Below are 56,161 nucleotides of genomic sequence, written 5' to 3' on the forward strand. Positions count from 1 at the left end.
AAGGTCACCGGCAGCAGCAGCGCCACCGCCATTGCGGAGCCCAGGCCGGGCAGGACGCCGACGGCGGTGCCCAGCACGGCGCCGATCAGCACCCAGAGCAGGTTCACGGGAGTCAGCGCGTGCGCGAATCCCTCAAAAAGCAGTCCAATCTGATCCATCAGAGCATCCCTCCCAGGAAGCCGGAGGGCAGGTTCAGGCCCAGGCCGGCGTTGAACGCCAGCTGGACGGCGGAGGCGAACAGCAGTGACACGCCCACGTCAAAGAGCGGACGCTTGCTGCCCATGGCGTAGCAGATTACCCAGAACAGGAAGGCGGCGCTGATGATCCAGCCGAGGATGTTCAGCGCTGCGGTGAAGACCACGACGCCGCCGATCACCAGGCCGACGGTGCGCCAGTCGGAGTAGGTCTTGTAGACGGCAGGGGCTCCTGCTCCGGTGACATCACCGCCGTCGTCGTGCCGGGCGGCGAACTCATGCTCGCCGGACAGGTCATCCAGCATGGCGCCGGAGAAGTTGCCGCGGCCCGGATGGATCCGGGTATCGGGAACGTTGGGACGCCGGATCACGGAAATGGCAAGGGTCGTAGCCACGGCATAGAGCGCAATGCACACGAGGATCGGGAAGAACCGGGGTCCGGGCGAGGCGCTGCCCTGGACGTTCATAGTGGCGGTGCCAATGGTCAGGAAAACGGCCACGGCATAAAGCACCGCCACCACCACCAGTTCACTGCGGCCCTCCAGCGCCGGCCGGCGCGGCGGCGCGTCAGTCTTCAGCGGTGCGGGCTTGTCCTGGGCGAGGCTCATAGTCCAAGCTCCTTTACGATTGTGCTGGCCGTTGAGACTTCGTCCTCGATAAAGGTTTCGAATTCCTCCCCGGTGGCAAAGCTGTCAGTCCAGCTGTTGCGCTCCAGGGTGTCTTTCCATTCATCGGACTCGCGCATTTCGGTGATGATGGCAATGAACTCGGCCTTGGCCTCGTCGGTGATGCCGGGGGCGGCCACCACACCGCGCCAGTTGGACATGGAAACATCCACGCCCTGTTCCTTGAAGGTGGGGACGTCCACGCCGTCCAGCCGCTCCTCGGAGGAGATGGCCAAAGCCCGCAGGGTGCCGGCCTCGATCTGGTCCGCAACTTCGTTGTAGCCGGACATGCCCACGGCGGTGGTGTGGGAGAGCAGCGAGGTGAGGGCCTCGCCGCCGCCGGAGTAGGCCACATAGTTCACTTCGCTGGGGTCGATGCCGACTTCCTGGGCGAGCAGGCCGCTGAGCAGGTTGTCGATGGAGCCCAGTGAACCGCCGCCGATGGAGTTGCCGCCCGGGTTCTCCTTCCAGGCCGCCAGGAAGTCATCCAGGGTCTGGAAGTCAGAATCAGCCGTGACCACCAGGACGTCAAAGTCGTCCGCGAGGCGGGCAATCGGCACGACGTCCGCCATCGATTCGGGGTTGTCGGCAAGCTCGATGGCGCCGATCATCACGCCGCCGGTGACCAGCAGGGCGTCCTCCCGGCCCGGAGTCTGCACAAACTGGCTCAGGCCAATGGTGCCGCCGGCGCCGGGGACATTCACCACCTGCGGATTGTTGACGATTCCGTTGCTGCGCAGAGCCTGCTGGGACTCGCGGGCGAACCCGTCCCAGCCTCCGCCCGGCGCTGCCGGCGCAATCAGGGTCAGTTTGCTGCGCGCGGTGGCGGTGCCGCCTGATGCTGCCGCGTTGACGAACGCCAGGACCGTAACCACGGCGACGACGAGGGCAAAGACCCCCGTGCGGATGGACTGTTTCATTGTTCCCGTTCCATTACTTCGTTGTCGGACGGACGATGCTCGGTGCAGGTGCATTGGTTGTACACAAGGACATACATATATCGCAGGTGACGCGGATCACCACAATAGACCCGTGTGTCCCAGGTAACAATCGGAACCGTCGTGACCCGTATTTGACGCCGGCGCCGGAAACCGTAGACTCAATGCCATTCGCAGCGTCGATGTATACAACGGTATGCAATGAGTCAGGAGCAGCACATGGCAGTGGCAGAAAACCCCGGTTCCGTCAGCACGGACGTAGTGGTGGTGGGCGGCGGAAACGCCGGCTTCACTGCCGCACACGCCGCCGCCGAGCGCGGGCGGTCGGTGATCCTGCTGGAGAAGGGTTCCGAGGCCCTCTCCGGCGGCAACAGCTTCTATACGGCCGGTGCCACCCGGATTGTCCATGGAGGCCTGGAGGACCTGGCCGGACTCATCGAGCATGACGACAGGCACGCCACCACGGAGGTGCCTCCCTACACGGCGGAGAACTACGCCTCCGACCTGGCCAAGGTCACCGAGGGCCGCAATGACCCGGACATGACCGAGGTGCTGATCAAGGAGAGCCAGTCAACGCTGCGCTGGCTGAACAGCCTCGGACTGAAGTACCGCCTCATGTACGAGCGCCAGGCCTACGAGCGCCCGGACGGCGGCTACCTGTTCTGGGGCGGGCTGCATGTCGGCAATGTGGGCGGCGGCGAGGGCATGATGGCCGACCACACCCGCGTGGCCCGGGAACACGGCGTCGACGTCCGTTACGCCAGCCCGGCCACCAGGCTGCTGCACGACGGTGGCCGCGTGACCGGCGTCGTCGTTGCCGGTCCGGACGGCGACTATGAAATCCAGGCCGAGTCCGTGATCCTCACTGCCGGCGGCTTCGAGTCTGACCCGGCGCTGCGCCGCGAGCACCTCGGCGAAGGCTGGGAAAACGCCAAGGTGCGCGGCACGCCCTGCAACACCGGCGACATGATCCTGGCAGCACTGGAAATCGGCGCGGCACGCGGCGGCGACTGGAGCACCTGCCACAGCGTGCAGTGGGATGCCTTCACCGAGGACAACGAAAGCAACCGCGAGCTCACCAACCGCCTGACCCGGCAAAGCTATCCGCTGGGAATCATCGTGAACCGCGACGGCGAGCGCTTCCTGGACGAGGGCGCGGACTTCCGGAACTACACCTACGCCAAGTACGGGCGCGAAATCCTGAAGCAGCCCGGCTCCGTCGCCTGGCAGATCTTCGATGCCACGCTGCGGCCCATGCTGCGCACCGAGGAATATGACATGCCCGGGGTCTCGGTGGAAACCGCGGACACCATCGGCGAACTGGCCGCGAAGATCGGCATCAGCGCCGAGGCCCTGGAGAAGACCGTCACCGTATTCAACTCCTCCATTGACCGCAGCGTGGACTTTGATCCCAACGTCCTTGACGGCCGCGCCGCAGCCACCGAACCAGCCAAGAGCAACTGGGCGGTTCCCCTGGAGACCGGACCGTTCTACGCCTACGGCGTCACCTGCGGGATCACCTTCACCTTCGGCGGGGTTAAGGGCGATACCTCGGGCCGCGTGCTCGACGCCGAGGGCAACCCCATCCCGGGGCTCTTCGCCGCCGGCGAGATGCTGGGCGGACTGTTCAGCATCAACTACCCCGGCGGATCAGGCCTGGCGGCAGGCTGCGTGTTTGGCCGGCGGGCGGGTTCGCTGGCCTAGGACCGGGCGTAAAGTTGGCTCCGTTCGTTTCACCCCTTTTCCGTTTCTCTTCCTAGGACATGCCCGTGGCCCCAGCAGCATCAGCACGTATTGACGGCGAGGCAATCTTCGCGGCGCTCCGCAGCGAGATTCTCTCCGGCGTGCACGGCCCCGGGACCCCGATGCGGGAAATAACACTGGCGGAGCGCTTCGGCGTCTCCCGGACTCCGGTTCGGGAGGCGCTCTCCCGCCTGCAGCAGGAACGGCTGCTGGAACGGGTGGCCCGGGGGCTGCAGGTTCCCCAGGTGGACCCTGCGCAGGTCATTCAGGTTTACGACATGCGCATCCTGCTGGAGGAAGAAGCAGCGGGACAGGCGGCCCGGTCCCGCCAGTTCACTGACCTCATGCGGCTTGAAGCACTGCTGGAACGGGACCGGAAGCTTTCGGATCCGGATGACCACACCCGGATCACCACCAACCTCGAGTTCCACGCCGCGGTGTGGGAATGCGCGCACAACCCGGTGCTCACCGACCTGCTGGAACGCCTCTCCACTCACTTGATTCATGCGCCCCGCTCCACGCTGTCCGTGGAGCAGCGCTGGACTGATGCCCTGGACGAACATGAAGCGCTGATCGGCGCCATTGACCGGCAGGATGTTTCGACCGCGCGCCGGGTGGCCCGCGAACACATGGAAACCGCGCGGCGGATCCGGTTGAAGCTGCTGCGCGAGGGCGCCCTGGAACAGCCGCTGCGTCCCTACACCCGCTAGGTTCCGTACCCGCCGGGTTCCGCGGCAGCTAGCTCCCGTAGGTCAGCGGTTCGGTGATCCAGTCCAAATCTTTCCAGCGGTCCACTCGCTGCAGGACCGCGAAGCTGCTCCGGCAGAATTCCTCCACCGCCCGCTGCGGATCCGGCGAGGCAAAGGCATCCTCCAGCCGGAAGACAAACTCGCTCTCCTCGGCCAGGAACTGTGCCTTTCGCGGCGCCAGCAGGGATCCGTAGCTGCCGATATCAGCCACGAAGGGATACGGGAGGGCGTAGAACGACGGCGCATCCCACTTGGTGTCCCCGGGCCAGAAGCCAAACTCGCAGAACTTCTCATCGAAGCCGTTCCGGCCAATGGAATCCGTTCCCGTATAGGGCGCGGGCTGGCCGCTGAAGACGTTGCCGGAGAGGTCCATGGTGCCAAACCAGAATGCCGGCATGTCCACTTTTCCGCGCATCGGTGCCAGGAACCCGGCCAGCGACCGGTAGGCGAACTGCAGGTTCGCCAGAAACAGCTCCACCGCGTCCCGGTCATAGGAGTGGTGTTTGGTGTCCCGCTCAAAAGGTGTGGGGTCGTAAAACTCCTGCGGCGTCGTGTTGATGGGCGTCGGCGTGCCGATCGTGTCCAGCGACTCCATCAGCTCGCGGTGGAAATCGGCAACACTGAGTCCGTCCAGCAGGGGTATCCGGACCCGGGTGCCCAGGCTGTTCTGCACATCCACATGGTGCCGGGCCAGATTGAAATAAATCTCGAAATTGCAGTTTTCGGCGGGAATGATGCCGGTACCGATGCCATGGATGGTGGTGTCCAGGCGGATGTGCGCCCACTGGGGCCGTTTGTAGCTGCGCTCCAGCTTCACTTTGCCCGCCATCTGCAGGAACAGATGCAGAGTGTCGGCGGTGTCCTGCCAGTCGTCGTAGTTGAGGAATCTCTTGTCCATGGGATGTGCCCCTTCGCAGTGGCTGAGCCCGCGGCCGGTACTGCACCTCCGGGCTCCTCCCAGTGTGAAAGACGGCTGTTTCGGGGTCAACGAATTGCAGGCATCCGGAGGCTGCTTCGCCGGACCCGGGGTGTGCGGAAGTGGTGCACGCCACTGCGGGCCGCTCTTGTTCCGTACCGGGGGCACCCCTAGGCTGGACGGGGCCGCCGTCGTCCTTTCCTCCTTCTTCCCCTGCACTGAACCCAGGAGCACCGTTGAGCAATCCCCCCAGGACCGGCACCCGCCCCCAGCATCGCCCGGGGATCAAATACGTCCTGATGCTGGGCGCCCTGGCGGCGCTGCCGGCGGTCACTACGGACATGTATCTGCCGTCGCTGCCCACCGTCGCCACGGAACTGCATACCAGCCAGGCCGCAGCGCAGTTCACGATGTCGGGAACGCTCATTGGAGCCGCCGTCGGGCAGCTGGTGATCGGACCCTTTTCGGACCGCTTCGGCCGGCGCCTGCCGCTGCTGATCGGCATCAGCCTCCACGTCATTGTGTCCCTGCTGTGTGCCGTTGCACCGGGGATCGGCACGCTCATTGGCCTGCGGGTCCTGCAGGGATTCTTCAACGCCGCAGCCGGAGTGGTGGCGATCGCCGTCATCCGGGACCGTTTTGTCGGCTCGGACGCCGCGCGGCTGCTGTCGCGGCTGATGCTGGTCATCGGACTGGCGCCGCTGCTGGCGCCCACGATCGGCCAGGCGGTGGCCGGCATTTGGCAGTGGCGGGCCGTGTTCGTGGCACTGGCCCTGATCGGCCTGGTGCTGGTGCTGATTGTCTGGCGGTTCATGCCTGAAACGCTGCCGGCGGAACGGCGGCGCACCAGCGGCGGGCAAAGCGTTTTCCGCGGCTACAAGGTGCTCCTGCGGGACCGGCACTTCCTGGCCCTGTCCATCATTCCCGGCCTCGGCATGGCCGTGATCATGAGCTACGTGGTGGGCTCCCCGTTTGTGTTCCAGGACGAATACGGCCTGACGCCCGGGCAGTATGCCCTGGTCTTCGCCGTCAACGGAGCCGGAATGGTGCTCTCCGCACAGCTCAACGCCGCTCTGGTCCACCGCTCCTCCCCCACCCGGATCATGCGCGTCACCGTTCCCGTCCTGCTGGGACTGTCCCTGCTGCTGCCGGTCATCATCCTCACCGGTTTGGGCGGGGTCTTCGGTCTGGCCGCCGGCCTGTGGTTGGTGCTGGGCATGCACGGACTGATCGCCGCCAACGCCACCGTCACCGCCCTGGGCGCCTACGGTCACATGGCCGGTTCCGCAGCCGCTCTGATTGGCGCCCTGCAGGTGGGAATCGCCGGCGTCGTCAGTCCTCTGGTGGGTGTGTTCGGCGGCGGGGCGCTGGCCATGTCCGGCGTCATCATCGGGTGCTGCGTGCTGATGACCCTCATCCTTGCCCTGGCCACGCCGGCCTACCGGCGCGGCGGAGTGGCCAGGCTGGACGGCCCGGGCGACGGCACAGTGGACAACCCGGGCGACAGCGCAGGCGAGCAGGCCGATACCGCGGCCAGCGTGGACCTGGGTAAAAATTAGCCACACAAAAAAGTAAGTATCCTGAGTACCGAATATCGGCATTCAGGAGAAGGACACGCTTTGGGCTCGTGGTTTGCGGCATTACTGTGGGGAACGGTTGCCGGATCGGCACTGGTGGTCGGCTCCGGTATCGCCTGGAAATGGCAAATCAACCCCAAGGTTGTTTCCTCGATCATGGCCTTCGGCTCCGGAGTGCTGATTTCGGCGCTGGCCTTTGAACTTGTTGACGAGGCCGTCCAAGGCGGCGGGCTCCGGCCCACGATCGGCGGTTTTCTGGCCGGCGCGGTTGCCTATGTTGGGGCCAACCTCCTGCTGGCCCGGGCTGGTGCGAGGCACCGCAAGCGTTCCGGCTCCCGGCAGCCCAGCGAAGCCGACCAGCCCGGCAGCGGCAGTGCCCTTGCCATCGGTGCCCTGCTGGACGGAATCCCCGAATCGGTGGTGCTCGGGCTCGGTCTGGTGACCGCTTCGGCCGTCAGTCCGGCGATGCTGGCGGCAGTGTTTATTTCCAACGTCCCTGAAGGTCTCTCCAGCACCGCCGGCATGAAGGGTTCGGGGCGAAGCGCCAAATACGTGTTTGGCGTCTGGGGCGGCATTGCGGTGATCTGCGGCATTGCCTCAATGGTTGGCTTTCTGACCCTGCAGAACGCACCCGCGGAACTCATAGCCTTCATCACGGCCATTGCCGCCGGCGCAATCCTGGCCATGCTGGCGGACACGATGATTCCGGAAGCCTTCGAGGAAAGCCACATGTTCACCGGGTTGATTGCCGCCCTGGGTTTCCTCGCGGCCTTTTCCATCCACGAGCTGGGCTGAGCCGCTCCGGCACTCCGCACCCGCTGTCAGGAACACTGCCCCTCCGGCGGCTACACTGTGTCGTGGATCTCACCGCACATTAGTCTCCTCGCGTTCCTGCGTGGGCGGTCCCCGCGCAGCAGGACGGCCGTTTCCCCTGACAGACAGGACCTCTCCCGCCATGTATTCCGATCTGCCCGCCGACCAGCTCAAGGCCTACACCAGCTCCCAGACCCGCCCGGAGGATTTCGACGGATTCTGGTCCGAAACCCTGGAGCAGGCACAGTCCCATCCCCTGAACCTTAAGGTCACGCCGAAGCCGACGGTCCTGGAAGCGATTGACATCTACGACGTTGAGTTCGCCGGCTGGAACGGCGAACCGGTCCGCGCCTGGCTGCGCGTGCCGCACGGCGCCACCGGACCGCTGGCCTGTGTGGTGGAGTTTGTCGGCTACGGCGGCGGGCGCGGCGAGGCCCATGAAAATCTGCTCTGGGCCGGAGCCGGATTTGCCCACCTGCAGATGGATACCCGCGGTCAGGGAGCCAGCTGGAGCCGGGGTGCCACGCCGGACGGTGCGGGCAGCGCCGGACCGCAGGTTCCCGGCGTCATGACCCGGGGCATCCTGGACCCGCAGACCTATTATTACCGCCGGCTGATCACCGACGCGGTCCGTGCCGTACAGGCAGCGCGCGAGCTGACGGCTGTGGACCCGAACCGGGTGGCGGTCACCGGGATCAGTCAGGGCGGCGGCGTCGCGCTGGCCGCCGCGGCGCTCTGCCCGGACCTGCGTGCCGCCGTCCTACGCGTTCCGTTCCTCTCCGACTTTCCGCGGGCCCTGCAGATCACCGACGCGTATCCCTACCGAGAAGTCAGCGATTTCCTCTCCGTCCACCGCACCGAAGCGGAGCGGGCCCAGGCGACGCTGCGCTACTTCGACGGTGTGAACTTCGCCCCCCACGCAACCATTCCGGCTATGTTCACTGCCGGACTCATGGATGTCACCACTCCCCCGTCCACCGTCTACGCGGCCTACAACGCCTACGCCGGTCCCAAACAGATCACTGCGTGGCCGTTCAACGGGCACGAAGGCGGAGGCTCCGAGGACGACGTCGCCGCCGTGCACTTCCTGCGTGAAATGACCGCTGCCGGCTAGGACGCCAAAACCACGGCCGGGGCTGCCGGCTAGTCGAGCATCGCCTTATCCCACGGCAAAGGAGAAGGCGACGACGGCGGCCAGCACCACCGCGCGCACCGCTACCGCCCGCCGTCCGGGTTCCTTCTTGGGCTTTTTCTCCGGTTTCCGCGGCGGCTTGGTCCGGAGCAGGCCGGCGTTACGGGGTTCGCCCTGCCCCGGCGGCGCAGTCGCCGGTTCCCGTTCCTGTTCCTGTTCAGTGTCCGGTTCCGTGAAATCCAGCAGAGCGGCGTGCGAGGGCAGCTGCGGCCAACGGATGACCATTCCGGCAACGGCGGCGGCCAGCGCCGCCATGGCCACCACCCACAGCAGCGTTGTTCCGGTGCTCCACGGCACCACCAGACGGAAGAAGGCGGCAACGGCGGCCGCATCCAGCACACTGGACAGCAACGCCATCCGACTGATGCCGGGCGCCCGTTCACCCAGGTTCCACGCCGAACGGGCCACGGCAAGACAGGTCACCACCAGGACTCCCGCCAGAAGCCATGACACCAGGGAGGCAGCCATCAGATGCCTTCCTTCAGCAGGGTCAGCGCGGCCTCTTCCTGGCCGGAGGCTACGTTGGAGAAGGTCAGCACGGCCCGGCCTGCATCGCGGTCCAGCGCCGCCATGGAAGCGAACCCTCCAGTCATGCCGTTGTGCCAGGTCGCGGCCCGGGCAGGCGACTCGGAGGAGACCCGGGTGAACCAGGCCAGCCCCACCTGTTCGCCGTCAACGTCGCTGTCCCACTGCGGATCCAGTGCTTTTGCCCCTGGTGCGGTTCCTGCCAGCAGTGCCTGGGCGTAGCGGGCCATGTCCGCGGCGGTGGAACGGATTCCGCCCGCCGGGGCAGTGCCGTTGGCGGTCCAGGCGCCCTGGCCAAGTCCGGCAGCACTGCGGCCAGTTGGAGCGTCCGGACGCAGGTTGTCCGCGGTTACCGGCGCATAAGTATCCTTCATGTCCAGCGGTTCCAGGATGCGCTGCCGCAGCAGATCGGCGTAACTCATGCCGCTAGCCTTGGCGAGAAGCTGGCCCAGGAAGGCATAGCCCAGATTGGAGTAGCTCATGCTGCCCCGTCTGCTCACCGGAGCCTGTTGGGCGTGTTTCAGGACTGCGGCCGGTGAGGCCGTGTACGGGTCGCGGTGCAGGTAGGTACCCAGCAGGGCTGCGGCAATCGAGGCTGGATCCGTGGCCAGGCGGGGAAGCCCCGAGCGGTGGCTCGCCAGCTCTGCCAGGGTGAGGCTGCCAATCTCGGCGTCCGGATCAGCAAGGTCCGGCCCCAGGATCTCGGCCACCGTGGTTTCCAGCGACACCTCTCCGCGCTCGACGGCGTCCGCCAGCAGAGCTGCCGTGAAGGTCTTGGACACCGACCCGATTTCGAACTCGGTCTGTTCGTCGGCGCCAAACCCGGCAAAACGGACGTCGCCGTCCTCAATGTAGGCAACGCTGATCCTGTCAGCGGGATTCTTGAGGAGTGGGCGCACAGCTTCCGCCAGCACTGCATCCCCGGAAACATCAGCTGACAGCCGGGGCGGCCAGGGCGCAGCCAGCAGGCCGCAGGCCAGAACCGCGGCCGCCGTAAGGATGCCCATGATCGTTCGTCGTTGATTTCCCATACTCACGTACCTCCGGAGACAGCGGTCAGAATGGCCAGCAGGGGAATCACCCGAGCCGGTGGAATGCGATAGCGGGACCGGGCATGCGGTGTCAGCCATCCCGCGGCGGTGAGCTGATGTACGTGGTGGTACATCTGTCCGGACGTTCCCAGTGCCAGATCCTCCACCAGTCCCGCAACGGTTTCTGTTCCGCCCAGAACCGCGCGCAGAACGGCCAGTCGGACGGGATGGCCAAGCGCGGCCAAAGAATCGGCAAACTGCGTCCAGTCGACGTCGAGCAGGTGCCCCGTTTCCAAGCCGTACTGGTATTCGTAACGGGCGCCTGCGTCAGTGACGGCGGTGCCGGCGAAGAGGACAGCACCCTGGCCGGGATAGCGGTTCCGCACCCCGTTCAGGGCCCAGAACACGTCTGCCGAATCGTCGGCCGGCGTCGGTCCCTCGGAGTCGGGCCGGTCTTCGAGGGCGTTGACGCGCGCCTCCAGAGCTTCCAGCCTGCTCTCGAGGGATTCCTCTCCGGAGATTCGTTCTGGGGCCATGCCAAATAATTACGTAAATTCAGATTGATTACAAGGATCCGTAATTGTTTGTCTCAGTCGGGGAAGCAGTCCCGACACGCTGCCGTTGGTCCCGGCGCCACGCCCAGTGTCGACGTCGTGCCTCTCCCCCTCGCCGAGCGTCGACGTCGCGCCGCATTCAGGCGCACGCCGAGTGTCGACGTCGTGCCGCATGTTCTCGCCGAGTGTCGACGTCGCGCCGCATTCAGGCGCGCATTCCCGCATCATCTCGACAATGGACGCAGCGAAAGGGCCTTAGCTCGACACTCGGCTGCGAGCAGCGGACCGCGGCAGCCGCCGTCTCTCTGCTCCGACGGCGCGACCACAGAGCCAAGCAACGACCGAGTGTCGATGTCGTGCCTCTCCCCCTCGCTGAGTGTCGACGTCGCGCCGCATTCACGCGCGCATTCCCGCATCATCTCAACAATGGACGCAGCGAAAGGGCCTTAGCTCGACACTCGGCTGCGAGCGGCAGACCGCGACTGAAGCCGCGGAACCAACACGCCGAACACCAGGAACGCAGCAGTCCACAGAAGAAGCCCCACCAGCAGGAACATGCCCACGATGGCGAGGTAGTCCGACGCCGTCCGGGTCGGAAACCAGCCACTGACAAAGAGCACGGGAAGGACGGTCCCGAGCATCACCGCAAAGTGAACCGCCGTCTGCCAAAAGAGCGACCATTTCTCGACGTCGTAAATGACTGACGCCGCCGATACCGTGCCGAAAATGATCGCGGCACACAGCGTGCTGCGGCCGTCCTCCGCCTGCCCCTGTGTATAGAGCGCAACGGCAATTCCGGACATCAGAACGAGCGGAATGCCGCCCCGTAATACTGCTTGCCCCCAAAGCTTCATGCGCCCAACCTACCGGCCCGCGCACGCATGGAAGCCCAAGCCGAACATCACCGCGCCGTGGCGGCTGCCTTCCGGTAACGCTCCAGAATCTGCGGGGCGGCGGCAGCCTCCAACACTGATTCGCTCGCTGCGGTCCAGCCCGGCCACGCACCGGACAGCACGGCCGCGGCCTGCCGGGCGGCGCCGTCGGCCACGTACTCCCCCGGATCCGGAACCGTCACAGGCAGGCCGAAGACCGCCGAGACAGCCTGCTGCAGTGCTTCCGAGCGGGCCGCACCGCCCACCAGAATGACCCGGCGGGCCTCAATTCCGAGGTCCCGCAGGGCCTGCAGTCCGTCCGCCAGGGAGCAGGCGATGCCTTCGACGGCGGCTCGGGCCAGGTTCTCCGGAGTGAAGTTTGCCAGCGTCATGCCGTGCAGCGATCCGGTTGCGTCGGGCAGGTTCGGGGTCCGTTCGCCCTCGAAGTACGGTACGAGGCTCAGCCCGCCCGCGCCGTCGGAGGCAGCCAGCGCCAGCCGGGTCAGCTCCGGCAGGTCCACGGAGAGCAGGGCTGCGGTGGCGTCCAGGACCCGCGAGGCGTTGAGCGTGCAGGCCAGCGGCAGGTAGTGGCCGGTGGCGTCGGCAAATCCGGCCACCAAGCCGGTGTCGTCCGCGGAGGGATCGTCAGTCACGGCAAAGACGGTGCCGGAGGTGCCCACGGAGACGACGACGTCGCCCACCCCGGCTCCCACGCCCAGGGCGGCGCCGGCGTTGTCCCCGGTGCCCGGCGCAATGACCGCGCCCGACGGCGTCTGCTGGTCCGCTTCCAGCGGTCTCAGGACCCGCGGCAGCAGCGGGACGTGGCCGAGGGTTTGTTCCAGGACGGCGGGGAGGTATTCGCCGGTCGCGGGTGACCAGTAGCCGGTCCCGGAGGCGTCCGAGCGGTCGGTGCGCAGAGCGTCGAGTCCGGCGCGGCCGCTGCCCGGGCCGTAGCCGGCCAGCCGCCAGCTCAGCCAATCATGCGGGAGGCAGACGGCGGCAGTCCGGGCCGCATTCTCGGGTTCGTTTTCGGCCAGCCAGCGAAGCTTGGCCGCCGTAATAGAGGCCACCGGAACGGTGCCGGTCTGCCCCGCCCAGTAGGCAGCGCCGTCGGGCCCGGCCTCGGAGACCATCTTCTCGGCGGCCGCGGCCGAGCGCACGTCGTTCCACAGCAGGGCGGGGCGGACCACGGCGCCGTCCTCATCCAGGCACACCATGCCGTGCTGCTGTCCGGAAACCGCCACGGCGTCGACGTCGTCGAGCCCGCCGGCAGCGTCCAGGGCCTCCTGCAGCGCGCGCCACCAGATCTCGGGATCGATTTCCGTGCCGTCCGTGTGCCGTGCCGTTCCGGAGCGGATCAGGGCACCGGTCTCGGAGTCCCTGATGACCACCTTGCAGGATTGGGTGGAGCTGTCCACTCCGGCAACCAGTGCCATGGCGTTACCTTTCATCGTTCTGAATTCTGTTCGTCAAACACCGCAACGCCGGGCCCGTAGCAACGGACCCGGCGGCAGTAGGGCAATGCTCTTAGCGGGCGCCCATGAGGTGTTCCAGCGCCAGCTGGTTCAGGCGGACAAAGCCGAAGGAGCGCTCGGCGGCCTTCTCGGCGTCGAAATCCTCGAAGGAGGAGGTGTCCGCCAGGAAGTCCGACAGGCTTTCGCCGGCATCCACGGTGGGCTGGGCCAGCTCGAAGACGCCGGAGGTGGCCAGCGCTTCCTGGACCTCGGGGTCCGCACGGAAGGCCACGGCGCGTTCCTTGAGCAGCAGGTACATGGCCATGTTGGCCTTCGCGGATTCCCAGACGCCGTCGTAGCCTTCGGTGCGCGAGGGCTTGTAGTCGAAGTGGCGCGGACCGTCATATGTCGGACCGCCGTTGGGGAAGCCGTTCTCCAGCAGGTCCACTGTGAAGAACGCGCTGGTCAGGTCGCCGTGGCCGAACACCAGGTCCTGGTCGAACTTGATGGACTTCTGGCCGTTGAGGTCAATGTGGAAGAGCTTGCCGGCCCACAGTGCCTGGGCGATGCCGTGGTTGAAGTTCAGCCCGGCCATCTGCTCGTGGCCCGTCTCCGGGTTCAGGCCCACGATGTCGCCGTGTTCCAGTTCGTTGATGAAGGCCAGCGCGTGGCCGATCGTGGGCAGGAAGATGTCGCCGCGGGGTTCGTTCGGCTTGGGCTCCAGCGCCAGGCGCAGGTTGTAGCCCTTCTCCTTGACGTAGGCGGCGACGGTGTCCACGCCTTCCTTCATGCGGTCATAGGCAGCGGCGAAGTCCTTGGACCCGTCGTACTCGGCGCCTTCGCGCCCGCCCCACATGACAAAGGTTTCGGCGCCGAGTTCGGCGGCCAGGTCCATGTTGGCCATGACCTTGCGCAGCGCAAAGCGGCGAATGGAGCGGTCGTTGGAGGTGAATCCGCCGTCCTTGAACACCGGGTGGCTGAAGAGGTTGGTGGTCACCATGGGAACCTTCAGACCGGTTTCGGTCAGGGCGCCCTGGAAGCTCTTGAGGATCTGCTCACGCTCAGACGCCGAGGCGTCGAACGGAATCAGGTCATTGTCGTGGAACGTGATGCCGTACGCACCCAGATCGGCCAGCCGGTGCACGGCTTCCACCGGGTCCAGATCGGAGCGGGTGGGAACACCGAACGGGTCGTTGCCGGTCCAGCCCACGGTCCAGAGGCCAAAGGTAAAGCGGTCGGATGGTGATGGCGTCGTTGTCACAATTCACTCCAAAAGCAAGATTAGTTGGGAGCAACAACTTATGGCGCAAAGTGAGCTGTGTCAATGGTTTTTCCAAACTTCCGGCCGCGATCCGCATTCTGGAAGAGGATTTCTGCTCCGCGGCAACAAAACCGCTCCAAACGACGCCGGCCGGGGTTAGGGTGAGAAGCGGTCCGCTTGGCTGCGAGCACAGCGCAGCCGGGCCCCGGACATCACCTCCAGCAGAAACGGCAGCAGCATGAGCACCGGCACTTCCTCCGGCACGGAGAGTATCCGCGCCCAGAACCTTTCGCGGATCCTGACGCTGCTGCACCGCCGCGGACCGCTTTCCCGCGCCGAGCTGACCCGTCTTTGCGGCTTCAACCGATCCACCGTCGGGGCTCTCGTGGCCGAGCTGGCCGAGCTGGGACTGGCCTATGAGACGGAGCCGCCCGCCCTGAAGCGCGTGGGCCGGCCCAGCCCGCTGGTCCATGCCAATGAAAGGGTTGCCGCCATTGCCGTGCATCCGGACGTGGATGCCGTCACCGTGGGCCTGGTCGGGCTCGGCGGCACGGTCCACCGCAGGATCCGCTACGACGCCGGCTCCCTGCCCACAGTCTCCGATACGGTCAACATTGCCCGGGCCGTGGTGGAGGGCATGCAGACTGAACTGGCAGGGATGACCCGCGTGGCCGGTGTGGGTGCAGCAGTGCCGGGACTGGTCAACAGCAGCGACGGTACCGTCCTGTTGGCGCCGCACCTCAAATGGTCCGACGAACCGCTCGCCGCGGAGCTCCGGGTCGGGCTGGGACTGCCGGCCCGCGCCGCGAATGACGCCAATCTGGGCTCGCTGGCTGAAAGCCTGTTCGGGGTGGCCGTGGGAGCATCCGACGTCGTTTACCTCAACGGCAGCGCCAGCGGCATCGGCGGGGGCGCCGTGGTGGGCGGCGCACCGCTCCGGGGAGCCAGCGGCTACGCCGGGGAACTCGGCCACACGGTGGTGACTCCAGGAGGTACACCCTGCCACTGCGGGCGCAGCGGATGCCTGGAAACGGAGGTCAGCCTGGGCAGGCTGCTGGCCATCCTGGGAATGGGCCACGCAGATCAGGACCAGCTCGAAGCCGCCATGGCCTCGGACAACTCCCCCGACCTCCTCGCCGAAACGCACCGCCAGCTGGACCTGCTCGCGGTGGCGCTGACCAACTTCGTGAACATCTTCAATCCGGGCATCATTGTGCTCGGCGGGTTCCTTGGGGTCCTGCACTCATTTGCCCCCGGCCGGCTGGAGGCAGCCGTAGGTGCAGGGGGCATCGGCGGTCTGGGCAGCGAAGTATCCATCCGTCGCGCGGCCCTGGGCTCCGAGCTGCTCCTGGTGGGCGCGGCGGAACTGGTCTTTGCCGAGCTGCTGGCCGATCCGGCGTCGGTGGGGGTACTCCCGGAGCCCGTGTCCAACTGATTCTCAGTCCTTCCGGGCATCGGTTGTACAGATAACGGGGTTGAGGCTCATCGCTTGTACAGATAACGGGGTTCTGACCGCCGGATAGGCCCATTATCTGTACAACGGACGCCGCTGAATCCCGCATTCCAGGGGAACTCCAGGTCAATCCGACCGGCGTCCCCGACTGAACAGGGTCGCCTGCATCGCCAGCAGGATGACGGCGCCGAGCAGTCCGAAGACCATCACGAACGGTCCGAGGGTATAGAGGTTGGCCTGCACTTCCTGGCTCAGCGCCGAGGTGCCGGAGGCTCCGTTCGGGTTGGAGGCCTCCACCGGCGGATAGTTGTTCCACGCCGGCTCGAAGATTCCGAAGAGCCACCCCGTTCCCACGGCCAGCATCAGCGCCACCAGCGTCCAGGCCGCCCAGAGGCTCCGGTTGCGGCGGCTCGGCCCCGGACGGCCCGGAGACATCGGAACCGGAACGCCGTCGTTCACTGCGACGGCCCCGTCCGGACTCTCGACGGCCCCGTAAGGCGGACCCGCCGGCTGGTCGGCGTCGATCTGCCGGCCGCGGCCGTCGTCAATCACTTCCACCCAGTCCCCGGCGCGTCCTGGATCCGGCCGGGCATAGCGGCGGTAATCCTCTTCCGGTGTGCGCTGTTGATTCCCCATGCGGGGAGCCTAGCCCACAGCACTCAGCGGCCGGCCCCAACACGCGAGTATTCTGCGACGCCTGCTGACGTTAGGGAACCAGGGAACGGGCAGCGGCGGCGACGGTGTCGCGGGCAGTTGCTCCCACGCCGATGAGGGTGGCCGACGCCGGTCCGCACCAGTCCCCGTACCCCAGGAAAAACAGTCCCGGGTGATCAACGGACTTCGTGGGCAGCTTGGCATCCGTGGGCGGAACGCCGTTCCGGCCGTTCAGCCCGGTCAGGCCGAGTGGCTGCAAGTGGTGCAGATCGGGCCGGAACCCGGTGCACCAGATGAGAACATCGGCGTCCAGCTGCGCTCCGTCCTCCCACTGCACTCCCCCGGGAAGCAGCCGGGCGAACGTGGGCCGGGCGTCCAGCAATCCGGCGTCGCGGGCCTTCCGGACGGAAGGAACGGCAACAATGTCGCCCAGATCGGCGACTCCGCCGGCTCCGGTTTCTCCGGCGGCGAGAGCCTTAACGCGGCGGGTGGCGATGTCGAACAGTGCCCGGCCGTCGACGTCGTCGGGCAGGTAGCGCGGCGGCTTCCGGGTCACCCACGTGAGGTTTGCGGTCGAAGCAAGGTCCGCGGCGATCTGCGCTCCGGAGTTTCCGCCGCCCACCACCACCACATCCAGTCCCGCATACGGCTGCGGTCCGCGGTAGTCGGCCGTATGCAGCTGCTGTCCGGCGAACTCACCGCTGCCGGGCAGCTGCGGAATTTCCGGCGCCTTCCAGCTTCCGGTGGCACTGATGACAACACGGCTGGTCCACTGCCCGACGCCGGTATCGGTGATGAATCCGCCGTCCGCCGCCCGCACCGCCTCCACCCGAACCGGCCGGTGCACCGGCAGCTCGTACCGCGCTTCATAGGTGCGCAGATACTGGGCAACGTGGTCCGCGGAGGGGTTGCCGTCGCCGTCCCAGGCCGGCATCTGGTACCCGGGCAGGGAGCTGTAGGCCGCCGGGGAAAACAGTTCCAGGCTCGGCCAGTAGTGCTGCCACGCCCCGCCGGGCTCCCGGTTGGCGTCCAGGATGGCGAAGGTCGGCGCCGGGCCGGACCGGCCGGAGGCCTCGTCCCGGCGCAGACGGTTCAGGTAGTACCCGGCGGCGAGACCGGCCTGGCCTCCGCCGATGACCAGAACGTCTACGTCCCGGACCGGTGAGTTTGGCAATCAGCTCTCCCGCTCTGCGGAACGGCCGTGTTCCAGGCCGGTGGGGATGCCCAGGAATGCCGGTTCGGGTGCGCTGCAGCAGGACGACGACGCCGGGGCGGCTTCGGGTTCCGCCGCGGGCTCGGGTGCACCGCAGCACGACGACGCCGCCGGTTCCGGTTCGGGATCAGGTGCCGTGCCGCAGCACGACGACGACGCCGCAGGCTCCGGTTCGGGCGCCGTGCCGCAGCAGGAAGCGGCTTCGGCATCCCCGCCAGCAACCGGAGCATCGCAGCTGCCGCCCAGATCGGTGGAACAGACGCCGGTTTCGGGCAGGACCAGCTGCACGTCGTCGGCGGCCTGCTGATCTCCGGCCAGGGCTGCGGCGATGGAGCGGACCTGCTCGTAGCCGGTGGCCATCAGGAACGTGGGGGCCCGGCCGTAGGACTTCATGCCGACAATGTAGAAATCCTTCTCCGGGTGGGACAACATCTTGGCGCCGTGCGGTGCCACGGTCCCGCAGCTGTGGAACTCGGGATCGATCAGCGGCCCGAGTTCCCGCGGTGCCTCCACCACGGGGTCAAGGTCCAGCCGGATCTCGCGGAGCAGGTCCAGGTCCGGGCGGAAACCGGTGGCCGGAACCAGCAGGTCCACGTCCAGCTGCTTCTCGCCGTACGGCGTGATTCCAATGACCGCGAGGGTGTCGGCGGTCTTGAACCCGGTGATGGTGAAGGAGGTGTGCAGCTCGATCCGGCCGTTTGCCACCAAGGTTCGCAGCCGGCTGCCCAGCGCGCCGCGGGCGGGCAGGCCGTCCAGGTCTCCGCCGCCGTAGACGCCGGCTGCGGAAGAGCTGCGGATGGCCCAGCTGATCCGGGTGCCGGGTTCCTGTTCGGCGAGTTCGCCCAGGGCCAGCAGGGTGTTCGCGGCCGAGTGGCCGGCGCCGACCACCAGGACATGTTTGCCGGCCAAGCGGGCACGGTCGCGGCCGACGACGTCGGGCAGCGGCCGGGTGATCAATCCGGCGGCGAAAGCGTCGGCTTCCCCAACGGCCGGCAGTCCGGCCTGTCCCAGCGGGTTGGGCGTGCCCCAGGTACCGGAGGCATCGATGACGGCGCGCGCCCGGTAATCGGTGATGGTGCCCTCGGCATCTTCAACCCGGATCAGGAACGGGGTGCTGGTCCGGCCGCCGGTGCGGGTCTTGTCCAGGCCTTCCCGGCTAACAGCCAGGACCCGGGTGGAGGTGTGCAGCGCCGCGGCAATCTGCGGGACCGCGGCCAGCGGTGACAGGTACTGCTCATGGAGTTCGGCGCCGGTGGGCAGGGTGTCGGCATCCGGTTCCTGCCAGCCGGTAGCCGCGAGCAGGCGGCGGGCGGCGGCGTCGACGTCGTACTGCCACGGCGAGAACAGCCGGATGTGGCCCCAGGAGGCGACGGCGGCCGCAGGTGTGGCGCCGGCTTCGAAAATGATCGGCGTCAGGCCGCGCTCGAGGAGCTCTGCGGCGGCGGCCAGGCCCACGGGCCCGGCACCGATCACGGCCACGGGAAGTTCGGACAATTCGGTTTCGGTGTTCATGGTTCTGTCCTTACAGGTGGGTGGGCAGCAGGTCGGCGATCAAGTCCTGGATCCGGGCCTTGATGTCGTCACGGATGGGCCGGACGGCCTCCACGCCCTGTCCGGCGGGGTCCTCAAGTTTCCAGTCTTCATAGCGCTTGCCGGGGAAGATCGGGCAGGCGTCACCGCAGCCCATGGTGATCACGACGTCGGACTCCTTCACGGCCTCGGTGGTCAGCACCTTGGGCAGCTCGGCGGACATGTCGATGCCGTCCTCGGCCATGGCTGCCACGGCGGCGGGGTTCACGGAGTCCGCAGGTGCGGAGCCTGCGGAACGGACCTCGATCCGCCCCTGTCCCAGGGCGCGCAGGTAGGCGGCTGCCATCTGGGACCGGCCGGCGTTGTGCACGCAGACGAACAGGACGGACGGCTTGGCCGCAGCTTCGGTGGTGGAGTTGGGGCTGGGGTTGGCGGGAGTGCTCATCAGTTTGTCTTTTCTGCCGGTGCGGCGGTGAGGGCGGAGTCGGCGGCGGGCCAGTATTTCTTCCGGGCCCAGAGGGCAACATAGACCAGTGCGACCAGAACGGGAACCTCAATCAGGGGTCCGACGACGCCGGCGAGGGCCTGCCCGGAGGTCACGCCGTAGGTGCCGATGGCTACGGCAATGGCCAGTTCAAAGTTGTTGCCGGCGGCGGTGAACGCCAGTGTGGTGGTGCGGGGGTAGCCCAGGTTCAGGAGCTTGCCCAGCAGCATGCCCGCGCCGAACACCACAACGAAGTAGACCAGCAGCGGAAGCGCAATCCGCGCGACGTCCAGCGGGTTCGAGGTGATCTCGTCCCCCTGCAGCGCGAACAGCAGCACGATGGTGAACAGCAGTCCGTAGAGGGCCCAGGGGCCAAGCTTCGGCAGGAACGTGCCCTCATACCAGTCGCGGCCCTTCGCCTTTTCGCCAAAGGTGCGGGTGAGGAAGCCGGCCAGCAGCGGGATACCCAGGAAGATGAGGACGCTGGCGGTAATGGCCCAGAAGGAGAAGTCCATGCTGGTGGTTTCCAGACCCAGCCAACCGGGCAGCACCTGCAGGTAGAACCAACCCAGGGCGCCGAAGGCCAGCACCTGGAACACGGAGTTGATGGCCACCAGCACGGCGGCGGCTTCGCGGTCGCCGCAGGCCAGGTCGTTCCAGATCATCACCATCGCGATGCACCGGGCCAGGCCCACAATGATCAGCCCGGTCCGGTACTCGGGCAGATCCGGCAGGAAGATCCACGCCAGCGCGAACATGAACGCCGGCGAGACCACCCAGTTCAGGACCAGCGAGCTGATCATCAACTTCCGGTCGGCCACTACCTTGTGCGTCTCGTTGTAGCGGACCTTGGCCAGCACCGGATACATCATCACCAGCAGGCCGACGGCGATGGGCAGGGACACGTTGGACACCTTCACGGAATCCAGTGCCGGCCCGATGCCGGGAACCAGCCGTCCCAGCAGCAGTCCCAGTGCCATGGCGGCAAGGATCCACACGGGCAGGAACCGGTCCAGAGTCGAGAGCCGGGCAGTAACCTGGTCGGTTTGGCGCGGAACGGCGGGGGTGCTCACGTAACTCCTCTGATGATTGCGGCAGCAGGCATCGAGAAATATCGATATCCTTCGATTCCGAGTATTCCTTCAGCCATCGACGGATGTCAATCCAAGTGCATAATGGAACGATGAACACTCAGACCGCTCCCGATCCTGTTGCCGAGGCCTGCTGCACTCCCCTGGTGACGGAAGTACTGAGCGCCGAGGATGCCCAGCGGTTCGCCCAACTCCTCAAGGCCGTTGCCGAACCGACGCGGCTGCGTCTGGTTTCCCTGATTGCCGCGCAGGAGAACAAGGAAGCCTGCGTCTGTGATCTCACGGAACCGATCGGTCTGGGCCAGCCGACTATTTCGCACCACTTGAAGATCCTGGTGGACGCCGGCATCCTGCACCGGGAAAAGCGCGGCGTCTGGGCCTACTACTCCATCGTGCCTGGTGCACTGGAGCGCGCCGCAGCGGTTCTCGCTCCCCGATAGGGCCACCCCCTCCCCGATAGGACAGCACGGAACCGGCAGCCTGAGAAACAGCCGTAATCGAGAAAACCTGTCAATTGCTCTTGACGCGATCCATGCCGTCAATCAGCATTGACGCATGGAAGACCCTTCACAGAAGGCCGCCGCGGCAGCCAGTCCTGATCCGGCGACCGGGCTGCGCGCCGTCGTCGCCCTCGGACGGCTGCGCGACCAGCTCGAAGCCGTCCAGGTGGCCAACGCCCGGGCGCAGGGCTGGTCCTGGCAGGCGATCGCGGACCAGCTTGGCATCAGCAAGCAGGCCGTCCACCAGAAATACAACCGGAAAGCGAAGTAGCGTCATGTTTGAACGGTTTACTGACCAGGCCCGGCAGAGTGTCATCGGTACGCAGGAGGAAGTCCGCTCCCTGAATGCACCCCAGGTCCTTCCGGCGCATCTGCTGGTGGGCATCGTCGCAGCGGCGGAGAAGTCCTCCCCGTCCCTGGCCACACTGCTGGGCGGGTACGGACTCACCTCAGTACGGCTGCACTCGGAGCTGCAGGAACTGGGCGAGGGGCTGGATGACGCCGCGGCCCTCGGTTCCCTGGGCATTGATTTGGCGGAGGTGCGCCGCGCCATCGACGCGCAGTTCGGCGAGGGCACCCTGGATAGTGCCGCTCCCGCCCCGAAACCCCGGCGCAGCCTGTTCCGCACAGCCGGGCAGATCCCGTTCAGTGCCGGCGCGAGGGACGTCCTGACCTCCAGCCTGCGCGAGTCCAAGGCCCACCGGGACGGTTACATCGGGGTGGAACACCTGCTTCTGGGACTGCTGCGGGGTGCCGACCCGACGGCCACGGCGCTCATCGGCCGGCATGTGGAGCCGGATGAGCTCCGGGCCGGGATCCTCGGCCTGATGGACGCCGCGGCCTAGCGGGCGGCCGCCGAAGCGTCCGATGCCATCCGTTCCGGCCGGAACGGGGCGAGCATCGGATGACGGCGCCCGGTGAGCATTTCCCGGGCCAGCAGCTCGCCGGCAATCAGTCCCAGCGTTGCTCCGGAATGGGTAAACGCCACGTAGCAGCCGGGGAGCCCGGTCAGCTCCCCCAGCACCGGCCGGCCGTCGGCGGGCACCGGCTTCAGCCCGATCCGCCAGCTCTGCGCCACCAGCCGCGGATGTCCGGCCAGCACGGCCGAGGCCTCGTCCACCAGGTCCAGCACCACCTGAGGATCCACCGACCAGCCGCCGTCGCCGTTGGGCGTGATCGAATCCAGATACCAGGTGGAATCCATCGCCAGCCGGGAACCCGGATGGGGCCGCAGGGACACCCGCGGCGTGTTCAGCACAGCCCTGAGGTTGTGCGCCTTGGGTTCGGTCACCACCAGCATGGCCAGATCCGATCCGTCCTGCAGCGGCACCCCCAGCCTGTCCAGCACCGCCGGTGTACCGGCGCCGGCAGCCACCAGGACGACGTCGGCCCGGTACAGTTCTCCGGCCGCGCTGCGGAGCCCGACGGCGGCGCCTCCGTCCGTCGCCACGCAGACCCGTCCCGCAGCGGTGATCAAGGTTCCGCCGAGCCGGGCAAACTCGCCCAGCAGGTGCCGGATCAAATGCGGCAGGCTCACCCAGCCTTCGCCGGGGTTGAACAGCACCTCCTCCGGCAGCGCCGCCGGATCCAGGCCGGCAGCCACCCCGGCAACGTCGCGCGCCGGAACCAGCCGTGCGTCGTATCCGCGGTCCCGCTGCTCCTCGCACCGGTCCGCCGGGGACCCGCCGTCCCAGTACACCCCGCCGTCGAACCGGAGCCAGTCGAGGTCCGGGTTCTCGGCCAGCAGCGTCCGGTAGCGGTCCATTCCGGCCAGCCGCAGCTGGTGGTACTCCGGCGCGTAGGTGCCGCCGGAGTTCAGCCACGACAGCGAGCGCCCCGAGGCGCCGCTGCCGGGATGCGCTTCCGTCACCAGTGTCACGGACGCGCCGCCGCGCAGCAGCTGCACCGCCGTCGATACCCCCAAAATCCCGGCGCCGAGCACGGCAATCTGCGGACCCGTTCCGGCGCCGGCGCTCCCTGCCGCGGCGAAACCCACCCCCGGCCTCAGATCTCGCCCAGCGCCATCTGCGCGGCCAGATACTCCGCCTGCCGGATCGCCAGCGCCACGATGGTCAGCGTGGGATTGGCGGCCGCTCCCGTGGTGAACTGCGAACCGTCGGAGATGAACAGGTTCGGCACGTCATGGGTCTGCCCGAATCCGTTGCACACCCCGTCCTCCGGACGCAGGCTCATCCGGGCGGTGCCCATGTTGTGGGTGGAGGGATACGGCGGCGTCCGCACCGCCGACGTCGAGCCCACCGCCTCATACAGCGCCGTGCCCTGCCCGTACCCGTGTTCGCGCATGGCAACGTCGTTGGGATGGTCGTCAAAGTGCACGTTCGGCACCGGCAGCCCCAGCGGGTCCGTCACCGTGGTGTTCAGCGTGACGCGGTTGGTTTCCTGCGGCATGTCCTCCCCCACGATCCACATGCCGGCCGTGCGCCGGTAACCGTCCAGGATGGCCGCGAAGCCCGGCCCCCACGCGCCGGGATCCACGAAGGAGGCCAGGAAGGCCGGACCGAGCGAAATGGTCTCCATGTAATAACCGCCGGCAAACCCGCGGTCCGGATCGTGCCGGGATTCGTCCGCGATCAGCCCGGCCATGGTTTCCCCGCGGTACATGTGCACCGGGTCCTCAAACTGGGCGTACACGGAGCCGGTGGTGTGGCGCATGTAGTTCCGTCCCAGCTGGCCGGAGGAATTGGCCAGCCCGTCCGGAAACAGCGGCGAGGCGGAGAGCAGCAGCAGGCGGGGCGTTTCGATCGCGTTGCCCGCCACCGCCACCACCCGCGCCTTTTGATGGTGCAGCTGGCCGTCGCCGTCGGCATACACCACCCCGTCCACGCGGCCCTCGGGGGTATGGGTGATCTGCACAGCCTGGCTGTCCGGGCGCAGGTCCAGCCGGCCGGTTTTCAGGGACTTGGGGATCTCCGACACCAGCGTGGACCATTTGGCGCCGGACTTGTCACCCTGGAAGTTGAAGCCGTCCTGCACCGAGGCCGGCCGCCCGTCATAGGGTTCGGCGTTGGTGGCGTAGGGGCCGGTGGCGAAGTGCCGGTACCCCAGTTTTTCGGCGCCGTTGGCAAACACCTTGTAGTTGTTATTCGCCGGCAGCGGCGGCCGGCCGTGGACATGGGTGGAGCCCATCTTGCGTTCCGCCACGTCATAGTAGGGTTCCAAATCCTCCAGGGTGAGCGGCCAGTCCAGCAGGTTGGCGCCGTCGATCCGTCCGTACACGGTGCGGGCGGCGAACTCGTGCGCCTTGAACCGCGGGGTGGCGCCGGACCAGTGCGTGGTGGTGCCGCCCACCGCCTTGACGATCCACGCCGGGAGGTTCGGGAAATCGCGGGCAATGCGCCAGGTCCCGGAGGTGGTGCGCGGATCCAGCCAGGCCATCTGGTTGAACGCTTCCCACTCGTTGTTCACGTAGTCCGAGTTGGTCAGGAACGGCCCGGCCTCCAGGAGCACCACCTTCACGCCCTTTTCCACCAGTTCGTGGGCCAGGGTGCCGCCGCCGGCTCCGGAACCGATCACGACGACGACGGAATCGTCGTCGAGTTCAAAGTGCGCCGACCCGGCCAGCGGGTCCGCGGACCCGGTGGGAGAGAAACTGCTGATGTTCTCGCTCATTTGCTTCCTCCTCCGCGCTGCTGGGGTGCCTGGGCTCCGGTTCCGGATTCCGGTGCGGGTCCGGCGGCGGCTGCCGCCGGTGAACCCGCCGAGGCATCCGGTTGGGGCCGGGCGGATTGGGCCGGCTGTCCGTGCTGTCCTGGCTGGGCCACCCGGTACGGCAGCGGGCCGGTGTCCGGAACACTGCTGTCAACAGGCGCTTCGATCCGCGGCGTGGGCAGCCAGTCCAAATCATCGAATCCGCGGTTCACGTACCCGCCCTTGTCGAAGGACGGACCTTCATATCCCAGTGCTTCCCAGACCTGCGGATCGTCGTAGAGATTCAGCACGGTGGTGCGGCGGATGAAGCCGAAGAACTCCAGGTCCGACACCCGGCGGAGGACGGCCAGGGCCCGCTCGTCGGAGAGTTCCAGGAAGGGTTGCTCCGACTGGGCGCCCAGGGCGATAAGCCCCTGGGTGAGGACCACCCGGAACCAGGTGGAGGCGTCCGCTTCGGTGACAATCCTGTTGGTCATCCGCTCGTAGGCCTCATCGGGAAAGCCCGGATGCGGAAAGGCGGTGCGGATGATCCGCTTCAGGATGGCGCGGGCTTCGGGGGTGAGGGTGGTTTCGTTCAGCGTGGGGTATTTGGCCGGGTAGGTCATGGTTTCTTTCCTCCTGCTGGCGGGATGAGGATGCCGCGGCCGGTGAGTTTTCCGGCGTCGAGGTCGCGCGTGGCCTGGACCGCGTCGTCGAGGTCATAGGCGGTGGTGTGCAGGGTGATGTCGCCGGAGGCGGTGAGCGTCATGAGTTCCACCAGGTCCTGATAGGTGCCCACGAGGTTGCCCACCACGGAGATTTCCCGGGAGATCAGCTCGATGGTGGGGATCCGGACCTCGCCGCCGTAGCCGATCGCGTAGTAGCTGCCCCGGTTGCGGAGCATCTCCAGTCCCTGGGCCTCGGTGCCGTGCTCGCCCACGAAGTCGAAGACCACGTGTGCTCCGCCGTCGGTGGCGTCGAGGACGGCGGCGGTGTCCGGGCTGCGCAGCACGGTGTCTGCGCCCAGGCCGGAGGCCAGTTCCAGCGCCGCTTCGGAGGTGTCGATGACGGTGATGTTGGCGGCGGTGAGCGATTTCAGTGACTGCACGCCGATGTGCCCCAGCCCGCCGGCGCCGATTACGACGGCCTGCGTGCCCGGATACAGCAGCGGGGCTGCCTTGCGGACCGCGTGGTAGGCGGTCAGGCCGGCGTCGGCCAGCGCGGCGATGTCCGCCGGCTGGAGGGAGGGGTCCAGTTTTACGACGGCCCGGGCGTTGGTCTTGAGCTGTTCGGCCATGCCGCCGTCGGTGTTCAGGCCCGGGAACAGCGAGTTTTCGCAGTGCGAATCCTCACCTGCCCGGCACGGGGCGCAGAGCCCGCAGGTGACCAGCGGATGCATGATCACGGTGTCACCGGGGGCCACGTTGGAAACGGCGGAGCCCACCTCGCGGACCCAGCCGGCGTTTTCGTGGCCGAGGATGTACGGCAGCTGCGGATGCTGGATGGCGTCCCACTGACCCTCGATGACGTGCAGATCCGTGCGGCACAGGCCGGCAGCCCCCACGTCCACGATCACATCCCACGGACCGGTGATTTCCGGCTCCGGCACCTCGTCAATGTGTGGATCCTCGCCGTAGCGGTGCACCCGGACAGCTTTCACGCCGCACTTCCTTCTCCATTGAATTCGGTCAGCTGAACTCGCTCAGCAGTCGCTCCCCAGTCTTGTCCGGGGCAGGCGCAGGGTCAACGGGTAGGAGGATGGGAGCGCAGCGTCTGGGGCAGCCCTCGCCTGCTGCGTCGAGAGTCGGGACGATACCTGTTTCCCGCGCCGGGTGGCGAGAAAACGCCGCTTTCACGGCGCGTAATCCGCATCGTCGCATCACTCAACGAGGGAAAACGGCACCATCGCGACAATCGGTGGAGCTCGACGGCGGCGGCGGGCGGGGAGCTCGACGGCGGCGGGCGACGCCCGGTTCACGAGGTGACGAAACCCAGCTTCTTGTCCACAACGTTCATCAGCGGCTGCCCGGCCTTCCAGGCGGCGAGGTTGTCCGCGAATTGCCGGGCCAGGACCGGCAGCTGATTGCTGGCGTCCCCGGACAGATGCGGAGTGATGAGCACGTTGTCCAATGCCCAGAGCCCGCTGCGCTCCGGCAGCGGTTCGGTCTCGAAGACGTCCAGCGCCGCACCGGCCAGCTGCCCGGTGCGCAGCGCCTCCTCCAGCGCCGCCTCATCCGCGAGGGCGCCGCGGCCCACGTTGACGAGCACCGCCGTCGGCTTCATGGCGGCCAGGACCCCGCGGCCGAGCATGCCGCGCGTGTCCGGGGTCAGCGGCGCGGCCAGGACAATGTAGTCGAAGTGTCCGGCCACGGCGGCGAAGTCCGCGCTCGCGTGGATGGTGCCGAAGTCCGGATCGCCGGTGCGCGCGGTGCGTCCCATCCCCTGCACCTGCAGTCCGACGGCGGTGAGCAGGCGTGCGGTGCACCGGCCGATGCTACCGGTTCCTGCCACGAGCACCGAGGCTCCTGCCAGGTCCGCGGTGGCGTAGCGGCTCCACTGCTTCCGCTGCTGCTGGGCGGACGCCCGGCCAAAGTCCTTGGCGAAGTACAGCATGGCCCCCAGTACGTGCTCGGCCATGGGCCGGTCGAACACGCCCCGGGCGTTGGTCAGAACGACGTCGGATTCCACCAGTTCAGGGAACATCAGCTTTTCCACCCCGGCCGCGGGAACATGGAGCCACTGCAGGGAGTCCGCGGCGGACCATGCCTCACGGACACCGTCGGCGAAGAAGTCCCAGAGGTAGAGGATGTCCGCTCCGGCCAGCGCGTCGGGCAGCCCGGCTGCGTCGGTGACCCGGACTTCTGCTTCCTTCCGGAGCTCGTCAAGACCCACTACGGGCTTGTTTTCGGCAAGGACGGCGATCATGGGTTGAGGCTGCATGCGTCCCAGCCTACGCGGGCAGCGTCTGAGTAAAAGCTACCCATTTCCGCCGTTCAAAGGCGGACAGGAAAGTGCGATATATTCCGGTGGGGGAATTACCGACCGGAACGTATTTGCGGCAGATCCGTCCATGCGGTGGCCGCTGCCTGCCGGAAGGTGCCCCGAAAACGTGGTGCCGGAAAATGGGGGCGGTAAAGCAATGTCGATGTTTGATTACATGAAAAAGCCTGACACGGAGGACAATCCGTACGGGTGGTCCTCAGAAGAAAAGGTTGATGCAAAACCGGCCCGGTCCTGGCCCAAAATGCTGCGCCTTGTGGTGGAAGTGGCACTCGTTCTCCTTGTCGTTGTTCTCATTGCCAGCGGAATGGGCAGCGGCAACTCCACTTCTGAGCCCGCGGCGAGCGAATCTGCTGAGCAGTTGTCCGAGGAAGCCGCACCCGCCAAAGACCCTGCCTTCCTGGGCGAACAGGAGAACGACACCGTAGGCCAACCCGGGGACACCCTGGAGGTGGAAGGGGTCGACATCACCGCCACCGCTCTGTTCACCGGCAAGCCCTCCTATAACGACGCCCCCACCGTCTGCACCACCATCACCATGAAGAACATTTCGAATGAAGTTGTCATATTCAGTTCGTACAACTGGAATTTGCAGAATCCCTCGGGTTTCATTGGCTCCAACTACCCGGACGGAAGCGACAATTTTGCTCCTGCAAACGGAAAATTAGCAGCAGGCGGCACCATCACCGGAGACATTTGCTTCCCGGACAACACCACCGAGAAGGGCGCATTTGTTGTCCTGTACACCCCCGATTACCAACTCGATTACGACAAACCTGCCACGCGCGGTGCCTGGATCAACAACCGCTAATTAACCGGATACCGGGTTCCCTGACCGGATCCGCATGGTCCGGAATAACGCGATCTGGAAGCTGCCAATCCGGAGTGAGAACACGGGCCAGTCAACCTTCGGCTTCGGCTCGCCTGTTCCGGCCGCGTTGCGGCAGGCGTCCCGTTCCTGCCTCGCCTGGCGTTTGAGGTCCCTTCTCCGCCGCAGTCTTTCCGCTTCTGCCATCCGCTCCTTCTGCAGCATCTTGGCCATTTCGATTTCCATGAGTCCCACTGTTCTGCCCTCCTTGCTTCACCTCACGCTAGGAGCGCGGAGAAGCGGAATGCAGGGTCCCGCGGACAGGTTTGGTCCTCAAGCTGCAGCGATTCCGGTTTGCACCCCGGAGCCCGCCAAATCCTCCGGAGACTGGCCTGGGTTTGGCTCGCCGCGTACCGTCGAAGGACGCTTCTTCCGGAGGGCTCCCATGGAATGGTTGGCAGTCAGCGCACCCGTCCTCAGCCTCATTGTGGGGATCGGCGCCGGCTGGGGCACCCGTGCAGGCATGGACCGCCGCGATGAGTCCGCAGCTCTGAACGCGCTGGTCATGGATCTGCATCTCAAGCGCCCGCTGGCAGCCATTGAACCCCGGGTGGTCCAGGGAGCCGAGGCCGAGGCCCTCCTTCGCCCCACAGTGCTGGACGCCCGTGACAGGATCCTGGAAACCCTTACCCACCTGCGCAGCAGTTCCCCGGACACCTCTGTCCTGCTCCGCATGTCGGCGGCGTGCGGCCTGTACCTGCGCGATGCCGCGTTGGCACCGGAGCGCTATCAATTCGCCCTCATGGAGCTGCGGGAAACAATGCTCGACGGCGTCCGCCTGATCAGTGACGGCCGGCGGCGCGTCCGATATCTGCCTCCCGGCGAGCGGTCGACGGCGAAACCCGTCCGCCCGCCGTCGCGCCGTCCCGCGCGCCGGTAACCGCGCGCCGACGTTCATACCAGGCAGTTAAACAAGGGATGAGAAGTTTATCGAAGAGTTGATGGGGTCGCTAAGGGCTAACAATCTAAGCGGCTCATTGTCCCCCAGTTGATGTCCGTCTGCCGCTGGCCGGTTCATCCTGAGAAGGTCGCCTCAACACCCAGGGAGTCATCATGTCAGTGAACCCACCACCACAACCACCGCTCGATCCAAGAGACGCACGGGCACAGGCGAAAGCCGCTAAAGCCTACGAAAAGGCGCGTCGCCCTTGGTACAAAAAGAAGCGGTTCATCATCCCTATCATCCTCATCGTCTTGATAATCATCATTTCCATCGCTACTGCAAACGGAGGAGATGACAACACGTCGAACGATACGTCAGGCTCGGGAGAGTCCGGAAGCACAGGACAAGCATCAGAGCCACCAGCATTTCCCGGTGCTGAGGAGAGCGACGTTATCGGCCAGGCAGGAGCAGCCCTGGTTTTGGAAGACATCACCGTCACGTCGACACCCCTAGTAGCAGGAGATTCGACCTTAGGCTCGACGCTGTGCACAACGGCAACGGTTCAGAATAATTCTGAGGACACCATCGACTTCAATGCGCTTGATTGGAAGCTGCAGGCTCCCTCGGGCACCATCCAGAACACATCGCTCACCGGAAGCTCGGATACCCTGACAGCAGGGCAGGTAGCACCCGGCGGCACGGCAACCGGAGATGTTTGTTTTGAAAACGAGCCAGCCGAAACAGGGCAATTCGTTGTTCTCTACGAGCCCGTTTTCTCGTTCTTCTCCGATCGGGGAGCCTGGATCAACAATCTCTAGATCCATGGCATGTTTGGTGAACATTCAGTAAGAGTTGTGTCGAAACAAAAAACTGGGCAGCCCGGTTCAAAAGAACCGGGCTGCCCAGACTTATGCGCGATCGAACCTTAGAGCTCGGTGCTCACCTTCCACGAGGAGTGGATGGCACCGTGGATGTAGTTGACCGCACCGGCGTCGCCCACCACGTCAACGTCAATGCCGAGGTTCGCGGCCCGCAGCTCATCCGCCAGCGGTGATGCCGACGTCGTGCCGTCCGCGTAGACGACCATGGCGGCCGGTGCGGAGAAGCTCTCCCCGCCCTCGGTCCATTCGACGCTCTTCTCGGTGATGCGCGTGATCGTGGCGTTGCGGTGGATCTTCACGCCGTGCGCCTCGGAATCCTTGACCGCGGTCCAGCGGCGCGGCATGGCCAGCGGCAGGCCGAGCTGCTGCTTTTCGTGCAGCAGCGTCACCCGGCGTCCGCGCTCGGCGAGGAATTCCGCCAGTTCCAGGCCCACCAGTGAACCGCCGATGACCACCACGTCCTTGCCCATGGGCAGCCAGAACTTGGTGAACTGGCGGACAAACTCGGGGCTCTTGGTCAGGCCCGAGAGGCGTCCCATCTTGCCGAGGGTGCTCAGGACGGCGCCTGCTTCCTCAGCGGTTGCCGTGCCGAGCATCATGGCCCGCAGCGTGTCGCCGGTCTGCACAATCGGCAGGTCGCCGCCGGGGAAATCGGGCTTCGGCCGGACAGCACCGGTGGCCACAATGACGTGGTCCGGATGCAGTGCCTGAATCGACTCCACCGTGGCGGGAGTGTTCAGCTTGACCGCGATGTTCAGCCGCTTGATTTCGGACTTGAACCAGCGCAGCAGCCGTTCATTGTCCGGCGTCGTCATGGTGGAGAACCACATGGTGCCGCCGAGGCGGTCGGACTTGTCCACGACGGTGACGCGGTGGCCGCGTTCGGTCAGGACCCGGGCACTTTCCAGACCGGCAGGGCCCGCGCCGACGACGACCACGTGCTTGGTGGCGGACGCGGGCTTCAGCGGCAGCAGCGCCTCATTGCCCAGGGCCGGGTTCACCGCGCAGAAGGGAGTGTCGTCAAAGAAGTTTTCCGCGACGCAAAGGTAGCAGTTGATGCAGGGGCGGACCTGGTCGAACTTGCCGTCGCGGATCTTGTTGGGCAGTTCGGGGTCGGCCAGCAGCTGGCGGCCCATGGCTGCGAAGTCGATCTGCCCGGCGGCCAGCGCCTTTTCGGCGATTTCCGGGAGCATGCGGCCGACGGCGATGACGGGGATGTTTACATGCTTCTTAACCGCGGCGGCGTTGTCCAGGTACGCACCAACCTTGCTGGGCAGCGGACCGTCGGTGAAGTTGTTGAACGGGTTGCGTCCCCATCCGGTCACGTGGATGGCATCGGCGCCGGCTTTTTCAAACAGCTGGGAGGCTTCGATCGCCTCGTCCAGCGTCAGTCCGCCTTCCTGTCCGTATTCCTCGCCGGAGACCCGGACCAGGATGGCCAGGCGGTCGCCCACCCGTTCCTTGACGGCCGCGATGACGTCGCAGGCCAGGCGCGCACGGTTAGCCAGGGAGCCGCCGTACTCGTCGGTGCGGTTGTTGTCCCGCTGGTTGAGGAAGACACCCAGGATGTAGCCGTGGGCTGCGTGGATCTCGATGGCGTCGGCGCCCGCCTTGGCAATGCGCTCGGCGGCATCGGCCCAGGTGGAGATCAGCCAGGAGATGTCCTCGTCCGTCATGTCGCGGAAGACAACGGGCTTGCCGGCAGTGGCGGCGCCCATCTTGCCCAGCTCTTCAGGGGTGCTGTCGGCCAGTGCTGACATGTCATAGCTGTAGTCCTGCTTGTTCGGTGCAAGCACCGGACGGTCATTGGCAACGTCCACGCGGGCTACTTTGCCGTGGTGCGTGGACTGGATGCACAGCTTGCTTCCGGCTGCATGCACGGCGTCTGCCAGCGCCCTCAAACCCGGAATGTACTTGTCATCCGAAAGACCCGGTTCCTTCATCGAAGCCGCCCCGTAGGGGAACGCGATGGCGCAGGCGCCGGTGATGATCAGCCCGGCACCGCCGGCCGCGCGGGCCACATAGTGATCGATTTCGGCCTGTTCGATCTCACCGTGCTCGGAGACGTTCATGTCCATAGCTGGCAGAACGATGCGGTTGTGGGTCTCCATCGGGCCGATGTTTCCGGCGGCCATCAGATGGGAAAAGGAATTGAGTTTCACTTTTTGAATGTTACGCCATCTTCAGTGCACGACGACGACGCCGCGGCCGGGCGCGGCGGGCGGGTTCCCGGCACTGACCGAGCACCCTGGAACAGCCTTCATTCGACCCGAAACGCAGCGAAGCCAGCGGAAAGAATTCCGCTGGCTTCGCTAGCAACGTTCCGCTGACCCCCCAGTCAGCGGATGTCCCACTAAGGGTGGCCCATCAACCCAATAGATTCGAATAGACCTCCCATAAGCGCAACCGGGGACAGAATCGACCCCCCAGTCGATCACAATCCCCACATGCAGCCCTATGGTTCAAACACGCTTCACACATGTGTGAAACATGTTTGAACCATAGCAGTGGAAAGAGGTGAAATCAAAGTTTTTTGTCCGGATGATCCGAACGAAACGAGCGTTATTCCTCGTCCAGGATTCTTGCGATGGCCCGCAGTGCCTCGGGGTCAACGGGCCCCAGTGCGCGGGCGGCAAAGTTGCGCACCTCGGCACGGCGCATGCTGCGGAGAAGCTCCAGTTCGGCTTCCACCCTTTCGGGCAGCTTGCCGCCCTCCTGCAGCAGATATTCGGGATTCACGTCAAAGACGGCTGCAATTGCACGCAGCGCTTCGTCCGGAACAACCTGTTCCCGGCCGGATTTCAGCAGTGACCAGCGGGTGCGGGAAAGGTAATAGCCGGCCTTTTGGGCGCCGTCCCTGATGGCCGGATAGTCATAAGGCTTTCCGGAGTCGGACATGATGACATCCAACAGGAGATTAATCTTTCGGGCGAGCGTTTCGGCACGGCGAATGCCGGCTGCTCGTTCCGCGGAAAGATCAAATTCGCTCACTAAGGTCAGCTCCAAGTCATTGCTACAAGAAAACAGCAGAACGTTCCCACTCCGAGTGCTGCACCGGACAGTGCCTCCCGTGGAGTGTGTTCGCGCAGGGACACCCGGCTGAACATCATTAACGGCGATAGTATCAACAGCCATGCCCAGGCTCCCCCGAATATTGCCGTAACCCACAGGGCTGCGAAGGTAATAACGGACACATGGGCGGAAACGTCGAGCCAGCGGCGGAAGAACACCAGCCCTGCATTGCCCAGGAACAGCCCTGCCACGGTGAGGGGAATCGGCGCCGGCAGCGGAATTGCCCAGCAGATCACGGTGCCCACCAGCATCAGGAGGGCAACCAAGTTGGTCCGCCAACTGTCCGGAATGCCCCGGCGCCGAAAGACGGGTTTGGTGCCCTTATAGACGGCACCGGGTATGCCGACAATGCAAGCCACCAGCAGGAGCACCCCGGCCCATCCCAGTCCTGCCCTGATTCCGGCAAGGAGCACCAGGATTGTCAGGACCAGTGCAGGCGGCAGAATTCTTGAGCAGCTAAAGGCGAGGTATTGCCGTGCGCCGCGCCGGTGGACCGTTGTGCTCAATTCGTTTGCCTATCTCATCAATGATTGTGCTTTCCTGCGGCGACAAGAGCGCCGGATCCAGAACCCGGATGTCGCCGATAAAAATGAACCAGCGGTAAAGCTGCGCTTTGGATGCCCGCGCCTCGAGGGAAATGCGGGCGGCGCCCATGGACCGGCGGCCTTCAGGTGTTTGCATCAGACGCCGGACGATGGGCCTCAAAGCGGACAGGTCCGCGGCGCAGACAGTTCGTGACCGCAAGGTTTCCTTCATCCGTCCGTAGGACGGAAGGATGAAGCCCACCGCAAATCCGACGATCATCAGGGCGAGCAGAATACGGTATCCGGTGACCAGACTATCGCTGTGCCCGGCATCGGATCCTCCAATCTCCAAGCCGATCTGGACCATTTTGATGCCCGCCGCCATGACGCCGCCCATGCACCCGGCACTGAGCATGTCGAAACCGATACGGAAGGGACGTGACTCACCACGCCGGTTTCGCCGCAGAGTTTTCATGCCCGTATAACCGGTGATGAGTCCAAACCAGGCAAAGAAACTGGCTTGGTACAGGGCTATGGTCGGGATGTCGCCAAAGGTGTCAGTGAAACTGGCGGCCGATCCGTCCGTGTCTGAAACGACCAGGAGCACAATCTGCATTACGGCCAGGACCGTTCCGATGCTGATTAGCGTCCTGATGTGGTTGGACCTTCCGGTGACCCGCAGCAGCAGCCGACTCAACTCGGTCATGCCCATTCCCATAAGCAGGTGAACAATCAGGTTCAACAGGTTCCAGCCGCCCAAGTACCGGTCAACGGCCACGTACACCGAGTCGATATTCAAAGTGGCGCCCAGAGCTATCAGGGAAACCGCGGGCATAATGCCGGGCTTCCAGCCAAAACACATGCCCAGGAGCCGGATGGCGACCACTGCCCAGAGAATCAAAACGGGAAGGATCTGCAACAGCGTCATATAAAGGTCCGCTCAAAGTCGCTGGTGCTTTCAGGGTTCCCCGGCAGCAGCGCCAGCGTGAGCAGATAGGCGACGTGCTCTGCGGACCGCTCGGTCTCGTTCCAGTCCAGGGACCGTGCCAGCATCCGCTTAATGCCCTTGCGGCTGCCGACATGCTGAAAAACGGACGGCATTTCCGTTTCCACGCCGCCGCATCCTTGGTGGCGCAGGAGGATGTGCCCGAATTCGTGGCATGCAGCATGGGTCCGGTGGAGCTGGTTGTCACCGGCAGGCAGCAGGATGATCGATTTTTTGTCCTTCTCGATCCAAAGCCCGGTGACGGCAGGAATCACTGAATGGTCGATGTCGCGCAGTTCAATAGGTTTTCCGTGGGCTTCCTCTACCGCGGCCAGCAGGTCATCGAACGTTACATGTCCGCCCAATTCCAGGGCACGGACCGAGTCTTCCGCGGCCGCCCGTTTTCCGCCGTCGGACTTCCGAAAACGCACTGCCATCAATTTCCCCATCTTGTTTTCACACGCTTTCAATGACGCGTGTAAAGAGACCGAACCCTAGGACTTTATCCCAAGGCTTCGCTTTCCAGAATGCCTTTGCTCCGTTTAGGGCAGCAGCAGTGCGGCAGCATAGGCCACGCAACCGGCCAGATGGCCCGCCAGAACCTGCGTGAGAGTGTGGTCTCCGAGCTTCACCCGGGACCAGCCCGTCGCCGAGGCCAGCATCAGGGCCAGCGCCGGACCGAAGACCGGAACAGGAGCCAGCAGCGCCAGGCCAACATATGCGGCCACTGCCGAATGGACCGACAGCTTCCATACCAGGTTCGCCGCCAGGCAGAGCATCAGGCCAATGAAGACGCCGCCGATTTCACCGAACAGGACAGCCGGTGCATTCAGCAGGACCAGGATCAGGGCGCCGACGCCAATGGAGAGCGCGGAGGCCAGCAGGATCGGAGCCCGTTGTTCACGGACGCCCACATGGTGGTCCGTGACCCTGCCCCGCCGCTTCAACCAGAGAATCCCGAGAAACGGCAGACCCACGGTGAAACCCGCCGCCACAATGCCCTGCAGCCAGGAAACACCGGGACTGAGCAGGGGCTGCAGCAGCAGGAGAATCCCCACGAGGACAGCGGGGGAAGACGTTTCTGTGATGATCCGCGCCACGGTGGAAACGCGTTTAGCGGGGACTTCAATGGTTGCCGGCATTAGATGATTCTACGTGGTACGCCGCGGACAAATGATGCCCTCCGGATCACGGACACCCTCTGCTCACGCCGCGCCGCAGAGTTGATATATGTTCGCTAAATCGAAGCGATTCGATTAGAGATATACGTATGACCCCCAATTTGCTGTTCTACAACCGTCCTGCGCAGCAGTGGCTGGACGGGCTGCCCCTGGGCAACGGCAGGCTCGGGGCCATGGTGCTTCCCGAACGTGACGGTCTGCGCCTGCAGATCAATGACAGCACCGCGTGGTCCGGCAGCCCGGACAGCGAGCACCGGAGAGGACAGGTCTCCGCGGGTGACGCCGCGCAGGCACTGGCTGCGGCCCGCGCAGCGCTGGACGGCGGACGGCCGGTGGAGGCGGAACGGTTGCTGGAACCGCTTCAGTCCCGCTACTCGCAGGCGTACCTGCCCTTTGCCGATGTCCTCGTCTCCACATCGGTGGGCGGCCAGACCGGGCCCGACCTGATACGCCGGGAGCTTCGCCTGAACGACGCCGTGCACACCGCCACGGAACAGTTCCCGGGTGGTGAGATTCGCTCGGACACCTTCATCAGTGCGGCCGACGGCGTGCTGGTGCACCGGCTGACGGCCACGGTTCCGGTGGAAGTGCGCATCCGCCTCACCACTCCCCTGCGGGAACTGTCCCGCCATGCCGGCGCAGACGCCGTCGGCCTGGAACTGCGGCTGCCTGCCGACGTTGCTCCCGGCCATGCTCCGGAGGAGCCGCCGCTGCGCTGGGAGGCCGACTGCGTTAGGCCGCTGGAGGGTGCGGTTCACCTCGCGCTGCGGCACAACGGAGAAGCGGACAGCAGCCCGCCGCCACCTTCCGGGAACTCCCCCTCGACTCCGGCGGATCTTGTCCTTACCGGCGTCACCGAGCTGCTGCTCGTCCTGGCCACCGCCACCACCTTCACCGCGCCCGGACGGTACCCTTCCGGAACCGCCCAGGACTGCCGCCGTGATGCCTCCCGGCAGGCCGCCGCGGCAGTGGACAAGGGATTCGACGCGCTGCTCCGCGATTCCATCCGGGCCCACCGGCTCCTGTTCGACCGGACCGAACTCATGCTCCATCCCGGCCCGCAGACCCTGCCGAACCGGTCCGAGCTTCCCACCGACGTCCGGATCCGGGAGGCCAACCGCTCCCCCGCGGGTGCCCTGGCCGCGGATCCGGAACTCGCTGCCCTGCTGTTCGCCTACGGACGCTACCTGCTGATCTGCAGCTCATGTCCCGGTTCCCTGCCGGCCAATCTGCAGGGCATCTGGAACGAGGAGATGCAGCCGCCCTGGTCCTCGAATTACACGCTGAACATCAATCTGCAGATGAACTACTGGGGCGCTCATGTAGCCGATCTGTCCGAATGCAATGAGCCACTGCTGGAGCTGGTGGAGGCCCTCGCACACCGAGGCCGGAACACCGCCGCCACGCTTTACGGCGCGCGCGGCTGGGTCGCCCACCACAACACCGATGCCTGGGCCTTCACCTCCCCCACTGCCGGAAACGCGAGCTGGGCGCACTGGCCGATGGCCGGTCCATGGCTGGTGCGTCAGCTCGATGAAGGCCGGCGCTTCGGCACCGCCAACTCAGCGGAGCTGGCCCGGATCTGGAAGCTGGCGGCGGGCTGCGCTGAATTTCTCTGCGACTGGCTGCTCGACGACGGCGGTCCCTGGCTGCAGACGCGGCCCTCCACCTCGCCGGAGAACTGTTACCAAAGCGCGCAGGGACCCGCGGCCCTGGCGACCTCCTCCGCGATGGACCGAACCCTCATGACTGAACTGTTCGACGTCGTTCTGGCGCTGGCTCCACTGGTCGGTCAGGAGGGCCATCCGGTGGTCGCCGAGGTTCGCCGTGCCCGGCCCCGGATTGCACCCCCGGCGGTCAGCGCCACCGGTGACATTCTGGAATGGGGTTCGGCGGAAACCGCCACCGATCCGCTGCACCGCCACCTCTCCCACCTGGCCTTTGTCTATCCGGGCAACGGCATCCCTCAAGACGGCGGCACCTCGCATCCGCAGCTGGAAGCCGCGGTCCGGCGAAGCCTGGACGGCCGCGGCAATGACTCCACCGGCTGGTCCCTGGTCTGGAAAATCTGCCTCCGCGCCCGGCTGGGACAGTCGGACAAGGTCAGCGACCTGCTCCGTCTGCTCTTCCGCGAAGCCGGAACCGCGAGCGCCGGGGTACACGCCGGCGGCCTGTATCCCAACCTCTTCACCGCGCATCCGCCCTTCCAGCTGGACGCCAACCTCGGTTACATCGCGGCGATCTCCGAAGCACTGCTGCAAAGCCACGCCGGGGTGATCCGGCTCCTGCCCGCCCTGCCGGCAGAGTTTGCTTCCGGGCGGGTCCGCGGACTCGTTGCCCGGCCGGGCATCACCGTGGACCTGGACTGGCACAAGGGGCAGCTCACCTCTGCCACGCTGACGCCGCGCACGGCGGCTGCCGCCGGAGCTCACGACATCGAGGTCCACGGCATCCGGTACACCGTCCACCTCGAACCGGGCGACAGCTTCACGCTCCGGCTCCCGCTGGATAACACTCCAAACCATGACACTCCAACTGAAAACGCTTCAAACCAAGGAAAGGCAGTACTCCAGTGACATCGTCTCCCACCGCTTCACAGGAACTTCATCCGGACTACCGGGATGAGGGGTTGGTCTTCGGACCGGACTTCATCTTCGGCTCCGCCACGGCGTCGTACCAGATTGAGGGGGCCTTCAACGCTGACGGCCGCGGCCCGTCCATCTGGGACACCTTCAGCAAAACCCCCGGCAAGGTCTGGAACGGAGACACCGGGGACGTGGCGTGCGACCACTACCACCGGCTCGAAGAGGACCTGGACCTGATGCAGAAACTGGGTCTGGAGGCCTACCGGTTCTCCATTTCCTGGCCCCGCATCCAGCCCACCGGCCGCGGCCCGGTCAACGAGACCGGCATGGCCTTCTACGAGCGGCTCGTCGACGGACTGATTGCCCGCGGCATCAAACCGCTGGCCACCCTCTACCACTGGGACCTGCCGCAGGCCCTGGAGGATGAGGGCGGCTGGACCAACCGGCAGACCGCCTACGCCTTTGCCGACTACGCCCGGCTGGTGGGCGAACGGCTCGGCGACCGGATCACCGGCTGGATCACGCTGAACGAACCCTGGTGCTCCGCCTACCTCGGCTACGGATCCGGCGCGCACGCTCCGGGACGGACCAGCGACGTCGAAGCCCTCACCGCCGTCCACCACCTGAACCTGGCCCACGGCCTGGCCGTGAAGGAACTGCGCGGAGTGGTTTCCGCGGACGCGGACATTGCCGTGACCCTGAACCTGCACGTGTTCCGGCCCGAGGGCGAGACCGGCCCCGAAGCCGTGCGCCGGGTGGACGGACTGGCCAACCGCCTGTTCCTGGATCCGATGCTCAACGGCACCTACCCGGAGGACGTCCTCGCGGACACCGCCTCCATCACGGACTGGTCCTTCATCCAGGACGGTGACAACCAGCTGATCTGCCAGCCGCTGGATTTCCTGGGCATCAACTACTACTCCACCAACCGGGTGCGGATCTGGGACGGCAAGGGCGACCGCATCAACGCCGACGGACACAAGCCCGCCGAAGGCACCGCCTGGCCCGGCGCCGGCGTCGTCGAATTCGTCGCCCAGCCCGGCCCGTACACGGAGATGGGCTGGAACATTGACCCGGCCGGGCTGGAAGATTTGCTGGTCGCGGTGCATGAGCGCTGGCCGGACCTGCCGCTGATGGTGACCGAAAACGGAGCCGCGTTTGCGGATGAGCTGGTCACCGGGGAGGACGGCGCGCCTGCCGTGCACGACGCCGAACGCACCGATTACCTCCACCGCCACTTCGCTGCCGCGCACCGCGCCATGCAGCGCGGCGTGGACCTGCGCGGCTACCAGGTGTGGTCGCTGATGGATAACTTCGAGTGGGGCTACGGCTACTCCAAGCGCTTCGGCATTGTGCGCGTGGATTACGACACTCTGGAACGCACCCCGAAGGACAGCGCCCTCTGGTACTCGCGGCTGATTGCCGAACGCGTGCTCCGCGCAGGCTAACGTTTGCTGCCTCTTTAGGCGGCAGCAAACAGGTGAGGGCGCCGGAATTTTCCGGGGCCCTCACCTGTTTCTGCCGAATCCTGCCCTTACATGACGGGCGGGGCCGGAACGGCAGACGGTTCAGCGGGAGCGGAGAAGCCAGCGGCCGACGACGGCGCCTGAGTCGGCTCCGAGCTCAGTTCCACCGCCTCGTTGTGGGCAAGCCCTGCGGTTTCCCCGCCGTCGGCCACAAACTCGGCGCCGGTGGAGAAGCTGGATTCATCGCTGGCCAGGAACAGCACCAGGTTGGCGATCTCCTCGGGTTCACCCATGCGGTGCAGCGCGACGTGCTGCTGGCCGCCGTCGAGCCCGTCGGTCATGGGGGTCCGCACCGCGCCCGGATGCACCGAGTTCACCCGAATCCCGTACGGGCCCAGGTCAAGGGCCACCGATTTGGTCATTCCCCGCACCCCGTACTTGGCAGCTGTATAGCCGGGCAGGTCCTTATAACCCTGCAGGCCGGCGGTGGAGGAGACATTGATAATGGACGCTCCGGCGGAACGCTTCATCGGTTCGAGGACAGCCTTGATGCCCAGGAACACTCCGGTCAGGTTCACGGCGATGATGCTGTTCCACTGCTCCAGCGTGTAGTCCTCGATGCTGCCGAAGTTGGCGATTCCGGCATTGTTGACCAGCACATCCAGTCCGCCGAAGCGGTTTTCGGCCTCCTGCACGGCGGCGGCCCAATCCTCCGGGTTCGTGACATCCAGGTGGACGTAGGCCCCCGATTCCCCGTTGCCGGCGCCGAGGCTTTCGGCCAGTGCTTGTCCTTCCGCGTCGAGCAGGTCGCCGATGACCACTTGTGCTCCTTCATCGGCCAGGCGCCGGGCTGCCGCCGCTCCGATGCCGCGTGCTCCCCCGCTGATCAGTACAGTCTTTCCGCTAACTCGTCCCATGTAGTTCTCCCCCAGTTGTTGGCCTGTCCCCGGTCCGGCCGCAGGTGCAGCGGATCCGGGGCAGCCGGTGTCCTGTCATCCAACTACAGGCGGCGGTGGAAGTCACGGTTTAAATTCCCCGCGCATGCTCCGGCGCCCGCACGGCACTCCGCCGTCCGTGGCCCGCAGCCTCTATGTCAGGGGCACGCGTTATCGTCAGATCAGAGCTCCACAACGCCGTGGGATCCACGGCAGAAAGCGAGGCACACCATGCGCGATCTAGTGACCGAGGCGAAGGAAGTCGCCACCCAGGCTCATCAGGGACAGGTGGACAAGAACGGCTCTCCGTATATCGGACATCCCGGCCGGGTGGCCGGGCACGTGACCCGGCATGCCGCCGCCGAGGATCTGGAAGCGGCGCAGGCGGTGGCGTGGCTGCACGACGTTGTGGAGGACACACCGGTGACCCTGGCCGACTTGGCCCGGCAGTTCCCGGCCGAGGTTGTTGCCGCCGTCGATGCCATGACCAAGCGGGCCGACGAGGACCGGGATGCCTACTATCGGCGGGTGCGGGCCAACCGGATCGCGCGGGCAGTCAAGCAGGCAGATCTGGATGACAACACCGATCCCGCCCGTACGGCCCGGCTGGACCCCGAGACCCGGCAGCGGCTGGCCGCAAAGTACGAGCACGCGCGGAGCGTGTTGGCCGGTCACTAACCGGAAGAAGGCCGGGCTCAATCGAATGCCCGGCGCTCAATTCCGGGGAGTGCCGGCCTCTGAGTTACGGGCGTCCACCATGTGGTGCCGGCCCAGGGGCAGCATCAGCGGCTTGCCCGATGACGGGTCGGTGATCACCATGTTGTCCATCCCGAAGACGGTCCGCACGGTTGCCTCGGTGAGCACGTCCTCCGGCCGGCCGGCGGCGTGCAGTTTCCCGTCCGCCACAGCCACGAGGTGGTCAGCGTAGCGGGCGGCCAGGTTGAGGTCATGCAGCACCATCACAATGGTGGTGCCGCGGGAACGGTTCAGATCGGTGAGCAGATCCAGCACCTCGATCTGATGGGAGACGTCCAGGAACGTGGTCGGTTCGTCCAGCAGCAGCAAATCAGTCTGCTGTGCCAGTGCCATCGCGATCCAGACCCGCTGGCGCTGCCCGCCGGAGAGTTCGTCCACGGCCCGGTCAGCCAGCGCGGCGGTTTCGGTGGCGTCGAGCGCGGCGGCGACGGCGGCGTCGTCGTCCTTGCTCCAGCGTGCAAAGATCCCCTGGTGCGGATGCCGGCCGCGGCCCACCAGATCGGCAACCGTAATGCCTTCGGGCGCGATCGGCGACTGCGGCAGCAGCCCCAGCGTGCGGGCCAGCTGCTTGGCCGGAATCGAATGCACCGCCTTGCCGTCCAGCAGCACATGCCCGGAGCGCGGGGCGAGCAGCCGCGACATCGAGCGCAGCAACGTGGACTTGCCGCACGCGTTGGCGCCGATGATCGCGGTGACCTTCCCGGCCGGAACCACCAGATCCAGGGAGTCGATGACCGTGCGGTCGCCGTAGCCCAGCGTGAGGTTTTCGACGTTCAGGGTATGGGTTGCGGTCACAGCGAGGCTCCTGCGCGGTTGACGCGGACAATGAGGTAAACAAGGAACGGAGCGCCGAGCACCCCGGTGATGACGCCCACCGGCATCCGGGTGCCGAAGGCGTACTGGCCGCAGAAATCCGCCACGAGCACCAGCAGCGCGCCCACCAGTCCGGCGGGAATCAGCAGCGACGGGCCCGGGCCCACCAGCCGGGCCGCGATCGGTCCGGAGAGGAACGCGACGAAAGCGATGGGTCCGGCGGCCGCGGTGGCAAAGGAAATGAGCCCGACGGCGGTCACGATCACCACAATCCGGGTGAGGTTCACGCGCACCCCCAGGGCGGAGGCGGCGTCGTCGCCGAGCCGGGTGACGGCCAGGTTCTTTGACTGGCTCAGCAGCAGCGGTGCCAGCACCGCCAGGGCGGCGAGCACCGGCAGGACCTGGTTCCAGGAGGCACCGTTGAGGCTGCCGGTCAGCCAGCGCATGGCCTCCTGCAGTTTCCAGTCCGGGGCCTGGTTCAGCACGTAGGCGGTGACCGAATCCAGCATCGCGGCGATGCCGATGCCCACCAAAATCAGCCGGGTGTCCGCCACTCCCCGCTTATAGGACAGCGCGTACACGGCCACCGCCACGGCCAGGCCGGAGACGATGGCGAAGGTGGACACCGCGGTGCCGCCCAGGCCGAGCCCGACAATGGCAAACGCAGCTCCCGCGCCGGCACCGGAGCTGATGCCGATAATGTCCGGGCTGGCCAGCGGATTGCGGAGCATGGTCTGGAACGCCACGCCGGCCAGGCCGAAGCAGGCGCCGGTCAGCACTGCCAGCACCGCACGCGGCAGGCGCAGGCGCCCGACGGCGAACGAGGCGCCGGGGATGTCGTGCCCGAAGATCACGTTGAGCACGTCGCCCGGGGCGTAGAACGTGCGCCCGGCCATCAGGCTCAGCGCGAAGACGGCCAGGATTGCCACGGCAAGGAGGGTTACCACCAGCCGGTAGCGGGAGGTGGCGCCGTGGCGGACCCGGGCGACGGCGTCGGCCGTGGTTTCGCCGGCGGTTTCCACGGCGGAGACTTCAGTGCTCACAGGGCACGCACCTTCTGCCGGCGGACAATGTAGATGAAGAACGGGGCGCCGATCAGCGCGGTGATGATGCCGACGTCGATCTCGGCGGGGCGGGCGATGACGCGGCCGACGACGTCGGCGGCGGTCACCAGGGCGGCGCCGGCGACGGCGGTGAAAGGCAGCAGCCAGCGGTGGTCCACACCGGCGAGTAGCCGGCAGGCGTGCGGAACCACCAGTCCCACGAAGGCGATGGGGCCGGTCACCGCGGTGCTGGCTCCGCAGAGAATGACGGCCCCGAGGGCTGCGCCTCCGCGGGCCAGGGCCACGCGTTCACCCAGGCCGGCCGCAAGCTCATCGCCCAGGGCCAGCGAATTCAGCCCGCGGGCCGAGAGCAGGCAAATGGCAAAGCCGGCCAGCAGGAAAGGCAGGATCTGGCCCAGGCTGTCATAGGAGCCGCCGCCCACGCCGCCGATCTGCCAGGAGCGCACGCCCTGCGCCAGGTCGTTGCGCGGCAGCACGATGGCGCTGACAAAGGAGGCCAGTGCGGCGGACGTTGCGGCGCCGGCCAGCGCGAGTTTCAGCGGTGTGGCGGCGCCCCGGCCCAGCGAACCGATCAGGTAGACAAAGACGGCGGTGATGCCGGCACCGGCGATCGCCAGCCAGACATAGCTGGAGGCGGCGGCCAGGCCAAAGAACGCCATGCCGGCCACAATTGCCAGCGAGGCTCCCATGTTGATGCCGAGGATGCCCGGATCGGCCAGCGGATTGCGGGTCACGCCCTGCATGACGGCGCCCGAGAGGCCCAGGGCGGCGCCGGCCGCGCCGGCGAGCAGCGTGCGCGGAATCCGCTTGGCGACGGCGGCCTGGTCAAAGCCGTCGGCCGAGCCGCCCAGTGCGGCAAGAATGTCGTTCCAGCCGACGTCGCGCGCGCCCACCGTGATGCTGGCGAGCATCAGGGCGGCGAGCACGGCACACGCCACCAGGAACCAGAGCGCACGCAGCCGGGCCGGGCGACGGCGCCGGAAAGCGACCGGCGCCGTCACCGTGTTGTGTGGTGTCACTTCGCCTTGGCTGCGGCGTCGGAAAGCAGATCCAGGTAATCGTTCAGGACCCAGGAGATGGCCAGCGGGGTCGGGTTGGCCGCGGTGCCCAGCGGGGTGTCGGGCAGCAGGACAATGGAGCCGTTGGCGACGGCGGGGATCTGCGAGAGCAGAGGATCGGATTCCAGTGCGGTGACGAGTTCCTGGCCGCCGTAGCTGACGATCACGTCCACGTCATTGAAGGCGTCGGCCTGCTCGGCGCTCTGCGTCAGGGAGAACTGGTCGGTGGCGTCCGAGGCGGTCTTCACGCTGTCGGCGACGGCCATGCCCATGTCCTCGAAGAACATGGTGCGGGTGTCCTTGGTGGTGTAGAAGCTGACTTGGCTGAGGTCGGTGGTGTCCACGTGGGTCAGGAACATGGCGTTCTTGCCTTCGAGGTCCGGGTGCTCGGCGGCGGCGTCGGACATTTCTGTCTCGAGGTCCGCGATGAGCTCTTCGCCTTCCTCTTTCATCCCCAGCGCCTCGGAGTTCATCTCGATCATTTCGCGCCAGGGGGTGCCCCAGGCGGTTTCCGGATAGGCGACCACGGGGGCGATTTCGCTCAGCGTGTCGTAGTCCTCCTGACTCAGACCGGAGTAGGCCGCGAGGATGACGTCCGGGTTGGTGTCGGCCACGGCTTCAAAGTCGATGCCGTCGTTTTCGTCGAAGAGCACCGGGGTTTCGCCGCCGAGTTCCTCGAGCTTTTCACTGACCCACGGAAGCAGGCCGTCGCCGTCGTCGTCGCCGTAGTTCGCTGCCGCCATCCCCACGGGGACGATGCCCAGGGCCAGCGGCACCTCGTGGTTCGCCCAGTTGACCGTGGCCACACGCTCGGGCTTGGTCTCGATGGTGGTGGTGCCCAGGGCGTGTTCGATGGTGACTGGCTCCCAGGAGGAGCCGGTGGCTTCGTCGGTGCTGGCCTCGGAGGTGGCGCAGGCGGAGAGTCCAACGGTCAGCAGCACTGCCGCGGTGACGGCAGTGAGTCGTGAAAGGCGCAAGGTGGTATTCCTTCGTCAACAGTGGGGAGCAACCCGGCGGCCACAGGCGCGCACCGGGGGCATCGCACTGGTTTTAGGATTGCCTAACAAAATAAGACTAAGGCATGCCTAACCAAAGTTGTGACACTTGTTACGGGTGTGATGAGAGGCATATCCATCTCATCGGGCGTCTCTGATGGGTGAAGGAGACGCCAGCGGACATGGGTGGAGCCCGGGAGATATCCCGGGCTCCACCGAATTCGCTGCCGGCTACTGAACAGTGCCGGCCACTGCCTGCGCCGGCTACTGCACGGTCACCTGCCCAACGAGGCGGGTGTCAGTGACGGAACTTCCCACATAGATCGAGACGGGCCCGGTGGGGGTGACAAAGTCATCCGCGTCGTCGTCCCAGTACTGCAGGGACCGCGGATCAAGGTCAATGTTCACCGTTCCCACCCCGCCGGGCCGGAGGGTGATGCTGCCGTATCCGGCCAGCTGCCGGGCCGGCGTCGGCTCGTCACCCGGGAGGGTGCCCACGTAGACCTGCACGGTTTCCTCACCGGTGCGGGTCCCGAGGTTGGACACCCGCACCGACACGTTTCCGCTCGGATTGTCCGCATCCACCACCGCGGGTGTGGACAGGTTCGAGTAGCCGAACGATGTGTAGGAGAGCCCGTGGCCAAAGGGGAACAGCGGAACCGCACCCTGGGTCACATAGTTCTTGTACCCAACAAACACTCCGTCGGTGTAATCCACCGTTGGGCTCACCACGTCAAAGATGTCGAACGGGTTCGACGGCCCAACAGTGGTGGCCTGCTCATCACTGACCGGGAACGTGACCGGCAGCTTCCCGGACGGATTCACATCTCCGTAGAGCACTGAGGCGACGGCCCGCCCCTGGGCCTGCCCGGCGTACCAGGCTTCCAGGACCGCAGGCACGTCGTCGATCCAGGGCATGGTCACCGGTCCGCTGGTGGCCAGCACGACGACGGTATTCGGGTTGGCTGCGACTACCGCGCTGATCAGGGCGTCCTGATTTTGCGGCAGCACCAGCGAACCGCGGTCCGCTCCCTCTCCGGTGTAGTCCCGAGCCACCACAACAGCAACGTCGGCCGCCGCTGCCGCCTGCGCAGCGGCGGTGATGCTCGGTGCCACCACACCCTCGGGCGGAGTCCAGCCCAGCCGGGCGATGGCGCCCGGCTGGTCATTGAGCCCGCCGTTGAACTGGTTCGGCGCGTCGGTGGTGTATTCCACCCGCACCGGGACAGTGGTTCCGGCCGTGAGGTCCACCGTTACCTCATCCGTCAACAGGGTGTCCGCGGGTTCGTTGATGACCTCTGTTCCGTTGACGTAGAGCCGTGCAGTGCCCAGATGGGTAAGGGTGAGCGTGTACGTTCCCGTCGACGGCGGCACGATCGTTCCGGTCCAGACCGCGGACATGGGCTGTGTAGCCAGCTCGCCGCCGATCCCGGGGACCTGCGACGTGTTAATGACGTCCGCCGAAATGCCGGTCCGCAGGTTCACCTGACGCTCAGCGCGGGCCAGTGTGGTCGCTCCGGTGAAATTGTCCACGCCCAGCCGGTACTCGGCATTGACGTTCGTGAGCACGTCGCTTGGCATCGGGAACGGTCCGGGAACCGTGTCCGCCAGTGACACCGGGTCTGTTCCGGCGGACTGGGTGACTGTGGCACCCGTGGCCCGGGCGGTGATGCCGTCCAGGATGGTGGTCAGCTGCGCCGGATTCTGGACCGCGCCCGAGCCGCCGCCGTCGATATACCAGTCTGCATCGGATCCGATGACAGCCACCGAGGAGGTATCGGCGTTGACCAGCGGAAGAGCATCACCGCCGTTCTTCAGCAGGACGATGGCATTTTCGGCCACCTGCTCAGCGATCGCGTCATGGGCGGCCAGCATGTTGTCCGGAATTGCCACGTCCGTTGGCTGCGGATTCACGAAGGAGTTCACCGGCGGGTTGTCGATGATGCCGTTCTCGAACATGGCGTAGGCCACGCGGCGCGCGGCATCGGTGATCCGCAGTTCGGAAACCTCGCCGGCTTCCACGGCTGCAGTCAGGGCCGGCCCCGAGAACTCGGTTCCGGGTCCTGAAACGTCCAGCCCGTTCGCGTAGTCGGAGAACGCATGGGATGCGTTGAAGTCCGAGCTGACATAGCCCTGGAACCCCAGCCGGCCCTTCAGGATCTGGTTCAGCAGCAGGTCGTTGCCGCACGAGTACTCGGAGTTCACTTGGTTGAACGCGCACATGACGGATCCGGCGTTTCCGTTCACCACAACGTTTTCCCAGTTGCGGCTGTAAGTCTCCAGCAGCGGCCGTTCCTCAATAATGGCGTTGACGTCGCCCCTGCGGGATTCAAAGTTGTTCAGGTTGTAGTGCTTGGGCAGGGCTATGATGTCCGGGCCCTGTTCGCCGATCACCTGGGCTGCTGCCGCGTCTCCGCTCAGCATGGGGTCTTCGCCCAGGTCCTCCCACATCCGTCCGTTGAAGGGGGTGTTGACCAGGTCCATGGTGGGCCCGGCAAGGGAATTGAAGCCGACGGCGCGGGCTTCCTCTCCGCCCACCGCGCCGTAAGCGCGGGCCAGAGTGGAATCGAAGGTGGAGGCCAGGCCCACGCCAACCGGCAACGCGGTGGACGGACCGGTCTCCAGTGCCAGGCCGCAGCAGCCGTCCTTGCCCCGGATCGGTGGCAGACCGAATTCGGGAACCCCGGTGCCGCCCGACTGGACCAGGTATCCGACCTTCTGGTTCAGGTTCATCGCGGCGGTGGCCCAGGAGGCCCGGGTGAGGGCATCCTCGTCGCTGCCCAGCCACGGATTGCCCGCCGGGACCGGCGGATTACAGCCGCCCTGGCTGCCGTTGTACCTGTCCAGCCGTTCCATGAATGCAGCCATTGCATTTCGTTCCACCGGAAGTAATGGCCGGTATGTCCCGTCCGGCCAGCCGGTGGAAATCCCCGCCTCCTTCATCCAGGCAATGTCCGTGGCGAACTGCAGGTCCACCGGCACGTCAGTGAACGGCGGCGTCGTGGGCGCCGGGAAATCCCGTGCCGCCTCAATGCTGCAGTAGGTGCCGCTGTAGCGGTTCATGAATGCCGCCATCGCGTCCCTGGCAACCGGGGTCAGCGGTCGAAAAGTGCCGTCCGGGTAGCCGGTGGTGATTCCAGTGGAGGCAAGCCACGTAATTTCCTTATAAAACTGTGTTTGCGGCGTGATGTCGGTAAACGGCGAGGTGGCCGGTGCCTCGAAATATGGCTGCCCCGCCAGCCGGTAAATGAAAGCGGCCATCGCATCGCGGGCAACGGGCGCCAGCGGCCGGTAGGTGCCGTCCGGGAATCCGGTGGTGATTCCGTTAGCGGCAATAAACAGGATGTCCGCTTCAAAAGGATCCCCGGCGATATCCGTAAAAGGCGGCGGCTGGACCGTATAGGCCGGATCAGCCTGCAACGGTGTGACGTCGTCTGCACCCACCGCCGAGGGGAGAAAACCGGTCACGGCAAACAGCCCCAAAAAGGCCACCAATCCGTACCGGCGCGCCGTGCGGCGTTTTAATCTGAACATACAAGCTCCTCAATTTTGCGGCGGTGCCGAGTGAATTAAGGCATCACCGTATGCAGGGGTTAGTGCGCGCCGGCCTCAGTGATGCCATGCCGAAACGAGGGAAGTGCAAACGCCGCAATAACCCTCAGCCGCCTGTGCCGAGGTTTACGGTGATTGCCCAACAGTTGCGAGTGTGAATGTGCGTAACCGGAGTCTAGAAGGGGTTTTACGGGGCTGGGAATGGCAAAAAACACCCGCTTAATTGCGTACTTCCGCTACTACTTGGTGCGAATTCGGTCGTTTAGAACCGGCCTGCCGCGAATCCGGTGATCAGGCGGTGCCGCTGCTACGGGCGGCCTACCCGTGAGAGGCAGCCTTTATGCGGGCGTATTCGGGCAGTTTTCCTATACGCTGCGTATGTGTTCCGGGGTCAGCTCCGCGAGGTGAGTAACGCCGAGCAGCTGCATCACCACGGTCATCTCGGCACGCAGTATCTCCAGCGTCCGCTCGACGCCCTGCCGCCCGCCGGCCATCAGCCCGTACAGGTAGGCCCGGCCGATCAGCGTAAAGTCGGCGCCGGCGGCAATCGCGGCCACAATATCGCCGCCGGACATGATGCCCGAGTCCAGGATGATTTCCGCATCGGGCCCGACGGCGGCGCGGATGGAGGGAAGGATCCGCAGCGGCACCGGGGCCCGGTCCAGCTGGCGGCCGCCGTGGTTGGAGACCACAATCGCATCCGCGCCGCGGGTGAAGACCTCGACGGCGTCGGCCGGGTTCTGGATGCCCTTGACGATCAGCTTGCCCGGCCAGGTCTCCCGCAGCCAGTCCAGGTCCTCCATGTTCAGCGAGGGTTCAAACATGGTGTTCACGGTGTCCGCCAGGGACACCCGCTCCCCCTCGAAGTTGGCGAATCCCAGCGGTTTGGTGGTGAGGAAGTTGAACCACCACTCCGGCCGGTAGGAGGCATCGAGAATGGTTTTGGGTGTCAAGGTGGGCGGCATGGTCATGCCGTTGCGCGTGTCCCGCAGCCGGGCTCCGGCCACCGGAGTGTCCACGGTGACGATCAGCGCTCCGTAGCCGGCGGCAGCGGCACGGTCCACCAGTTCCTTGGACCGGGCCCGATCCTTCCAGAGGTATAGCTGGAACCATGTGGCGGCGTCGGGCACCGCCTCGGTGAGTTCCTCGATGGATGCCGTGCCCATGGTGGACAGCGAAAACGGAACGCCGAACGCGGCGGCGGCCTGCGCTCCCCCAATTTCGCCCTCGGAGTGCATCAGCCGGGTCAGGCCGGTGGGTCCGATGCCCACCGGCATCGCGGATTCGGTGCCGGTGATCTTCGTGCTCAGGTCCACGCTCGTGACGTCGCGCAGCACATTCGGCACAAATTCGACGTCGTTGAACGCGGCCCGGTTGCGCTGCAGGGTCTGCTCGCCGAAGGAACCGCCGTCCACGTAGTCGAAGGCCGCAGCCGGGATCCGGCGCTTGGCAATGTCCCGCAGTTCCCACACATTGGTGGCCTTGGCCAGCCGTGCCCGGCGGCGGTCCAGGTCAAAGGGCTGAAACTGAATCAGGTCGCGGAGGTCTTTGTACTGCGGGATCCTGCGTTTCATGGCTGCTGCTCCTCATGTCCGGGAAGGCCAGAGTTGCACGGTACTGCAGTGGGCGGCCAATTCCTCGGGTTTGTTTCAGGCCCGGGTTCCGGTCGAGACAGTCCAGGGTTCAAAGCAGCGCCAAAATCCGTGGGAGCCCGGGAAGTGTTTCCCGGACTCCCACGCCGAGCCGGGAATTACTCGCAGGCAACTCCGTCGCCGTCGCGGTCCAAATGGGACCCGTAACCCGGCTGGCCGGCATACACAGGGGCTGCACCTGCTGCACGTGCCGCGGCACAATTCTTGTAGTAAGCGGCAGCCGGCGCTGGCTCAGGAATCACCTGGGCCGGCTCCGGGATGGGAGCCACCGGTACCGGTGCCGGTTCTGGTGCCGGCGCAGGTGCGGGTTCCGGGGCGGGTGCAGGCGGCTCGGGTGCCGGAGCAGGCTCCACGGGCACGGGTGCCGGTTCAGCATTTTTCCGGTCTTCGGCAGCTTGTTTCTCGGCCGCGGCCTCACGTGCCGCGAGGAGGTTCACCGAACTCTCCTTATCCATCCAAATGAGTGCTCCGTTGTCATCCTCGGTGCAGATATAGACCATGCTCTGCATGGTGGGCGTCGCTGACGGAGATGCCTGCGTGGTTGTTGGCGAGGACGATGGCGAGGACGGCGGCGAGGGCTTGGCAGCGCCGGAAGCCGTCGCCGTCGGACTCGGGCTGGCTGTTGCGACGGTGTCGGCCGTTCGAACCATTCCCGCGGTTGTACAGCTTTGGTTCGCTATCTGGGTGGGTGTTGGTGTCGGCGTAGCCGTGGGCGTCCGAGTCGCCGTCGGGGTCGGCGTTGCCGAAGATGTGGTGGGCGAAGGAGTGGTGACGGCGGCAGCTTCGGCTCCGTCACTGGCACCGCAGCTGGCTACGGCGAGGACTGCAGTGAGGGTGAGAGCACCCAACGACAGTGTGCGGGCGTGCGCGCGCGCCCGGGTAAAAGACGAGAAAGGCATGAGTCCCCCATGGACAAAAGACTGGGAAATAGCTGCACCGAATGAGTGCGCTGTTTAAGATGCAATCGCATCGAGTCCACAGCCTACAGCCTTCGGGGAGGCCATAATGACAATTTTCGATCTTCTGCATTCGCCTCGGCGCAGGCTCTGAATCACCTTCTCTGCATCAGCGCCGTGAGCTTTAGCATTCTGAACACCCATTGAACGGAAGGAGGGAATCAGGCCTCGCTTTCCCGAGAGTCGGCACGACAATGAAGCATGGATGAACGCAGCGGGCTGCTTAGAGCGGTGAAGGCCTTTCACACATTCGCGTGGTTCACCATCGAGGCTTGCATGCTTTATGTTCTCTACGCCGGCGTCCGGAAGCGGACTGACCGGAGGGTAGGGATCGCGGCCGCGGTGGTCACCGCGGAAATCCTCGTCTTCGCCGGCAACGGTTTCCACTGCCCGCTTACCGCCGTGGCACGAGAGCTCGGAGACAGCAACGGGTCTGTCACTGACATCTATCTCCCGCAATGGCTCGCCAGGAATCTCCCTGCCATCCACATTCCGCTCATCGTCGTAGCGGTATTCCTTCACTGGCGGAACATTTCGGCCCGGAAGACGGCCGGGGAAACGCATGGTGAGAACGCTCCCGGAACCGCGACGGGTGCGCCAGCCGGGTAATGCCTACCCTCTAGCTCAGAGCGCTATCCAGCCCCGGGCCAGGGCAAGCACAGCTGCAACGGCTCCTGCCAGCGCAATCAGGAAAAGGAACAGCTCCCCTCCCCGGAAGACGCGCTGCCCCTGTTCACCGCGCGCGATCACAAACAGGACGGTGGCGGGGGCGTAGAAGATCATAGAGAGCAGCACCAGCGGCAGCCCGGCGGCGTAGACCAGGAACACCGAGTAAACGGTGGCAATGACGGCAACGGTCAGGTCACCCCGCCGGATGCGGCTCGGGGCTCCTTCATACGTTTCGCCGCTCCAGCCGAGCTTGAGGGCGTAGAGGGCCGCGAAAAGGAGGGAAAACAACGTCAGGACCGCGGTCATGTCCAATGCGAAGTCGAAGGCGTCCTCGGAGAAGTAGGTGATGACCATGACCAGCTGGCTGAGCAGGGTGCTCAGCAGCAGGGCGTTGACCGGGACATCGTTGTCGCTGACCCGGGACAGGAACCGCGGCATGTCCTTCTCTGTGGCGGCCACGTACAGGACCTCCGCCGCCATCAGGCTCCAAGCCAGGTAAGCCCCCATCACCGAAATGATCAGGCCTGCGCTGACGAACACCAGCCCCCAAGTCCCCACTCCCGCTTCCAGGACTCCCGCCATGGAGGGTTGCCGCAGCGCGGCGAGCTGCTCCATCGGCAGGACCCCGTAGGAAACGATCGTGACCGAGGCAAAGATGGCAAAAACACTCAGAAAGCCGAGGATGGTGGCCCGGCCAACGTCCTCCCGCCGTCGGGCATGGCGCGAATACACGCTGGCACCTTCAACCCCGAGGAACACGAAGACCGTCACCAGCATCGTGTTGCTGACCTGCTCGAACAGCGGCCCCGTGTACTCCGCCCCGGTAAGGTTTCCTGCGAAGACCGCGGGGTCGAACAGGAAGACAGCAAACAGTACGAAGACCAGGATAGGAACAACCTTGGCGATCGTGACTATCCGATTAATGGCCGTGGCTTCCTTGATGCCGCGCCTGATCAGGAAGAAGAATCCCCACAGCCCGGCCGAGGAGAGCACGACGGCGAGGAGGGTGTCCCCTGCGCCCAACTGCGGAAAGAGGACTCCCAGCGTGGACATGGTGAGCACCCAGTAGGTGACGTTTCCAACGCAGGCGCTGGCCCAGTAACCCGCGGCAGAGAAGAACCCCACATAATTTCCGAAACCGGCCTTGGCATAGGCGAAGATCCCCGCATCAAGCGCCGGCTTGCGCATGGACAGCCGCTGGAACACAAAGGCCAGCATCAGCATGCCGGACCCTGCAATCAGCCAGGCGACCAGCGCACCCCACACTCCGGTTTCCTCGGCGAAGCGCTGGGGCAGGGAAAACACCCCGGCCCCGACCATGGACCCGATCACCACAGTGGTGAGGGTCAGCAGGGAGAGCTTAGCCGCTGGAGCCTTCTCCCCCAGAGCAGGCGGATTAGACATGGTTCTTTTCCAATCGGGTGTGGCGGCGGCTGTGGTCACACCGGTTAGACAACAGTGGAGGGACGGACCGCTTCCTGCAGGAGATCATCTTTCGTCAGCAGTCTTAGCATTATTCTCTCAGAAGGAGCCGACCGGGTCCGAATCGGCGGCCCGCACGCAGGCGCGGACAGTATTCCGTTCCACCCGGAGACCCCTTAGTGTTTTCGCCATCGTGTGTGGCCGTGATGAGGAGCAGCCGTGAAAGAGAACGCCTACGTCCCCACCCCGCCCGGCGCCGTCGAGGACCTCGCTGACCGGCTCTCCCGCTTCCGCCCTGTGCCGCAGGTCCAATTGCCCGACGCCGGTTTCCTAGGCGTGGGAGGGGACGTGCTGACGGAGCTGGTGGGCTACTGGCGCACGGAGTTCAGCTGGCCCGCCCAGGAAGCCTGGATTTCGGCCTACCCGTGGGCGGAGACGGAGCTGGCGCAGGTGCCAATCCGCGCGATCGTGTCCCGGGCAGCCGGTGCCCGGCAGTCGCCGTCGTCCCCCGTGGTTTTGCTGCTGCATGGCTGGCCCGATTCGATCCTGCGGTTCCAGCGCCTGTTTCCGCTGCTCACGGACCTGACCTATGTTGCTCCGGCGCTGCCCGGTTTTCCCTTCGCTGCTGCGGTGACCGGCGGAGGGCTGTCGACTGTGGCCATGGCCGATGCGATTGCCGAGGCGATGTCCGAGTTTGGGTTCGCCCGGTATATGGTTTCTGCCGGCGATGTGGGCTCGGACGTGGCCGAGGCCCTGGCGGTGCGGCATCCCGGTGCCGTTGCCGCCCTGCATTTGACCGATGTGTCCCAGTACCACATCAACCTCGACCCGCCCGCTGACCTGGACGGGGAGGAGCGAGCCTATGCTGAAAGCACGGCCCGCTGGCAGTCGGCCGAGGGCGGGTACGCGCACGAGCAGGCGACCCGCCCGCACACGCTGGCTGCCGGGCTGGGCGACTCCCCTGCCGGGCTGGCGGCATGGATCGGGGAAAAGCTGATCCGCTGGACCGATTCGGAGGGGACCCTGACGAATGCGTTCAGCTATGAGGAGGCCCTGACGTGGATCAGTTCCTACTGGCTGACCGGTTCCATTGGGACATCGTTCGCTCCCTATGCTGCGGGCCGGCCTACCGGCTGGCCGCGGATCGAGGCGCCGACGGTGTTCACCCTGTTCCCGAAGGACCTGGCCAACGCCCCGCGGCAATTCGCCGAACGCTTCTTCAACGTGGCGCAGTGGCAGGAGTACGCCAAGGGCGGCCATTTCGCTGCCTGGGAGCGTCCGGAGGAATACCTGCAGGGCATTCGTGCCGCTGTGGATGCGGGCTGGTCCTAGCGGAAGCGCGGCGTCTCCACCGACAAGTAACCCGCCGGCGCCGCCGCACTGCAGGCTCGCCGCCGCCTTGCATACTCTCAACGGACCACCCACTCGTGTTCATTAGCGTGGGTAGAATTCGCCCCACACTTAAGGCGAAACCCACGAAGCGGAAAGGCAAATCCCGGCACCCCGCCTACGGTTCCGCACAATTAGGGCGAGCCGCCAGAGTCGGCATCGACTCTGGTGGCAGAGTGTGGATATGAAGTTTTGGTGGGCGACGCAGAACAGCAACTACAAGGACGCAATTCAAGAAGGTTCCCTCTGGACCTGCGAACGTCCTAATGGCCGCAAACTGGATAATTCCAGAGCGTTCATCAAGGAACTTCAAGCGGGGGACGTTGTTATCCATCACGCACATGGGTACGTCCGTGCGGTCAGCGTTGTAACCCACCCTTGGCAGGACTGCCCCCGCC

The 56,161-nt window shown here is 65.8% G+C and carries 54 protein-coding genes (2 of these 54 only partly in view); 19 read left to right on the forward strand and 35 right to left on the reverse strand.

Features of this window, described 5'->3' with window-relative positions:
• The 3 genes in view from AC4D2Q_RS08870 to AC4D2Q_RS08880 are tightly spaced (each overlapping or abutting the next) and all read right to left on the reverse strand, a layout consistent with a single transcriptional unit that may run on beyond the window.
• Positions 1–158, reverse strand: partial view of a tripartite tricarboxylate transporter permease gene (locus AC4D2Q_RS08870; protein ID WP_490946092.1) — the beginning only. It extends 1,381 nt beyond the left edge of the window; the window shows 158 of its 1,539 coding nt (coding positions 1–158); the start codon lies at positions 156–158; its stop codon lies off the left edge, out of view.
• Positions 158–802: a tripartite tricarboxylate transporter TctB family protein gene (locus AC4D2Q_RS08875; RefSeq protein WP_490946093.1), complete on the reverse strand. Its 645-nt coding sequence runs from the start codon at positions 800–802 to the stop codon at positions 158–160. The genes AC4D2Q_RS08870 and AC4D2Q_RS08875 overlap by 1 nt, the downstream gene beginning before the upstream one ends.
• Complete coding sequence (locus tag AC4D2Q_RS08880) at positions 799–1,779, reverse strand: Bug family tripartite tricarboxylate transporter substrate binding protein (RefSeq protein ID WP_490926940.1); 981 nt, start codon at positions 1,777–1,779, stop codon at positions 799–801. Before AC4D2Q_RS08880 ends, AC4D2Q_RS08875 begins: the two co-directional genes overlap by 4 nt.
• Positions 1,780–2,016: 237 nt before the next feature.
• On the opposite strand from AC4D2Q_RS08880, the gene tcuA reads away from it, so the two are divergent.
• Complete coding sequence (gene tcuA, locus AC4D2Q_RS08885) at positions 2,017–3,501, forward strand: FAD-dependent tricarballylate dehydrogenase TcuA (protein WP_490946094.1); 1,485 nt, start codon at positions 2,017–2,019, stop codon at positions 3,499–3,501.
• A 65-nt stretch (positions 3,502–3,566) separates the two neighbouring features.
• Positions 3,567–4,250: a GntR family transcriptional regulator gene (locus AC4D2Q_RS08890; RefSeq protein ID WP_490946095.1), complete on the forward strand. Its 684-nt coding sequence runs from the start codon at positions 3,567–3,569 to the stop codon at positions 4,248–4,250.
• A gap of 28 nt (positions 4,251–4,278) precedes the next feature.
• Here the strand turns inward: AC4D2Q_RS08890 and AC4D2Q_RS08895 are convergent, their stop codons facing one another.
• Positions 4,279–5,187, reverse strand: coding sequence for a DUF5996 family protein (locus AC4D2Q_RS08895; RefSeq protein ID WP_490946096.1), 909 nt, complete (start codon positions 5,185–5,187; stop codon positions 4,279–4,281).
• A 254-nt stretch (positions 5,188–5,441) separates the two neighbouring features.
• Between AC4D2Q_RS08895 and AC4D2Q_RS08900 the strand changes: the two genes are divergently transcribed.
• The 3 genes from AC4D2Q_RS08900 (at position 5,442) to AC4D2Q_RS08910 (ending at position 8,709) form a co-directional block, all read left to right on the forward strand.
• Positions 5,442–6,764 (forward strand): multidrug effflux MFS transporter, encoded by a 1,323-nt coding sequence (locus AC4D2Q_RS08900; protein WP_490946097.1) that lies wholly within the window; start codon positions 5,442–5,444, stop codon positions 6,762–6,764.
• Positions 6,765–6,824: 60 nt separating this feature from the next.
• Positions 6,825–7,577 (forward strand): ZIP family metal transporter, encoded by a 753-nt coding sequence (locus AC4D2Q_RS08905; RefSeq protein WP_490946098.1) that lies wholly within the window; start codon positions 6,825–6,827, stop codon positions 7,575–7,577.
• A gap of 160 nt (positions 7,578–7,737) precedes the next feature.
• A complete protein-coding gene (locus AC4D2Q_RS08910) occupies positions 7,738–8,709 on the forward strand; it encodes an acetylxylan esterase (RefSeq protein WP_490946099.1) in 972 nt (323 codons plus the stop codon).
• A gap of 45 nt (positions 8,710–8,754) precedes the next feature.
• On the opposite strand, the gene AC4D2Q_RS08915 is transcribed toward AC4D2Q_RS08910, so the two are convergent.
• The 6 genes from AC4D2Q_RS08915 to xylA all read right to left on the reverse strand — a co-directional run bounded on the left by AC4D2Q_RS08915 (position 8,755) and on the right by xylA (position 14,484).
• Complete coding sequence (locus tag AC4D2Q_RS08915) at positions 8,755–9,255, reverse strand: hypothetical protein (RefSeq protein ID WP_490946100.1); 501 nt, start codon at positions 9,253–9,255, stop codon at positions 8,755–8,757.
• Entirely contained in the window at positions 9,255–10,343 is a 1,089-nt protein-coding gene (locus tag AC4D2Q_RS08920; protein ID WP_490946101.1) for a serine hydrolase domain-containing protein, read from the reverse strand. Before AC4D2Q_RS08920 ends, AC4D2Q_RS08915 begins: the two co-directional genes overlap by 1 nt.
• Before the next feature lie 2 nt (positions 10,344–10,345).
• On the reverse strand, positions 10,346–10,879 hold the full coding sequence (locus AC4D2Q_RS08925) for an ArsR/SmtB family transcription factor (RefSeq protein ID WP_490946102.1): 534 nt from the start codon (positions 10,877–10,879) through the stop codon (positions 10,346–10,348).
• A gap of 464 nt (positions 10,880–11,343) precedes the next feature.
• Entirely contained in the window at positions 11,344–11,700 is a 357-nt protein-coding gene (locus tag AC4D2Q_RS08930) for a DUF3021 domain-containing protein (protein ID WP_490946103.1), read from the reverse strand.
• A gap of 98 nt (positions 11,701–11,798) precedes the next feature.
• Positions 11,799–13,205 carry a xylulokinase gene (locus AC4D2Q_RS08935; protein WP_490946223.1) on the reverse strand — a complete coding sequence of 469 codons (1,407 nt, stop codon included), beginning with the start codon at positions 13,203–13,205 and terminating at the stop codon, positions 11,799–11,801.
• A 91-nt stretch (positions 13,206–13,296) separates the two neighbouring features.
• A complete protein-coding gene (gene xylA / locus AC4D2Q_RS08940; RefSeq protein WP_490946104.1) occupies positions 13,297–14,484 on the reverse strand; it encodes a xylose isomerase in 1,188 nt (395 codons plus the stop codon).
• 238 nt (positions 14,485–14,722) lie between these two features.
• Here xylA and AC4D2Q_RS08945 point away from each other — a divergent pair, with 238 nt between their 5' ends.
• Positions 14,723–15,919 carry an ROK family transcriptional regulator gene (locus tag AC4D2Q_RS08945; RefSeq protein ID WP_490946105.1) on the forward strand — a complete coding sequence of 399 codons (1,197 nt, stop codon included), beginning with the start codon at positions 14,723–14,725 and terminating at the stop codon, positions 15,917–15,919.
• 144 nt (positions 15,920–16,063) lie between these two features.
• On the opposite strand, the gene AC4D2Q_RS08950 is transcribed toward AC4D2Q_RS08945, so the two are convergent.
• From AC4D2Q_RS08950 to arsB, 5 genes are all read right to left on the reverse strand, one after another.
• Entirely contained in the window at positions 16,064–16,573 is a 510-nt protein-coding gene (locus AC4D2Q_RS08950) for a hypothetical protein (RefSeq protein WP_490946106.1), read from the reverse strand.
• A gap of 70 nt (positions 16,574–16,643) precedes the next feature.
• Entirely contained in the window at positions 16,644–17,765 is a 1,122-nt protein-coding gene (locus AC4D2Q_RS08955) for an ArsO family NAD(P)H-dependent flavin-containing monooxygenase (RefSeq protein WP_490946107.1), read from the reverse strand.
• A complete protein-coding gene (locus AC4D2Q_RS08960) occupies positions 17,766–19,316 on the reverse strand; it encodes an FAD-dependent oxidoreductase (RefSeq protein ID WP_490946108.1) in 1,551 nt (516 codons plus the stop codon).
• 10 nt (positions 19,317–19,326) lie between these two features.
• On the reverse strand, positions 19,327–19,779 hold the full coding sequence (locus AC4D2Q_RS08965; RefSeq protein ID WP_490946109.1) for an arsenate reductase ArsC: 453 nt from the start codon (positions 19,777–19,779) through the stop codon (positions 19,327–19,329).
• Positions 19,779–20,891 carry an ACR3 family arsenite efflux transporter gene (gene arsB, locus AC4D2Q_RS08970; protein WP_490946110.1) on the reverse strand — a complete coding sequence of 371 codons (1,113 nt, stop codon included), beginning with the start codon at positions 20,889–20,891 and terminating at the stop codon, positions 19,779–19,781. Before arsB ends, AC4D2Q_RS08965 begins: the two co-directional genes overlap by 1 nt.
• A 110-nt stretch (positions 20,892–21,001) precedes the next feature.
• Here arsB and AC4D2Q_RS08975 point away from each other — a divergent pair, with 110 nt between their 5' ends.
• From AC4D2Q_RS08975 to AC4D2Q_RS08985, 3 genes are all read left to right on the forward strand, one after another.
• Complete coding sequence (locus AC4D2Q_RS08975) at positions 21,002–21,349, forward strand: ArsR/SmtB family transcription factor (RefSeq protein WP_490946111.1); 348 nt, start codon at positions 21,002–21,004, stop codon at positions 21,347–21,349.
• Between the two features lie 115 nt (positions 21,350–21,464).
• Positions 21,465–21,680, forward strand: a complete 216-nt coding sequence (locus tag AC4D2Q_RS08980) for a helix-turn-helix domain-containing protein (RefSeq protein ID WP_400927323.1) — start codon at positions 21,465–21,467, stop codon at positions 21,678–21,680.
• A 4-nt stretch (positions 21,681–21,684) separates the two neighbouring features.
• Positions 21,685–22,254, forward strand: a complete 570-nt coding sequence (locus AC4D2Q_RS08985; RefSeq protein WP_490946112.1) for a Clp protease N-terminal domain-containing protein — start codon at positions 21,685–21,687, stop codon at positions 22,252–22,254.
• Here the strand turns inward: AC4D2Q_RS08985 and AC4D2Q_RS08990 are convergent.
• The 5 genes from AC4D2Q_RS08990 to AC4D2Q_RS09010 form a co-directional block, all read right to left on the reverse strand.
• Positions 22,251–23,405 (reverse strand): NAD(P)/FAD-dependent oxidoreductase, encoded by a 1,155-nt coding sequence (locus AC4D2Q_RS08990; protein ID WP_490946113.1) that lies wholly within the window; start codon positions 23,403–23,405, stop codon positions 22,251–22,253. The genes AC4D2Q_RS08985 and AC4D2Q_RS08990 overlap by 4 nt on opposite strands.
• A gap of 8 nt (positions 23,406–23,413) precedes the next feature.
• Positions 23,414–25,039 carry a GMC family oxidoreductase gene (locus AC4D2Q_RS08995; protein ID WP_490946114.1) on the reverse strand — a complete coding sequence of 542 codons (1,626 nt, stop codon included), beginning with the start codon at positions 25,037–25,039 and terminating at the stop codon, positions 23,414–23,416.
• The gene (locus tag AC4D2Q_RS09000) at positions 25,036–25,683 is read right to left on the reverse strand and encodes a hypothetical protein (protein WP_490946115.1); all 648 of its coding nucleotides are present in this window, start codon (positions 25,681–25,683) and stop codon (positions 25,036–25,038) included. Before AC4D2Q_RS09000 ends, AC4D2Q_RS08995 begins: the two co-directional genes overlap by 4 nt.
• The gene (locus AC4D2Q_RS09005; RefSeq protein ID WP_490946116.1) at positions 25,680–26,717 is read right to left on the reverse strand and encodes an NAD(P)-dependent alcohol dehydrogenase; all 1,038 of its coding nucleotides are present in this window, start codon (positions 26,715–26,717) and stop codon (positions 25,680–25,682) included. Before AC4D2Q_RS09005 ends, AC4D2Q_RS09000 begins: the two co-directional genes overlap by 4 nt.
• A gap of 314 nt (positions 26,718–27,031) precedes the next feature.
• Entirely contained in the window at positions 27,032–27,997 is a 966-nt protein-coding gene (locus AC4D2Q_RS09010) for a D-2-hydroxyacid dehydrogenase (RefSeq protein WP_490946117.1), read from the reverse strand.
• A gap of 169 nt (positions 27,998–28,166) precedes the next feature.
• Between AC4D2Q_RS09010 and AC4D2Q_RS09015 the strand changes: the two genes are divergently transcribed.
• The 3 genes from AC4D2Q_RS09015 to AC4D2Q_RS09025 all read left to right on the forward strand — a co-directional run bounded on the left by AC4D2Q_RS09015 (position 28,167) and on the right by AC4D2Q_RS09025 (position 30,626).
• Positions 28,167–28,868 (forward strand): hypothetical protein, encoded by a 702-nt coding sequence (locus AC4D2Q_RS09015; RefSeq protein ID WP_490946118.1) that lies wholly within the window; start codon positions 28,167–28,169, stop codon positions 28,866–28,868.
• Between the two features lie 442 nt (positions 28,869–29,310).
• Positions 29,311–29,805 carry a hypothetical protein gene (locus tag AC4D2Q_RS09020; protein ID WP_490946119.1) on the forward strand — a complete coding sequence of 165 codons (495 nt, stop codon included), beginning with the start codon at positions 29,311–29,313 and terminating at the stop codon, positions 29,803–29,805.
• Positions 29,806–29,978: 173 nt separating this feature from the next.
• Entirely contained in the window at positions 29,979–30,626 is a 648-nt protein-coding gene (locus AC4D2Q_RS09025) for a DUF4352 domain-containing protein (protein ID WP_490946120.1), read from the forward strand.
• A 107-nt stretch (positions 30,627–30,733) separates the two neighbouring features.
• Here AC4D2Q_RS09025 and AC4D2Q_RS09030 read toward each other — a convergent pair whose 3' ends face one another.
• The 6 genes from AC4D2Q_RS09030 to AC4D2Q_RS09055 form a co-directional block, all read right to left on the reverse strand.
• Positions 30,734–32,851, reverse strand: a complete 2,118-nt coding sequence (locus AC4D2Q_RS09030) for an FAD-dependent oxidoreductase (RefSeq protein WP_490946121.1) — start codon at positions 32,849–32,851, stop codon at positions 30,734–30,736.
• 400 nt (positions 32,852–33,251) lie between these two features.
• Positions 33,252–33,680, reverse strand: coding sequence for a hypothetical protein (locus AC4D2Q_RS09035; protein WP_490926913.1), 429 nt, complete (start codon positions 33,678–33,680; stop codon positions 33,252–33,254).
• A 5-nt stretch (positions 33,681–33,685) separates the two neighbouring features.
• Positions 33,686–34,267, reverse strand: a complete 582-nt coding sequence (locus AC4D2Q_RS09040; protein WP_490946122.1) for a hypothetical protein — start codon at positions 34,265–34,267, stop codon at positions 33,686–33,688.
• On the reverse strand, positions 34,218–35,213 hold the full coding sequence (locus AC4D2Q_RS09045) for a hypothetical protein (RefSeq protein ID WP_490946123.1): 996 nt from the start codon (positions 35,211–35,213) through the stop codon (positions 34,218–34,220). Before AC4D2Q_RS09045 ends, AC4D2Q_RS09040 begins: the two co-directional genes overlap by 50 nt.
• Positions 35,210–35,707, reverse strand: coding sequence for a hypothetical protein (locus AC4D2Q_RS09050; protein WP_490946124.1), 498 nt, complete (start codon positions 35,705–35,707; stop codon positions 35,210–35,212). The genes AC4D2Q_RS09045 and AC4D2Q_RS09050 overlap by 4 nt, the downstream gene beginning before the upstream one ends.
• Positions 35,708–35,812: 105 nt before the next feature.
• The gene (locus AC4D2Q_RS09055; protein ID WP_490946125.1) at positions 35,813–36,412 is read right to left on the reverse strand and encodes a phosphatase PAP2 family protein; all 600 of its coding nucleotides are present in this window, start codon (positions 36,410–36,412) and stop codon (positions 35,813–35,815) included.
• Between the two features lie 128 nt (positions 36,413–36,540).
• Here AC4D2Q_RS09055 and AC4D2Q_RS09060 point away from each other — a divergent pair, with 128 nt between their 5' ends.
• Together AC4D2Q_RS09060 and AC4D2Q_RS09065 are read left to right on the forward strand one after the other, a co-directional pair.
• A complete protein-coding gene (locus AC4D2Q_RS09060) occupies positions 36,541–39,027 on the forward strand; it encodes a glycosyl hydrolase family 95 catalytic domain-containing protein (RefSeq protein WP_490946126.1) in 2,487 nt (828 codons plus the stop codon).
• Positions 39,024–40,484: a GH1 family beta-glucosidase gene (locus tag AC4D2Q_RS09065; protein ID WP_490946127.1), complete on the forward strand. Its 1,461-nt coding sequence runs from the start codon at positions 39,024–39,026 to the stop codon at positions 40,482–40,484. The genes AC4D2Q_RS09060 and AC4D2Q_RS09065 overlap by 4 nt, the downstream gene beginning before the upstream one ends.
• An 86-nt stretch (positions 40,485–40,570) precedes the next feature.
• Here AC4D2Q_RS09065 and AC4D2Q_RS09070 read toward each other — a convergent pair whose 3' ends face one another.
• Positions 40,571–41,419, reverse strand: coding sequence for an SDR family oxidoreductase (locus tag AC4D2Q_RS09070; RefSeq protein WP_490946128.1), 849 nt, complete (start codon positions 41,417–41,419; stop codon positions 40,571–40,573).
• A gap of 249 nt (positions 41,420–41,668) precedes the next feature.
• Here AC4D2Q_RS09070 and AC4D2Q_RS09075 point away from each other — a divergent pair, with 249 nt between their 5' ends.
• Positions 41,669–42,115, forward strand: a complete 447-nt coding sequence (locus AC4D2Q_RS09075) for an HD domain-containing protein (protein WP_490946129.1) — start codon at positions 41,669–41,671, stop codon at positions 42,113–42,115.
• A 36-nt stretch (positions 42,116–42,151) separates the two neighbouring features.
• Here AC4D2Q_RS09075 and AC4D2Q_RS09080 read toward each other — a convergent pair whose 3' ends face one another.
• The 7 genes from AC4D2Q_RS09080 to AC4D2Q_RS09110 all read right to left on the reverse strand — a co-directional run bounded on the left by AC4D2Q_RS09080 (position 42,152) and on the right by AC4D2Q_RS09110 (position 51,827).
• Positions 42,152–42,988, reverse strand: coding sequence for an ABC transporter ATP-binding protein (locus AC4D2Q_RS09080; RefSeq protein WP_490946130.1), 837 nt, complete (start codon positions 42,986–42,988; stop codon positions 42,152–42,154).
• On the reverse strand, positions 42,985–44,049 hold the full coding sequence (locus tag AC4D2Q_RS09085; RefSeq protein WP_490946131.1) for a FecCD family ABC transporter permease: 1,065 nt from the start codon (positions 44,047–44,049) through the stop codon (positions 42,985–42,987). Before AC4D2Q_RS09085 ends, AC4D2Q_RS09080 begins: the two co-directional genes overlap by 4 nt.
• Complete coding sequence (locus tag AC4D2Q_RS09090; RefSeq protein ID WP_490946132.1) at positions 44,046–45,089, reverse strand: FecCD family ABC transporter permease; 1,044 nt, start codon at positions 45,087–45,089, stop codon at positions 44,046–44,048. Before AC4D2Q_RS09090 ends, AC4D2Q_RS09085 begins: the two co-directional genes overlap by 4 nt.
• A complete protein-coding gene (locus AC4D2Q_RS09095) occupies positions 45,086–46,105 on the reverse strand; it encodes an iron-siderophore ABC transporter substrate-binding protein (RefSeq protein ID WP_490946133.1) in 1,020 nt (339 codons plus the stop codon). The genes AC4D2Q_RS09090 and AC4D2Q_RS09095 overlap by 4 nt, the downstream gene beginning before the upstream one ends.
• A 282-nt stretch (positions 46,106–46,387) precedes the next feature.
• On the reverse strand, positions 46,388–49,657 hold the full coding sequence (locus AC4D2Q_RS09100) for a glycoside hydrolase family 3 C-terminal domain-containing protein (protein ID WP_490946134.1): 3,270 nt from the start codon (positions 49,655–49,657) through the stop codon (positions 46,388–46,390).
• 383 nt (positions 49,658–50,040) lie between these two features.
• Entirely contained in the window at positions 50,041–51,249 is a 1,209-nt protein-coding gene (locus AC4D2Q_RS09105; RefSeq protein ID WP_490946135.1) for an alpha-hydroxy acid oxidase, read from the reverse strand.
• Positions 51,250–51,425: 176 nt separating this feature from the next.
• The gene (locus tag AC4D2Q_RS09110) at positions 51,426–51,827 is read right to left on the reverse strand and encodes an excalibur calcium-binding domain-containing protein (protein ID WP_490946136.1); all 402 of its coding nucleotides are present in this window, start codon (positions 51,825–51,827) and stop codon (positions 51,426–51,428) included.
• Between AC4D2Q_RS09110 and AC4D2Q_RS09115 the strand changes: the two genes are divergently transcribed.
• Complete coding sequence (locus AC4D2Q_RS09115; RefSeq protein ID WP_490946137.1) at positions 51,826–52,284, forward strand: hypothetical protein; 459 nt, start codon at positions 51,826–51,828, stop codon at positions 52,282–52,284. The two genes, AC4D2Q_RS09110 and AC4D2Q_RS09115, sit on opposite strands and share 2 nt — an antisense overlap.
• Positions 52,285–52,484: 200 nt before the next feature.
• The gene (locus AC4D2Q_RS09120) at positions 52,485–52,892 is read left to right on the forward strand and encodes a hypothetical protein (protein WP_490946138.1); all 408 of its coding nucleotides are present in this window, start codon (positions 52,485–52,487) and stop codon (positions 52,890–52,892) included.
• A gap of 15 nt (positions 52,893–52,907) precedes the next feature.
• Here AC4D2Q_RS09120 and AC4D2Q_RS09125 read toward each other — a convergent pair whose 3' ends face one another.
• Positions 52,908–54,356, reverse strand: coding sequence for a basic amino acid/polyamine antiporter (locus AC4D2Q_RS09125; RefSeq protein WP_490946139.1), 1,449 nt, complete (start codon positions 54,354–54,356; stop codon positions 52,908–52,910).
• Positions 54,357–54,593: 237 nt separating this feature from the next.
• Here AC4D2Q_RS09125 and AC4D2Q_RS09130 point away from each other — a divergent pair, with 237 nt between their 5' ends.
• Positions 54,594–55,706: an epoxide hydrolase family protein gene (locus tag AC4D2Q_RS09130; protein ID WP_490946140.1), complete on the forward strand. Its 1,113-nt coding sequence runs from the start codon at positions 54,594–54,596 to the stop codon at positions 55,704–55,706.
• 235 nt (positions 55,707–55,941) lie between these two features.
• Positions 55,942–56,161 carry the 5' end (the start) of an HNH endonuclease family protein gene (locus AC4D2Q_RS09135; RefSeq protein ID WP_490946141.1) on the forward strand. The gene runs 683 nt beyond the window's last position, so the window shows 220 of its 903 coding nt (coding positions 1–220); its start codon is at positions 55,942–55,944; the stop codon falls past the right edge of the window.

Source organism: Arthrobacter sp. TJ-178 (assembly GCF_058269275.1).

Bases quoted from the DNA above. Each gene is read 5' to 3' on its own strand.
- AC4D2Q_RS08875 (WP_490946093.1), bottom strand. From the start codon at position 802: ATGAGCCTCGCCCAGGACAAGCCCGCACCGCTGAAGACTGACGCGCCG.
- AC4D2Q_RS08880 (WP_490926940.1), bottom strand. From the start codon at position 1,779: ATGAAACAGTCCATCCGCACGGGGGTCTTTGCCCTCGTCGTCGCCGTG.
- tcuA (WP_490946094.1), top strand. From the start codon at position 2,017: ATGGCAGTGGCAGAAAACCCCGGTTCCGTCAGCACGGACGTAGTGGTG.
- AC4D2Q_RS08895 (WP_490946096.1), bottom strand. From the start codon at position 5,187: ATGGACAAGAGATTCCTCAACTACGACGACTGGCAGGACACCGCCGAC.
- AC4D2Q_RS08910 (WP_490946099.1), top strand. From the start codon at position 7,738: ATGTATTCCGATCTGCCCGCCGACCAGCTCAAGGCCTACACCAGCTCC.
- AC4D2Q_RS08915 (WP_490946100.1), bottom strand. From the start codon at position 9,255: ATGGCTGCCTCCCTGGTGTCATGGCTTCTGGCGGGAGTCCTGGTGGTG.
- AC4D2Q_RS08920 (WP_490946101.1), bottom strand. From the start codon at position 10,343: ATGGGAAATCAACGACGAACGATCATGGGCATCCTTACGGCGGCCGCG.
- AC4D2Q_RS08925 (WP_490946102.1), bottom strand. From the start codon at position 10,879: ATGGCCCCAGAACGAATCTCCGGAGAGGAATCCCTCGAGAGCAGGCTG.
- AC4D2Q_RS08930 (WP_490946103.1), bottom strand. From the start codon at position 11,700: ATGTCCGGAATTGCCGTTGCGCTCTATACACAGGGGCAGGCGGAGGAC.
- AC4D2Q_RS08935 (WP_490946223.1), bottom strand. From the start codon at position 13,205: ATGGCACTGGTTGCCGGAGTGGACAGCTCCACCCAATCCTGCAAGGTG.
- AC4D2Q_RS08945 (WP_490946105.1), top strand. From the start codon at position 14,723: ATGAGCACCGGCACTTCCTCCGGCACGGAGAGTATCCGCGCCCAGAAC.
- AC4D2Q_RS08950 (WP_490946106.1), bottom strand. From the start codon at position 16,573: ATGGGGAATCAACAGCGCACACCGGAAGAGGATTACCGCCGCTATGCC.
- AC4D2Q_RS08960 (WP_490946108.1), bottom strand. From the start codon at position 19,316: ATGAACACCGAAACCGAATTGTCCGAACTTCCCGTGGCCGTGATCGGT.
- AC4D2Q_RS08965 (WP_490946109.1), bottom strand. From the start codon at position 19,779: ATGAGCACTCCCGCCAACCCCAGCCCCAACTCCACCACCGAAGCTGCG.
- AC4D2Q_RS08975 (WP_490946111.1), top strand. From the start codon at position 21,002: ATGAACACTCAGACCGCTCCCGATCCTGTTGCCGAGGCCTGCTGCACT.
- AC4D2Q_RS08980 (WP_400927323.1), top strand. From the start codon at position 21,465: ATGGAAGACCCTTCACAGAAGGCCGCCGCGGCAGCCAGTCCTGATCCG.
- AC4D2Q_RS08985 (WP_490946112.1), top strand. From the start codon at position 21,685: ATGTTTGAACGGTTTACTGACCAGGCCCGGCAGAGTGTCATCGGTACG.
- AC4D2Q_RS08995 (WP_490946114.1), bottom strand. From the start codon at position 25,039: ATGAGCGAGAACATCAGCAGTTTCTCTCCCACCGGGTCCGCGGACCCG.
- AC4D2Q_RS09000 (WP_490946115.1), bottom strand. From the start codon at position 25,683: ATGACCTACCCGGCCAAATACCCCACGCTGAACGAAACCACCCTCACC.
- AC4D2Q_RS09010 (WP_490946117.1), bottom strand. From the start codon at position 27,997: ATGCAGCCTCAACCCATGATCGCCGTCCTTGCCGAAAACAAGCCCGTA.
- AC4D2Q_RS09020 (WP_490946119.1), top strand. From the start codon at position 29,311: ATGGAATGGTTGGCAGTCAGCGCACCCGTCCTCAGCCTCATTGTGGGG.
- AC4D2Q_RS09025 (WP_490946120.1), top strand. From the start codon at position 29,979: ATGTCAGTGAACCCACCACCACAACCACCGCTCGATCCAAGAGACGCA.
- AC4D2Q_RS09045 (WP_490946123.1), bottom strand. From the start codon at position 35,213: ATGACGCTGTTGCAGATCCTTCCCGTTTTGATTCTCTGGGCAGTGGTC.
- AC4D2Q_RS09050 (WP_490946124.1), bottom strand. From the start codon at position 35,707: ATGGCAGTGCGTTTTCGGAAGTCCGACGGCGGAAAACGGGCGGCCGCG.
- AC4D2Q_RS09055 (WP_490946125.1), bottom strand. From the start codon at position 36,412: ATGCCGGCAACCATTGAAGTCCCCGCTAAACGCGTTTCCACCGTGGCG.
- AC4D2Q_RS09060 (WP_490946126.1), top strand. From the start codon at position 36,541: ATGACCCCCAATTTGCTGTTCTACAACCGTCCTGCGCAGCAGTGGCTG.
- AC4D2Q_RS09070 (WP_490946128.1), bottom strand. From the start codon at position 41,419: ATGGGACGAGTTAGCGGAAAGACTGTACTGATCAGCGGGGGAGCACGC.
- AC4D2Q_RS09075 (WP_490946129.1), top strand. From the start codon at position 41,669: ATGCGCGATCTAGTGACCGAGGCGAAGGAAGTCGCCACCCAGGCTCAT.
- AC4D2Q_RS09100 (WP_490946134.1), bottom strand. From the start codon at position 49,657: ATGTTCAGATTAAAACGCCGCACGGCGCGCCGGTACGGATTGGTGGCC.
- AC4D2Q_RS09105 (WP_490946135.1), bottom strand. From the start codon at position 51,249: ATGAAACGCAGGATCCCGCAGTACAAAGACCTCCGCGACCTGATTCAG.
- AC4D2Q_RS09115 (WP_490946137.1), top strand. From the start codon at position 51,826: ATGCTCTGCATGGTGGGCGTCGCTGACGGAGATGCCTGCGTGGTTGTT.
- AC4D2Q_RS09110 (WP_490946136.1), bottom strand. From the start codon at position 51,827: ATGGTCTATATCTGCACCGAGGATGACAACGGAGCACTCATTTGGATG.
- AC4D2Q_RS09120 (WP_490946138.1), top strand. From the start codon at position 52,485: ATGGATGAACGCAGCGGGCTGCTTAGAGCGGTGAAGGCCTTTCACACA.
- AC4D2Q_RS09125 (WP_490946139.1), bottom strand. From the start codon at position 54,356: ATGTCTAATCCGCCTGCTCTGGGGGAGAAGGCTCCAGCGGCTAAGCTC.